At 69.3% G+C, this 47,962-nt stretch carries 51 protein-coding genes; 22 read left to right on the top strand and 29 right to left on the bottom strand.

The window, feature by feature from the left end; all coding sequences use genetic code 11:
* Nucleotides 1–80 precede the first annotated feature (80 nt).
* Nucleotides 81–1,193: a dihydrodipicolinate reductase gene (locus GVY39_RS30415; protein ID WP_159930358.1), complete on the bottom strand. Its 1,113-nt coding sequence runs from the start codon at nucleotides 1,191–1,193 to the stop codon at nucleotides 81–83.
* Nucleotides 1,194–1,527: 334 nt separating this feature from the next.
* Here GVY39_RS30415 and GVY39_RS30410 point away from each other — a divergent pair, with 334 nt between their 5' ends.
* The 3 genes from GVY39_RS30410 (at nucleotide 1,528) to GVY39_RS30400 (ending at nucleotide 5,985) form a co-directional block, all read left to right on the top strand.
* The gene (locus tag GVY39_RS30410; RefSeq protein ID WP_159930357.1) at nucleotides 1,528–3,618 is read left to right on the top strand and encodes a tetratricopeptide repeat protein; all 2,091 of its coding nucleotides are present in this window, start codon (nucleotides 1,528–1,530) and stop codon (nucleotides 3,616–3,618) included.
* A 321-nt stretch (nucleotides 3,619–3,939) separates the two neighbouring features.
* Nucleotides 3,940–4,752: a 23S ribosomal RNA methyltransferase Erm gene (gene erm, locus GVY39_RS30405; RefSeq protein ID WP_159930356.1), complete on the top strand. Its 813-nt coding sequence runs from the start codon at nucleotides 3,940–3,942 to the stop codon at nucleotides 4,750–4,752.
* A 69-nt stretch (nucleotides 4,753–4,821) separates the two neighbouring features.
* Nucleotides 4,822–5,985 (top strand): lactate 2-monooxygenase, encoded by a 1,164-nt coding sequence (locus GVY39_RS30400; protein ID WP_159930355.1) that lies wholly within the window; start codon nucleotides 4,822–4,824, stop codon nucleotides 5,983–5,985.
* Nucleotides 5,986–6,083: 98 nt separating this feature from the next.
* Here GVY39_RS30400 and thpD read toward each other — a convergent pair whose 3' ends face one another.
* The 7 genes from thpD to GVY39_RS30365 form a co-directional block, all read right to left on the bottom strand.
* Nucleotides 6,084–6,989 (bottom strand): ectoine hydroxylase, encoded by a 906-nt coding sequence (gene thpD / locus GVY39_RS30395; protein ID WP_159930354.1) that lies wholly within the window; start codon nucleotides 6,987–6,989, stop codon nucleotides 6,084–6,086.
* A gap of 8 nt (nucleotides 6,990–6,997) precedes the next feature.
* Nucleotides 6,998–7,399 (bottom strand): ectoine synthase, encoded by a 402-nt coding sequence (locus tag GVY39_RS30390; RefSeq protein ID WP_159930353.1) that lies wholly within the window; start codon nucleotides 7,397–7,399, stop codon nucleotides 6,998–7,000.
* Nucleotides 7,396–8,673 (bottom strand): diaminobutyrate--2-oxoglutarate transaminase, encoded by a 1,278-nt coding sequence (gene ectB, locus GVY39_RS30385; protein ID WP_159930352.1) that lies wholly within the window; start codon nucleotides 8,671–8,673, stop codon nucleotides 7,396–7,398. Before ectB ends, GVY39_RS30390 begins: the two co-directional genes overlap by 4 nt.
* Nucleotides 8,670–9,272: a diaminobutyrate acetyltransferase gene (gene ectA / locus GVY39_RS30380; protein WP_159930351.1), complete on the bottom strand. Its 603-nt coding sequence runs from the start codon at nucleotides 9,270–9,272 to the stop codon at nucleotides 8,670–8,672. Before ectA ends, ectB begins: the two co-directional genes overlap by 4 nt.
* A gap of 82 nt (nucleotides 9,273–9,354) precedes the next feature.
* The gene (locus GVY39_RS30375; RefSeq protein WP_159930350.1) at nucleotides 9,355–10,464 is read right to left on the bottom strand and encodes a cell wall metabolism sensor histidine kinase WalK; all 1,110 of its coding nucleotides are present in this window, start codon (nucleotides 10,462–10,464) and stop codon (nucleotides 9,355–9,357) included.
* The gene (locus tag GVY39_RS30370; protein ID WP_159930349.1) at nucleotides 10,451–11,161 is read right to left on the bottom strand and encodes a response regulator transcription factor; all 711 of its coding nucleotides are present in this window, start codon (nucleotides 11,159–11,161) and stop codon (nucleotides 10,451–10,453) included. The genes GVY39_RS30375 and GVY39_RS30370 overlap by 14 nt, the downstream gene beginning before the upstream one ends.
* Nucleotides 11,162–11,606: 445 nt before the next feature.
* Nucleotides 11,607–11,954, bottom strand: coding sequence for a hypothetical protein (locus GVY39_RS30365; protein WP_223514196.1), 348 nt, complete (start codon nucleotides 11,952–11,954; stop codon nucleotides 11,607–11,609).
* Nucleotides 11,955–12,164: 210 nt separating this feature from the next.
* On the opposite strand from GVY39_RS30365, the gene GVY39_RS30360 reads away from it, so the two are divergent.
* Complete coding sequence (locus GVY39_RS30360; RefSeq protein ID WP_159930348.1) at nucleotides 12,165–12,482, top strand: hypothetical protein; 318 nt, start codon at nucleotides 12,165–12,167, stop codon at nucleotides 12,480–12,482.
* Between the two features lie 43 nt (nucleotides 12,483–12,525).
* Here the strand turns inward: GVY39_RS30360 and GVY39_RS30355 are convergent, their stop codons facing one another.
* The 4 genes from GVY39_RS30355 to GVY39_RS30340 all read right to left on the bottom strand — a co-directional run bounded on the left by GVY39_RS30355 (nucleotide 12,526) and on the right by GVY39_RS30340 (nucleotide 15,083).
* On the bottom strand, nucleotides 12,526–13,311 hold the full coding sequence (locus GVY39_RS30355; RefSeq protein ID WP_159930347.1) for an RNA polymerase sigma factor SigF: 786 nt from the start codon (nucleotides 13,309–13,311) through the stop codon (nucleotides 12,526–12,528).
* A complete protein-coding gene (locus GVY39_RS30350) occupies nucleotides 13,301–13,732 on the bottom strand; it encodes an anti-sigma factor (RefSeq protein WP_159930346.1) in 432 nt (143 codons plus the stop codon). The genes GVY39_RS30355 and GVY39_RS30350 overlap by 11 nt, the downstream gene beginning before the upstream one ends.
* Nucleotides 13,733–13,898: 166 nt before the next feature.
* The gene (locus GVY39_RS30345) at nucleotides 13,899–14,582 is read right to left on the bottom strand and encodes a PAS and ANTAR domain-containing protein (RefSeq protein WP_159930345.1); all 684 of its coding nucleotides are present in this window, start codon (nucleotides 14,580–14,582) and stop codon (nucleotides 13,899–13,901) included.
* Between the two features lie 87 nt (nucleotides 14,583–14,669).
* A complete protein-coding gene (locus GVY39_RS30340) occupies nucleotides 14,670–15,083 on the bottom strand; it encodes an STAS domain-containing protein (RefSeq protein ID WP_159930344.1) in 414 nt (137 codons plus the stop codon).
* Between the two features lie 390 nt (nucleotides 15,084–15,473).
* Between GVY39_RS30340 and GVY39_RS30335 the strand changes: the two genes are divergently transcribed.
* Nucleotides 15,474–16,685 (top strand): glycosyltransferase, encoded by a 1,212-nt coding sequence (locus tag GVY39_RS30335; protein ID WP_159930343.1) that lies wholly within the window; start codon nucleotides 15,474–15,476, stop codon nucleotides 16,683–16,685.
* 1 nt (nucleotide 16,686) lies between these two features.
* Here the strand turns inward: GVY39_RS30335 and GVY39_RS30330 are convergent, their stop codons facing one another.
* Together GVY39_RS30330 and GVY39_RS30325 are read right to left on the bottom strand one after the other, a co-directional pair.
* On the bottom strand, nucleotides 16,687–17,199 hold the full coding sequence (locus GVY39_RS30330) for a DUF6328 family protein (RefSeq protein WP_159930342.1): 513 nt from the start codon (nucleotides 17,197–17,199) through the stop codon (nucleotides 16,687–16,689).
* Entirely contained in the window at nucleotides 17,186–17,611 is a 426-nt protein-coding gene (locus tag GVY39_RS30325; RefSeq protein WP_159930341.1) for a ChaB family protein, read from the bottom strand. The genes GVY39_RS30330 and GVY39_RS30325 overlap by 14 nt, the downstream gene beginning before the upstream one ends.
* 147 nt (nucleotides 17,612–17,758) lie before the next feature.
* On the opposite strand from GVY39_RS30325, the gene GVY39_RS30320 reads away from it, so the two are divergent.
* Genes GVY39_RS30320 through GVY39_RS30315 form a run of 3 tightly spaced genes read left to right on the top strand, consistent with a single transcriptional unit; the run spans nucleotide 17,759 to nucleotide 19,317 of the window.
* Entirely contained in the window at nucleotides 17,759–18,322 is a 564-nt protein-coding gene (locus tag GVY39_RS30320) for a nucleotidyltransferase (protein ID WP_195071139.1), read from the top strand.
* Entirely contained in the window at nucleotides 18,323–18,592 is a 270-nt protein-coding gene (locus GVY39_RS34810) for a BON domain-containing protein (RefSeq protein ID WP_195071140.1), read from the top strand. It abuts the gene before it with no gap.
* Nucleotides 18,593–18,597: 5 nt separating this feature from the next.
* Nucleotides 18,598–19,317 (top strand): metallophosphoesterase, encoded by a 720-nt coding sequence (locus GVY39_RS30315; RefSeq protein ID WP_159930340.1) that lies wholly within the window; start codon nucleotides 18,598–18,600, stop codon nucleotides 19,315–19,317.
* 12 nt (nucleotides 19,318–19,329) lie between these two features.
* On the opposite strand, the gene GVY39_RS30310 is transcribed toward GVY39_RS30315, so the two are convergent.
* On the bottom strand, nucleotides 19,330–19,746 hold the full coding sequence (locus GVY39_RS30310; RefSeq protein WP_159930339.1) for a CBS domain-containing protein: 417 nt from the start codon (nucleotides 19,744–19,746) through the stop codon (nucleotides 19,330–19,332).
* A gap of 194 nt (nucleotides 19,747–19,940) precedes the next feature.
* Between GVY39_RS30310 and GVY39_RS30305 the strand changes: the two genes are divergently transcribed.
* The 5 genes from GVY39_RS30305 (at nucleotide 19,941) to GVY39_RS30285 (ending at nucleotide 23,856) form a co-directional block, all read left to right on the top strand.
* Nucleotides 19,941–20,282 (top strand): hypothetical protein, encoded by a 342-nt coding sequence (locus GVY39_RS30305; protein ID WP_159930338.1) that lies wholly within the window; start codon nucleotides 19,941–19,943, stop codon nucleotides 20,280–20,282.
* Nucleotides 20,283–20,360: 78 nt separating this feature from the next.
* Nucleotides 20,361–20,819 carry a hypothetical protein gene (locus GVY39_RS30300; protein WP_159930337.1) on the top strand — a complete coding sequence of 153 codons (459 nt, stop codon included), beginning with the start codon at nucleotides 20,361–20,363 and terminating at the stop codon, nucleotides 20,817–20,819.
* Entirely contained in the window at nucleotides 20,816–21,142 is a 327-nt protein-coding gene (locus GVY39_RS30295; protein ID WP_159930336.1) for a hypothetical protein, read from the top strand. Before GVY39_RS30300 ends, GVY39_RS30295 begins: the two co-directional genes overlap by 4 nt.
* Nucleotides 21,143–21,365: 223 nt before the next feature.
* Nucleotides 21,366–22,301, top strand: a complete 936-nt coding sequence (locus GVY39_RS30290; protein ID WP_159930335.1) for a glycosyltransferase family 9 protein — start codon at nucleotides 21,366–21,368, stop codon at nucleotides 22,299–22,301.
* 49 nt (nucleotides 22,302–22,350) lie between these two features.
* Nucleotides 22,351–23,856, top strand: a complete 1,506-nt coding sequence (locus GVY39_RS30285; protein ID WP_159930334.1) for an FAD-dependent oxidoreductase — start codon at nucleotides 22,351–22,353, stop codon at nucleotides 23,854–23,856.
* Nucleotides 23,857–23,863: 7 nt separating this feature from the next.
* On the opposite strand, the gene GVY39_RS30280 is transcribed toward GVY39_RS30285, so the two are convergent.
* From GVY39_RS30280 to GVY39_RS30255, 7 genes are all read right to left on the bottom strand, one after another.
* The gene (locus GVY39_RS30280) at nucleotides 23,864–24,409 is read right to left on the bottom strand and encodes an AAA family ATPase (protein ID WP_236565758.1); all 546 of its coding nucleotides are present in this window, start codon (nucleotides 24,407–24,409) and stop codon (nucleotides 23,864–23,866) included.
* An 84-nt stretch (nucleotides 24,410–24,493) separates the two neighbouring features.
* The gene (locus GVY39_RS30275; protein ID WP_159930332.1) at nucleotides 24,494–25,354 is read right to left on the bottom strand and encodes an SDR family oxidoreductase; all 861 of its coding nucleotides are present in this window, start codon (nucleotides 25,352–25,354) and stop codon (nucleotides 24,494–24,496) included.
* 35 nt (nucleotides 25,355–25,389) lie between these two features.
* Nucleotides 25,390–26,415, bottom strand: a complete 1,026-nt coding sequence (locus GVY39_RS30270; protein ID WP_159930331.1) for a PP2C family serine/threonine-protein phosphatase — start codon at nucleotides 26,413–26,415, stop codon at nucleotides 25,390–25,392.
* A 291-nt stretch (nucleotides 26,416–26,706) separates the two neighbouring features.
* Nucleotides 26,707–27,747, bottom strand: coding sequence for an AraC family transcriptional regulator (locus tag GVY39_RS30265; protein ID WP_159930330.1), 1,041 nt, complete (start codon nucleotides 27,745–27,747; stop codon nucleotides 26,707–26,709).
* A 177-nt stretch (nucleotides 27,748–27,924) separates the two neighbouring features.
* Nucleotides 27,925–28,569, bottom strand: coding sequence for a pentapeptide repeat-containing protein (locus GVY39_RS30260; RefSeq protein WP_159930329.1), 645 nt, complete (start codon nucleotides 28,567–28,569; stop codon nucleotides 27,925–27,927).
* Nucleotides 28,570–28,637: 68 nt separating this feature from the next.
* Nucleotides 28,638–28,772, bottom strand: coding sequence for a hypothetical protein (locus tag GVY39_RS35090; protein ID WP_255466327.1), 135 nt, complete (start codon nucleotides 28,770–28,772; stop codon nucleotides 28,638–28,640).
* 260 nt (nucleotides 28,773–29,032) lie between these two features.
* Nucleotides 29,033–32,245: a carboxyl transferase domain-containing protein gene (locus GVY39_RS30255; protein ID WP_159930361.1), complete on the bottom strand. Its 3,213-nt coding sequence runs from the start codon at nucleotides 32,243–32,245 to the stop codon at nucleotides 29,033–29,035.
* Nucleotides 32,246–32,301: 56 nt separating this feature from the next.
* Here GVY39_RS30255 and GVY39_RS30250 point away from each other — a divergent pair, with 56 nt between their 5' ends.
* Complete coding sequence (locus tag GVY39_RS30250; RefSeq protein WP_159930328.1) at nucleotides 32,302–32,952, top strand: TetR/AcrR family transcriptional regulator; 651 nt, start codon at nucleotides 32,302–32,304, stop codon at nucleotides 32,950–32,952.
* 83 nt (nucleotides 32,953–33,035) lie between these two features.
* Here the strand turns inward: GVY39_RS30250 and GVY39_RS30245 are convergent, their stop codons facing one another.
* Entirely contained in the window at nucleotides 33,036–34,544 is a 1,509-nt protein-coding gene (locus GVY39_RS30245; RefSeq protein ID WP_159930327.1) for an NAD(P)/FAD-dependent oxidoreductase, read from the bottom strand.
* Nucleotides 34,545–34,800: 256 nt separating this feature from the next.
* Here GVY39_RS30245 and GVY39_RS30240 point away from each other — a divergent pair, with 256 nt between their 5' ends.
* Entirely contained in the window at nucleotides 34,801–35,946 is a 1,146-nt protein-coding gene (locus GVY39_RS30240; RefSeq protein WP_159930326.1) for an LLM class flavin-dependent oxidoreductase, read from the top strand.
* Nucleotides 35,947–36,076: 130 nt separating this feature from the next.
* On the top strand, nucleotides 36,077–37,486 hold the full coding sequence (locus GVY39_RS30235; RefSeq protein WP_159930325.1) for an amino acid permease: 1,410 nt from the start codon (nucleotides 36,077–36,079) through the stop codon (nucleotides 37,484–37,486).
* Nucleotides 37,487–37,566: 80 nt separating this feature from the next.
* On the opposite strand, the gene GVY39_RS30230 is transcribed toward GVY39_RS30235, so the two are convergent.
* Complete coding sequence (locus tag GVY39_RS30230) at nucleotides 37,567–38,442, bottom strand: VOC family protein (protein WP_236565757.1); 876 nt, start codon at nucleotides 38,440–38,442, stop codon at nucleotides 37,567–37,569.
* Nucleotides 38,443–38,527: 85 nt separating this feature from the next.
* On the opposite strand from GVY39_RS30230, the gene GVY39_RS30225 reads away from it, so the two are divergent.
* The 3 genes from GVY39_RS30225 to GVY39_RS30215 all read left to right on the top strand — a co-directional run bounded on the left by GVY39_RS30225 (nucleotide 38,528) and on the right by GVY39_RS30215 (nucleotide 41,272).
* Entirely contained in the window at nucleotides 38,528–39,478 is a 951-nt protein-coding gene (locus GVY39_RS30225; protein ID WP_159930324.1) for an Lrp/AsnC family transcriptional regulator, read from the top strand.
* A gap of 199 nt (nucleotides 39,479–39,677) precedes the next feature.
* Nucleotides 39,678–40,298, top strand: coding sequence for an HAD family hydrolase (locus GVY39_RS30220; RefSeq protein ID WP_195139353.1), 621 nt, complete (start codon nucleotides 39,678–39,680; stop codon nucleotides 40,296–40,298).
* Between the two features lie 116 nt (nucleotides 40,299–40,414).
* Complete coding sequence (locus GVY39_RS30215; protein WP_159930323.1) at nucleotides 40,415–41,272, top strand: helix-turn-helix transcriptional regulator; 858 nt, start codon at nucleotides 40,415–40,417, stop codon at nucleotides 41,270–41,272.
* On the opposite strand, the gene GVY39_RS30210 is transcribed toward GVY39_RS30215, so the two are convergent.
* Complete coding sequence (locus tag GVY39_RS30210; protein ID WP_159930322.1) at nucleotides 41,269–43,545, bottom strand: excinuclease ABC subunit UvrA; 2,277 nt, start codon at nucleotides 43,543–43,545, stop codon at nucleotides 41,269–41,271. The genes GVY39_RS30215 and GVY39_RS30210 overlap by 4 nt on opposite strands.
* A 124-nt stretch (nucleotides 43,546–43,669) precedes the next feature.
* On the opposite strand from GVY39_RS30210, the gene GVY39_RS30205 reads away from it, so the two are divergent.
* The gene (locus GVY39_RS30205; protein ID WP_159930321.1) at nucleotides 43,670–44,245 is read left to right on the top strand and encodes a bifunctional 2-polyprenyl-6-hydroxyphenol methylase/3-demethylubiquinol 3-O-methyltransferase UbiG; all 576 of its coding nucleotides are present in this window, start codon (nucleotides 43,670–43,672) and stop codon (nucleotides 44,243–44,245) included.
* Nucleotides 44,246–44,449: 204 nt separating this feature from the next.
* Entirely contained in the window at nucleotides 44,450–44,860 is a 411-nt protein-coding gene (locus GVY39_RS30195) for a hypothetical protein (RefSeq protein ID WP_159930320.1), read from the top strand.
* Between the two features lie 15 nt (nucleotides 44,861–44,875).
* Here the strand turns inward: GVY39_RS30195 and GVY39_RS30190 are convergent, their stop codons facing one another.
* Genes GVY39_RS30190 through GVY39_RS30180 form a run of 3 tightly spaced genes read right to left on the bottom strand, consistent with a single transcriptional unit; the run spans nucleotide 44,876 to nucleotide 47,097 of the window.
* Nucleotides 44,876–45,760, bottom strand: a complete 885-nt coding sequence (locus GVY39_RS30190; protein ID WP_159930319.1) for an LLM class F420-dependent oxidoreductase — start codon at nucleotides 45,758–45,760, stop codon at nucleotides 44,876–44,878.
* Nucleotides 45,761–45,808: 48 nt separating this feature from the next.
* Nucleotides 45,809–46,009 carry a hypothetical protein gene (locus tag GVY39_RS30185; protein ID WP_159930318.1) on the bottom strand — a complete coding sequence of 67 codons (201 nt, stop codon included), beginning with the start codon at nucleotides 46,007–46,009 and terminating at the stop codon, nucleotides 45,809–45,811.
* Between the two features lie 11 nt (nucleotides 46,010–46,020).
* Nucleotides 46,021–47,097, bottom strand: a complete 1,077-nt coding sequence (locus tag GVY39_RS30180; RefSeq protein ID WP_159930317.1) for an aldehyde reductase — start codon at nucleotides 47,095–47,097, stop codon at nucleotides 46,021–46,023.
* A gap of 110 nt (nucleotides 47,098–47,207) precedes the next feature.
* On the opposite strand from GVY39_RS30180, the gene GVY39_RS30175 reads away from it, so the two are divergent.
* Entirely contained in the window at nucleotides 47,208–47,834 is a 627-nt protein-coding gene (locus GVY39_RS30175) for a TetR/AcrR family transcriptional regulator (RefSeq protein ID WP_159930316.1), read from the top strand.
* Here GVY39_RS30175 and GVY39_RS30170 read toward each other — a convergent pair.
* Nucleotides 47,831–47,962: integrase core domain-containing protein (locus GVY39_RS30170; protein ID WP_159930315.1), on the bottom strand; the 132-nt coding region annotated here is incomplete at its 5' end. The genes GVY39_RS30175 and GVY39_RS30170 overlap by 4 nt on opposite strands.

Genomic DNA, 47,962 nt, shown 5'->3' with positions numbered 1-47,962 from the left:
AGCGTTGGCCCGGCGCCTGGTCGACGTGCTGTGGGCACTGCTGCGCGACAACCGCCCCTTCGACACCCAGCCCCCGAGCATCAACGGAATCCGAGCTGCGGCTTGACATGGTCATTGAGATTCCTTCCGAGTTTGCCGATCGCGGGGCGCAATGGGACCTCCAGTGCGTCATAGAGTCCGGGCTTCGCGGCGACCAGCCAATCGATGGCACCGACCAGGCGGCCGACCGCCGTGGCGTTCCCGCCTGCGGAACGGTTGCCTTCCTCGTCGGTCGCCTCGACGGTCACTTCGATGCGCGGGTGACCCTCGATGATCACCCGGTGCGCGCCCGCGCCGCCGTCGGCTGGCACGGGCCAGTCCGGGGCACAGGACGGATGGATGCGGGTGACATGCTCGATGACCAGACGCGGCTGACCCTCGACGATGCCTTGGACCTCGAAACGCACGGCGCCCTGCGTGCCCACCGCGAACTCCCCCATCGACGCCGTGGCGACGGTGGCGTCCAGGGCCCGCCGGTCCAGCGTCTCGCGGATCTCGTCGAGTTCGACGCCGAGCGCCCGTGCCATCAGCCGGATCTGCCCGCCCCACACCATGGTGGGCACCGACGGCGCGAGCATCGGCGGTTGATAGTCCATCGGCTGGCCCATGCCGACCAGGTAGCGCACCGAGTCCGGCTGGTCGTAGGTGGAATAGTCGAAGATCTCCTGGCAGCGGATCGTCTCGACCGTGCTGCCGAGCCCGCTGATCAGCAGGGGCAGCACGTCGTTGCCCCAACCGGGGTCGATGCCAGAGACGAACAGCGATCCGCCGCCCGCGGCGATCGCCTCCAGGACGGGATCGCGTACTTCCGGCGGGGCGTTGCGCGGGTCGTAGAGCGCGTACAGCGCTGGTGTGACCACCACGGCGCCCACGCGTAGTGCGCGCACGATGTCGGCGAGCGCGTCGTCGGGACGGATGTCGCCGGAGGCCGCGTAGACGACCGCGTCCGGGCGCGCATCGAGAACTCCGCCGATGTCGCCGGTGGCGGCGATACCGAGTTGTCGACCGAGTCCGCCGAGGTCGCCCGCGTCGCGACCGACCTTCGCCCGATCGTGCACCAGCACCCCGGTCAGGCGCAGCGCCGGATGGGCGTCGACGGCCCGGATGGCCGCGCGGCCGACATTGCCGGTGCCCCAGACCACCGTGGAGATCATCGATCGAGCGTAGCAAGCGCTTGGTCAGCCTTTTGGCGTTCCGCGAAAGGCGCTCACGATTCCGATGTATCGGCTGTTCCGGATGCTGGGAAAGGATTCGGCCACCCTGGAACGCCGTGCCGCCGGGAACCGGTAACGCCGGCGTGCGCGGATAGGTCGGGCGCCCCGCCGCGCACCATTGGGAAAGGTGCGAACTCCCCGGTAGCGTTGCGCGCAGGGCATTACCCAGGGCCAGGGGTTTGCGGCGCAGTTCTGGTTCGCGGCTAGTACGGTATACCCGGCCGCCCGGCGCGGGGGCGGCGGTCGGGATCGGGTGGAAGGCGGGCGCGCGACAGTGAACGAGCGGTATTCGTCCTGGGCTGCCCGGAATACGCCCGAAGAGCTGCCGCTGGCCGCGCGTTACCAGAGCGCGGACCCGATCGTCTGGCACGGCAGCATGGTCTACCCGATGTACACCGAGCAAGTCGGCCCAGCGCCTACCACCGTCACCTTGACGATGATTTCCGCCGCGCCGCCCGCCGGACTGCGCGGGCTCGGGATGGGGCTGTCGGTCATCGACGGCTACCTGGACCTGCACGGGCGGTCCCTCGCCGGAGTCGACGCGTGGAGCGACGCGCTGGCCGCAGGCGTCAGCTTCGACGTCACGCCGACCGCGCCGGCGACTCTGGTGACCCTGACTCCGGTCTGGGTGGACGAATTCGGAACGCAGAAGTCCTGGACGGGTAACTACGGCATCGTCGTCGAGCACCGGCCCAACGGTCGCATCGTCCTGTGGTGCAGCATCGGCGAGGGACCGCCGAACTTCGCGAACCTGGTCGTGGAGGTGTCCACCGCTCCCACGGCCGTCGCACCCGAACCGCCGGCCCCACCCGCGACGTCCCCGACCAGCATGAGTTCGCCCGCCCCGCCGCCGGCCTCTTCGGCGGGCCCGCCGACCGCGCCGACCATGCCGGTCCCTCGTATCGACGCCGGACCCGCTCCGACCGAACCGGCAGCTTCCGTCGAGCAGCCTGCCGCCCATCCCCCCGCCGCCGGAAACGGCGTGAACGGGCAAGCTATGCAGAGCGGCCCGCCCCGCCGCCCCGGCAGTCTGTTCGTGAACTTACAGTCCTCCCGAGCAACCCCCGAAACCTCGCAGGCTTCTCTCGGCTCGCCGACACCGGACAACCCGAACCCGCTGCCGCGCCCACTCGTCGGACAGCCCGCGGCCGACGTCACGCACACCGGCCCCGACTCACTCGCCGCCGACGCCGCCTCCGGAACAGACGGCGAGTCCGCCTCGACCGGCTCGCAGCTACCGCACGAGCAGACCGGCCAATCCGCGCAACGCTCGGCGCCCGAGCGCCGGGCTGTGAACGGAAGATCCGCGCCGGACCCGTACGGCGCCTTCGGCCCTCCGGTCGCGCACACGCATCCGCCCGAAGATCCCGCGCGCCGTGGTTCCGGCCTGCTGATCGGCAACACGCCACCCGCACCGGAATTCCTTTCCCCCGCTACCACTCGGCCCGCCGCGAATGGTCCGCGCACCGATCCCGACCCCCTGGTCACGAACCCGTGGACCGCACCGGACGCGTTCAACGCTTTCGACTCGACCGGCACCCACACCGAATCCCCGGCAGAGACTTCGTCCTCTGACTCCGATTCTCCGCTAGCGCAACCTCATCCCGCCCCGCACTCCCCAGGCTCCGCCGCTGCGAACAATTCGCCCACCGATTGCGAGCCCCTGGTCACGAACCCGTGGACCGCACCGGAGGCGTCTCGCGCTTTCGACCCGACCGGCACCCCCACCCGATCCCCGGCGGAAGCCTCGCTTCCCGACTCCGGACCACCACCAGCGCAGCCACGCTCCGCCCCCGAGGTCTCGAACTCACCTGCCGCTCCGCAGGCGCCGCACTCACCGCCCCCAGAGCACCCTGCCGACGATCCCAGCGCACTGGTAACGCAGACCCTTCCGGTGCCGAGTACGCCGGTCGCAGCGTCGAGCATTCAGGTTCCCACCACCGCATCGGCGTTGGACAAACCGGTGCGACCCGCCGAAAGATCCTCGACTGTAGGTGCATCGCCGCGAGCGAGCGAGCCGGGACAGTCGGGCGATCCCGGCTATCGCGGCGCGCTCTACGACCTCGGCGTCGCGATGTACCGCCGTGGCGAGGAAGAACAAGCATGCGAACTGTGGGCGCAGGCCTCCGAAGCCGGACATGCCGGGGCGGCATACGAACTCGGCATGGTACGACTACGGCGTGGCGATCCCGTCGGAGCCGAATCCTGGTGGCGCACTGCCGCCGACCGCCGCGAACCTCGCGCCATCGCCGAACTCGCCGATCTGCTCGACCAGCTGGGCAAGCACGCGGAGGCCAAATCCTGGCGGGCCTACGCCGCCGAGCAGCACGAGGCGGACGCGGTGGATCAGCCGACCTCCCGCTGAGCCACGCGCGAGGGGGTCCGGCACAGCGCCGGAACCGACCCGACCGGGAAAACAAGTGGCATACGGATAGACCGATGACGTACGTTGCGGGGCATGTGCGGCAGTCCTGGTGCGAACGGAGCGTGCGCGGTCGGCGCGTATTACATCCGGCTGCGTACGGAGGCCTGGGCTCTGCCGGCGCACCGTATCGCTCCGATCTCCTGATCCGTTGAGCGCAATCCGCGACGGCGGCCGGTAACCGGTCGCCGGTCTCCACGTGCCCTGGCATGGGTCCGGGCGAATCACCCTTCCTGATTCGACCACTCCGTTCGGAGGACACCCATGTCCCGCCATCGTTCCCTTTCACATGCCCGCGACAGCGGCAGCCACCCCGCGGCCACCCGCAAACGGCTGTCGCAGAACTTCCTCATCGATGCCAGCGTCGCCCGGCTGATCGTGCGCGCCTCGGGCGTCACCGCCGACGATCTCGTCCTCGAGATCGGCCCCGGCGACGGCATGCTGACCAGGCAATTGCTGGCTGCGGCCGGCCGGGTCCATGCCTACGAGAAGGATCCGCGCTACGCGACCCTGCTGCGCCGCCGCTACGCGGACGATCCGCGAATTCGATTGTACCAGGGTGATTTCCGAGAAGCGCGCCCGCCACGGGAGCCGTTCGCGGTCGTTGCCAACGTGCCGTTCGCCATCACCACCGACATCGTGCGCTGGTGTCTGGCCGCGCGAGGACTCACCTCCGCGACCCTGCTCACCCAGCTCGAGTTCGCCCGTAAGCACTCCGGCTACTACGGCCGGTGGACCAAACTCACCGTGGGCCACTGGCCAACGACAGCGATCCGACTCGGCGCACAGGTCGGCAGGCATAGCTTCCACCCCGTTCCGCAGGTCGACACCGCCATCCTGCGGTTGCGCACCCGGCCCGATCCGCTGCTGCCGGGCGAGCAGATCGGTGAGTACCGCAACGTGGTCGAATTGGGTTTCTCCGGAGTCGGGGGCAGCCTGGCCGCCTCGTTGCGGCGGGAATTCCCCTCCCGAGCCGTACGCCGCGCCTGCGAGAAGGCCGGAGTATCACTCGAACAACCGGTCGGACTGGTCTCCCCGGATCGCTGGCTGACCCTGTATCGCGCGCTGCGGGCCTGACCGGAAACCGAACTCGCTACAGAAACGTATCGGATACATTCATGCACCGAAGACGAGGACAGGAGCACCGTGACCAACTTCGGCGACTACCAGAACGAGATCTACTTCCAGGGCCTCGGAGGTGTCCTGCCCGACCTGCCGATGACGTATGCCGACCTGGAAGCGAAGGCCCGGGCGGCACTGCCACCGGCGATCTGGTCGTATGTGGCGGGAGGGGCAGGCGACGAGCTCACCCAGCGCGCCAACGTCACGGCTTTCGAGAAACTGGGCCTCATCCCTCGCATGCTGCGCGCGCGCAAGACACGGGACCTCTCCATCGAACTGTTCGGCATGACGCTGCCGACGCCGATCTTCCTCGCCCCGGTCGGCGTGATCGGCTTGTGCGCTCAGGACGGGCACGGTGACATCGCCACGGCGAAGGCCGCCGCGCGCACCGGTGTCCCGATGGTCGCCTCCACCCTCACCGTCGATCCGCTGGAGGACGTGGCGGCGCAGTTCGGCGACACCCCCGGGATGTTCCAGCTCTATACCCCGACCAACCGCGACCTCGCACAAAGCCTGGTCCGGCGAGCCGAGGCCGCGGGTTTCAGAGCCATCGTGGTCACCTTGGACACCTGGGTGCCCGGCTGGCGCCCCCGTGACCTGGCGGTATCGAACTTTCCGCAGCTGCGAGGACACTGCCTGGCCAATTACTTCAGTGATCCGGTGTTCCGCGCCCTGCTGCCCAGCCCGCCCGAACAAGACCCGAAAACCGCCATCCTCACTTGGATCTCCCTGTTCGGCAACGCGCTGACGTGGGATGACCTGGCGTGGCTACGCTCGCTGACGGACCTGCCGCTGGTCCTCAAGGGCATCTGTCATCCCGACGACGCGCGGCGAGCCAAGGACGCGGGCGTCGACGGCATCTACTGCTCGAATCACGGCGGCAGGCAGGCCAACGGCGGCATCCCGGCGATCGAGCATCTCCCGGAGGTGGTGGCGGCGGCCGACGGCCTGCCGGTGCTTTTCGACTCCGGCGTCCGCACCGGCGCCGACATCGTCAAGGCGCTGGCGCTCGGGGCGACGGCCGTCGGCATCGGGCGGCCCTACCCGTACGGACTCGCCCTCGGCGGCGTCGACGGCCTCGTGCACGTGGTTCGTTCGCTGCTGGCCGAGGCGGATCTGCTCATGGCGGTCGACGGGTACCCCACGATTGCCGACCTGACTCCGGAAGCGATCCGGCGGCTCGCCTGACCGGCGCGCCTACGGACGCTCGTGTCCCGCGAAACGCCACGAGCGTGTGACCCGCCCACTGGTCGGGTGGGTCACACGCTCGCGGCGGCGGCCCTCGATCAGGCCGACAGCGGCGTGAAGTCGCGGCTGCCGATGTAAGCCGGTCGCGGCGCGGGCGCGGCGAACGGCTCCACCAGCGTGTTGTGCACGCTGTTGAACACCACGAAGATGTTCGATCGGGGGAACGGGGTGATGTTGTTCGACGACCCGTGCATCAAATTGGAGTCGAACAGCAGCGCCGAGCCCGCCCGGCCGGTGAACTGGCTGATCCCGTACCGGTTCGCCAGCGCGGTGATGTCGTCGGTCGTCGGCACGCCGATCTCCTGCTCCTGCAACGACTCCCGATAGTGCTCGGCCGGTGTGCTGCCCAGGCACGGCACGAAAGTGTGGTGCGAGCCCGGCATCACCATGAGGCTGCCGTTGATCGGGTAGTTGTCGGTCAGCGCGATCGACAGGCTCACCGCGCGCGGAGCGGGCATACCGTCCTCGGCGTGCCAGGTCTCGAAATCGGAGTGCCAGTAGAAACCGGTGCCGCGGAAGCCGGGCATGTAGTTCACCCGGCTCTGATGCACGTACACCTGCGATCCCAGCACTTGCTCGGCCAACCGGAGCACCCGCGGCTGACGCACCAGTTCGTCGATCGCCGCGCTGAGCTTGTGCACTTCGAAGACCGAGCGCACCCGGTTCGACGACTTCTCCACGATCACCCGGTCGTCGTCGCGCAGGTCCGGGTCGTTCGCGAGCCTGCTGATCTCACCGCTGAACTCGGTCACCTCGTCGGGCGTGAGCAGCTGGTCCAGGATGGCGAACCCGTCGGCGTCGAACGAGGCGAGTTCCGGGCTCTCGATCTCCCCCCACACCGCGGGGTCGGCACGCTCCAAGTGCGGAGCGGCCGCACCGAGACGGGTCGGGTAGCGATCGTAGCGAGCCGTCTCGGGCGGGGCTTCGGTCTGCTGCAGAACCATTGGTGTTCTCAACCTCCGATCGTCGCGGCGGCGACCAGCGGGTAGACGCCGTTGCTGTCGTGAACCTCCTGCCCGGTGACCGGCGGGTTGAACACGCACATCATCCGCATCGTGGTGCGCACCTCCAGGCGATGACGTTCGTGTCCGTCGAGCAGGTACATCGAGCCGGGAGCGAGTTCGTATTCGACGCCGTTGTCCAGATCCGTCAGCGTGCCCGTGCCTTCGATGAGCCACACCGCTTCCACGTGGTGCACATAGTGGAACTCGTGCACCGTCCCCGCGTCAATGGTGGTCTCGTGGAAGGAGAAGCCGACGCCGTCGCCGCCGAGGACGATGCGCTTGCTGCGCCAGCCCTCGCCTGCCACGTCACGCTCGGTGCCGGTGATCTCCGCGGTCGTGCGCACGATCATGCGATCGCCCCCATCCCGCCGCACACCGACTCGACCGCCCCGCTGAGGATGTGCAGGCCCTGGTCGAGTTCCTGCTCGGTGACCGTCAGCGGCGGCAGCAGCTTCACCACCTCGTCGGTGGAGCCGGAGGTCTCCACCAGCAAACCGCGCTCGAAGGCGATCTGGCACACCTTGCCCGCCTGCGAGGGATCGTCGAACACCACGCCCTGCACCAAGCCGCGGCCGCGGGTCGAGACGCCAGGGAAGTATCCGGCCAGCTCACTCAAGGTACGGGCGATCTTCTCGCCCTTGGCCTTGGTCGCGGTCTGCAACGCGTCATCGGACCAGTAGTGGCGTAGCGCGGTCGTCGCCGTGACGAAAGCGGGGTTGTTGCCACGGAAGGTGCCGTTGTGCTCACCCGGCGACCACTCGTCCAGTTCCGGCTTGAACAGCACCAGGGCCATCGGCAAGCCGTAACCGCCGATCGACTTCGACAACGTCACGATGTCGGGCGTGATGCCCGCGATCTCGAAGGAGAAGAACGGGCCGGTACGGCCGCAACCCATCTGCACGTCGTCGACGATCAGCAGGATCTCCCGATCGGCGCACAGACCGGCGAGGTGACGCAGCCACTCCGCGCGGGCGACGTTGACGCCGCCCTCGCCCTGCACGGTCTCCACGATCACCGCGGCGGGGCGGTCGAAGCCGGAGGACGTGTCGTCGAGCACCTTCTCCATCCACTGGAAGTCGGCGGTGGTGCCGTCGAAGTAACCGTCGTAGGGCATGTGCGCGGCGTGCACCAGCGGCACGCCCGCGCCCGCGCGCTTGGCCGCGTTGCCGGTGACCGACAGCGCGCCGAGGGTCATGCCGTGAAAAGCGTTGGTGAAACTGACGATGGTCTCGCGACCGGTGACTTTGCGCGCCAGTTTGAGCGCGGCTTCGACCGCGTTGGCTCCGGTCGGGCCGGGGAACTGGACCTTGTAGTCCATCCCGCGCGGGGTGAAGAGGGTGTCGCGCAACGTCTCCAGCAGTTCCCGCTTGGCCGCGGTCGACATGTCCAGGCCGTGGGTGATGCCGTCACCGGCGATGTAGTCCAGCAGCGAGCGCTTGAGCACGTCGTTGTTGTGGCCGTAGTTGAGCGCACCGGCGCCCGCGAAGAAGTCCAGGTAGTCCTTGCCTTCCTCATCGCGCAGCCAGCTGCCCTTCGCCGTGGTGAACACGGTGGGCCAGGCGCGGCAATAACCGCGCACGTTCGACTCCAGGCTCTCGAAAACGGTGGTGTCGGCGTTGATCATCGGTGATCCTCCTCGGTGGTACGGGCGGTCGGGGCGATGCGATACAGGTCTTCGGGTGCGTGGTTGTCGGGGAAGACACCGGCGTCGAACAGAGGCCGCTTGGTCATGTCCGCTCCCCTCGCCCGCGCCACCGACGTGAACAGCGCGATGGAACCGGCATTGTCCGGCGAGATGGTCGTTTCGAGAACCGAAACACCCTGGGCCGACACACTGTTGAGCAGGGTGTGCAGCAACTCGGCGCCGATGCCGCGGCCGCGCTGCGAACGGTCCACCGCGATCTGCCAGACAAAGACGGTGTCGGGCGCCTGCGGGCGGACGAATCCGATCACGTAGCCCACGACGCGGCCGTCCGACTCGGCGACCACCGAGGTGCCGGCGAAATCGCGGCACCACAGCAGGTACGCGTAGCTCGAATTGACGTCGAGCACCGCGGAATCCTTGGCGATTCGCCACATCGGAGCGCCGTCGCCCAAACGAGGCGTGCGCAGGACCACGGCTGGTCCGGCGCCTTTCCGGGACGGCGTGGCTCCCAGGGCGGCCGCGGCCTTGTCGACGCGCGATCGCTCGATCTCCGCTGGGGACAGGGTTGGCAGTGACATACAACTCCTCGTCGATCAGCAGTACTTATCCAGGCTTACGAAGCGACTTTGAGGTGAACCAGTCGACTTCTTTACGGTCGTATTACGGATTGATGTCGCCGAGCCGGGGCAGCCGCACGACGAATCGCGCACCCCCGCCCGGTCGGTCGGTGCAGTCCACCCGGCCGCCGTGGGTGGCGACCGTCTCGGCGACCAACGCCAGGCCGATGCCCGTGCCCCCGGGCGAGCGCCGACCGCTGCGGGCGGTCGCGAATCGCTCGAAGATCCGGCTCCGGTCCGCGGGCGCGACACCGGGACCCGCGTCGTCGACGGTGAGCACCGCCTCGGTGCCGTCCCGGTCCACGGTGACCGCGACCACACCGCCGCCGTGCCGGTCGGCGTTGTGCAGCAGGTTGGCCACCGCGCGTTCCAACTCCACTTTGCGGCCGCGCACGGTGACGTCCTGGCGCACCGTGAGCAGCTCGCCCGGGTAGCGACGATCGGACAGCGTGTGGACCAGCAGGTCGCGCACCGACAGCGGCTCGGCGTCGCCGTGGTGCATGCCCGCTTCCACCCGCGCGAGCGCGAGCAGATCATCGAGCAGCTTGCGCAGGTGCTCGATCTCGGCGGTGACCAAGCCGAGCGCCCGCTGTGAACGTTCCGGCAGGTCGGTGCGGTGCCGGTTGAGCACGTCGACGCTGGCCATCAGGGTGGTCAGCGGCGTGCGCAGCTCGTGGCTGACGTCGCCGAAGAGCCGGTGTTCGCGCTCGATGCGCCGTTGCAGCGAGTCCACCATGGTGTTGAACGACTCGACGGTGATGGCCAGGTCCTGGTCACGGGTCGCGGGCAACCGCTGACCGAGGTCGCCGGAGGCGATCCGCGCGGCGGTGCCCGCCAGCTGGTGCAGCGGGGTCAGCACCCGCCTGCTCGCCCACCAGCCGACCGCCGCGCCGATCAGGGTGACCACGACGGCGCAGCCGATCAGTACGTTGCGCAGCAGATCGAGATCGGCGTTGAGATCTCCCGGTGACGCGCTGCCGGCGTGCGGTCGCTGCGCTTCCAGATAGCTGCGGCTGATCACGAACACCGAGACGACCATCACCAGTGACATCAGCGCGGCGATCGTCGCGAAAGCGGCGGTCACCCGAGCGCGCAGGCTCCAAGCGTTCGGACTCCAGCGTTCGGCGTCGATCCAGCGCTCAGCGCCGGACATCGAGGCGGTAGCCGAGCCCGCGCACCGTCACCACGATGCGTGGATCGGACGGATCCCGTTCGATCTTCGTGCGCAACCGCCGCATGTGCACGTCCACGATGCGCTCGTCGCCGAAAAACCCTCGGTCCCAGACACGTTCGAGCAGCACCATGCGGCTGAGCACCCGGCCCGGCGACTCGGCGAGTTCACACAGCAGACGGAATTCGGTGAGCGTCAGCCGGATCTCCTCGTCGCCGCGGCGTACTACGCCACTGTCGCGAGCGAGCACCAGCGGAGCCGTGTCATCGGCCTCGAGCATCACTTCCTGCGGCGTCTCGCGTTCGGCGGTGAGCCGCGAACGGCGGCGAACCGCGCGCATGCGAGCGGTGATCTCCTTGATCTCGAACGGCTTGGTGACGAAATCGTCGGCGCCGGCCTCCAGCGCGGCCACCACGTCGTGCGTGTCGTCGCGGGCGCTGACCACGATGATCGGGACGTCGTGGTCGCGGCGGATCTCCCGGATACATTCGAATCCGTCCATGCCACCGAGCATCAGATCGACGATCATCACGTCGGGAACACCGTTGCTACGCAGATGGGTGAGCGCGTCCTCGGCTTCCTCCGCCTCGTCGACGTCGTATCCCTCGTCCTCCATGGCCAGCCGTAACGCACCACGGACCCGGTCGTCGTCTTCCACGATCATCAGGTTTGCGCTCAAGACCTTATCCCTTGCAGACATGCGAAAGCGCGTCACGATGCGGACAACCGCATCCCCATACCGACGCGACCTTCCGCTTTTCGAGCAACCTTGCTCGGCTCCGAGTACCCGCGGCGCTGGGCCGGTAAACGTTCGGCAGACCGCTGCGGGCCCCTTGGTTCGGCTCTCGACGCTATACGGCGCGATCGCTCGGTAGGGAACGGGGCACCGGCGCTGCTCGGTGTTCCGGCATTGCAGAGATTGCGCCCGGCAGCATCCATCTCATGAAAAATGCTCAGCGACATGGTCTTTCGTTGACACAATCGGACGCTTCCCCGCCCGCGCGAACCGAAGGACCGATAACCGAACTCACAACGCTGCCGTGCCGTGCGTCACATATCAGGGATGCTCCGGTCGCGGATACTCAACGGTGATCGGTCTCACGCGGTTTCCAGCGGATCACCGGCTATCGCGGGGGCTCCAGACGGTTGAAGTTGCTCGGCGGGCCTTCGGAGCCACGCTCCTGATACCAGAAGCGCAATCTCCGCGCATCGAACGTGGCGAACCACTCGTCCCATCCGACCCTGCGCAGTACGGCGCCCCCGTACCCGGGGAAGTCGAACCGCAGCACGCCGAGCCGTCCGTCGTACTCGCTGCCCGGAACGGTCGCGGGCCGGGCGCCGCGCTGTTCGGCCCAGCGGCGGATGACGTCGTGATTCCTGGTGACGGAAATCCCCTCGGTCTGGGTCGGCGCCCCTGAGCCACCCGATCCGAACCACGGATTACGGGTGCCTGGGCAGCGCTGGTCGGTCATGACGAGCTCCTCGAGCCATCGGCATCTGTTGTCCGGCTCCTGTCTGACTACCCGTGGGGCATATTCCGCAAACTGCCCGGCCGCACCGCCGGCAGCGTGAGCGTCGGCCCGGTTCGGCAAGCGAACGATGGGTAACCCCGCCGATGACCGGCCGGATACGCGGCGTCTTCGCCGCGGCGCAGGCCGATCGACGAAAGAGGAGGAGTTCGCATGCCCAGCGCCGACGCGGCACAGACGGTCCGGCCCACGCCCGAGCCCGAACCGGTGCCGCCTACACCCGAGCCGGACCCGGTGCCGCCCATTCCCGAGCCGGACCCGGTGCCGCCGATCCCCGAGCCGGACCCCGTTCCGGATCCGAATCCCGTTACGCCGAAACCCGATCCATTGCCACCTGTCCCCGGCCCGGCGCCGCGTCCACCGATGCCCGGTCCGTCGCCGGCCCCTCCGCTGCCCGACCCCGGCCGCCCAGCGCCGGACCCGGGACTGCCAGGCCCGTCGCCGGACCCGGCCCCGCCGAACCCGGTGTAGGAGGCCCGATTTCAATTCCGCAGCAGTTCGGTTCCGCGGCGGTTCAGTCCCGCAGCGCCTGCTCGCGCAACGAGTTCAACGTCCTGGAGAGAATGCGCGAGACGTGCATCTGCGACACCCCGAGCCGCTCGGCGATCTGGTTCTGCGTCAACGACTCGAAGAACCGCATGATCAGCACTTGGCGCTCGCGTTCGGGCAGCTCGCCGAGCAGCGGTTTCACCGCCATGACGTCCTCGACCAAGTGATAGGAGGGCTCTTCGGTGCCGAGGCTGTCCAGCAGCGGCTGCGGGACGCTCTCGGCGTCCTCGCCCGCGACCGCGTCGATGGACGAGGACTGGTAGGCGTTGCCCGCGATCAGAGCCTGGGTCACCTCGACCAGATCGACCTCCAGCTCCGTGGCGATCTCCCTCGCGCGCGGCATCCGGCCCAGTCGCTGCGACAGCGTCTCGATGGTCGGACCGATGCTCAGCTGGATCTCCTTGGTCCGGCGCGGCACCCGAACGGCCCAGGTGTTGTCCCGGAAATGCCGCCGGACCTCGCCCATGATGGTGGGCACCGCGAAGGAGAGGAACGACGACCCGCGCGAAACGTCGAAACGGTCCGCGGCCTGCACCAGCCCCAGTCGCGCGACCTGCAGCAGATCGTCGAAGTTCTCGCCGCGGCCGGAGAACTTGCGGGCGATGTGCTCGGCCAGCGGCAGGCATCGCTCGATCAACTCCTGCCGCAGAGCCTCCCGGCGCGGATCGCCGGGACCCAGAGCGGCGATCTTCTCGAACAGCGGCTCGATGTTGTCGTAGGAGTCTCCCCGCGACCTCGGCTCACCCGCCATTCGGGGCACCCCGCACCCAGCTGAAGTCGATCACCGTGGGGTATCCGCCCAGCACGCTGTCGTAGGAGCCCTGCGCGGCGGCGATCGAGTCGGTCAGCGTCCGCACGATGTGCCAGCCGAACCCGGCGTGGCCGACCACCGACTCGGTCGCCGCGACCGAGGACACGTGCACGAACATCTTGTCGGTGTCGTAGGTGAACTCGCAGTCGATCATCGAGCCGGGCGCCGCGTCGAGAATGAGCGAGGTCGCCACCTCGTCGAGCGCCAACCGGATGTCGGTCACCTCGTCCAGGGCGAAGTCGGCGATGAGGGCGACGGTCTCGGCGAGCGCGCGCAACATGGTCAGCTGTTCCAGCCGGGCGGGCACCCGTACGCCGACTGTCGTCGTGTCGGTAAAGGATCGGGAAGTCCACTCCCCCATTGCCCATCACCACCTTGTCCTCACAGCCACTCCACTGTGGCCTGGATACCGCTGCGGGTTCTCCTCCAGCCACCGAAACACCGCAGGCGCCGCGGACTGTGGACCAGAAAGACCGCCGCGTTCCTCGTCGGAGGACGTACCCGCCGAGGCCGGATCGAAACGCGGATCAGTCGGCGTCGAGCCGCTCGTGTGCGGTGAGCAACAGATGGTCGAATTCGGTCCGCAGCCCTATCGTGACGCCCTCCAGGCCGGGCAGATCGGCGACCAGGCGCGCGGCCAGCCTGCGCAATTTGACATTGGTTTCCTGCGACCGCCAGCTCAGCACCCGGAACGCCTGCTCGGGCCCCACCCCGTAGATCACCATGAGCGCGCCCTTGGCCTGTTCGATGACCGCGCGAGCGGCGTACAGCTCGGGGAGCGCGCCGTCCAGCGTCTCCTGCCGGTGCTCCTCGAGGGTGTCGGTGACGTCGATGTAGTACCCGGAGGTGCCGACCGCCCGGCCCGCCTCGTCGACCATCCGATCGGCCACCAGGATCACATGGTGCACGCTGCCCGCGGTGTCGATGATGCGGTGGCGGCTGGAGAACGGCTCGGCGTCCGCGACCGACCGCGCCAATGCGCTGGCCACCGCGGCGCGATCGTCGGGGTGTTTGTGCGTCAGCAGCAACTCGGTCGTCGGCGTCACCGCTCCCGGTGCGTAACCGTGCATCGCCGCGACCTCGTCCGACCATTCCCATCGCTGGTCGGCGAACCAGAACCGGAAACCGCCGACATTCTGCGGCGTTCCCCTACCGATCACCCCGTCCAGCGCGAAGGCGTCCTCGGGCTGAACCGACCTACTCTCACTCACCGCTGAAGTATCCGATGCCGAGGCGCCCGATGTGACCGGATCCGGCAGGTCACACCGGTCCGCACGGACCTCTCGCGGGCGGCCCGCTCAGGCGTCCAGGGCCGCCCGCATGGACGTGTAGCGCGGGAACATCGACCGCACGCCGGTCACCTCGAGTGCCCGCTCCACTCCCGGTCCGCCCGCGACGACGCGTAGATCCGGACGGCCCAGCCCGTCTCCGCGCAGCGCGCCGAGCCGCGCGGCCGCGCGCAGACTCATGAACCTCGCCGCCCGCAGATCGATCACCACGGCGTCGCACGGTGACTGCAACGCACGGTCGACCGTCTCGAAGAACTCGGCCGACACGGCGGCGTCCAACTCGCCTTCGACTCGGACCACGACGCATTCGCGACGGCGATCCACCCGCTGCGCCCACAACCGGTTGTCCCGACGACGTCCCGGTCCCGAACCATTGAGATGCACACCTTCGGCGTGCTCCCGTAGCAGAGAAATGGCAGACAAGTCGAACCTCCCGAGTAGGGGGTATCCAGTCCTCCGCGGCGGCTGGGGGCGAGGGCGGCGCGAACGCGAATCGGTTGCCGTGCCGTCCCATCGACCGGCTGCGCCGAAAGCGTCGAACCGGGGTCGGCTGTGATCTCAACCTTCCTACAGTGTGGCACGGTCGCCCCGTTCCCGACAGCGTTCGGTAGGAGAACGTGACCCCGCCAGAACGCCCCTCACCGGCACGAACCGACCGTCCGGCCGGCGAGGCGACCGCTGACGTGGGGTTTCATCGGGCCACGTCCGGGCATACCCCAACATATCCCCCGAACGTCACGCGATGCCGGTCGTAGGGCAGTCGCGCGCATTCGCGCGTCCCGGATGACGCCCACGACGAGAACGGAGCACCCGGTGAAGATTGCCATGGTTTCCGAAGACGCCAGCCCCCTCGCCGAGAAGAGTCCCGCCGACGGGGGCGGTCGCGGCCAGTACGTAGCCGAACTTTCGGCGGCGTACGTGCGACGTGGGCACGAGGTGACGGTCTATACCCGCCGCACCAGTGCGCGTGCCCCCGCCGAGCTGGTCGCCGCGGGCGGATTTCGGGTGGTGCACGTCGAGGCCGGACCCCCCACACCGCTGCCGATCGATCGGACACTGCCTTACCTGGGAGACTTCGGCACGTTCCTGCGGAAGCACTGGGCCGCCGAACAACCGGACATCGCGCACGCGCACTACTGGAAGTCCGGGCTCGCCGCCGAGTTGGCGTCGCGCGCGCACGGCATACCGGTGGTGCTGACCTTCCACGGGCTCGGCACCGTCCAGCGGCGCTGCGAAGGTCTCGCCGATCCGAGCCCCCGTTCGCGCATCCGTTTCGAGCGGCTCATCGCGACGCGGGCGGCGCACGTGGTGGCGACGTGCTCCGACGAGGTCGCGGAGCTGGCCAGGATGGGAGTGCCCCGGTTCCGGATCTCGATCGTGCCGTGCGGTGTGGACCTCACCACGTTCACCCCGGAAGGCCCGACCGCCGATCGGCACGCCACGCACCGATTGCTCGCGTCCGGAGAGTTGGCGCGGCGCAGCGGATTCGACCCGGTCATCAAGGCGCTGCCGGACCTCCCGGACACCGAACTGGTGATCGTCGGCGGCCCCGCCGACGACGACGAAGACGACGCCGAAGGTCGCCGCCTGCGCCGCCTCGCTTCCGACCATGGTGTGCGAGAACGACTTCGGCTGGCCGGGCCGGTGGGGCGGCCGATGTTGCCGCGACTGTATCGCTCCGCCGACGCCGTGCTGTGCACCCCGTGGTACGAGCCGTTCGGCAGAGTGGCGCTGGAAGCGATGGCATGCGGGAAGCCGGTGGTCGCCACGCCAGTCGGTGGCCTGCTCGACACGGTGGTCGACGGCGTCACCGGCCGATTCGTCGCCCCACCCGAACCCGACGCGATCGTACGGGCGGTGCAACCGCTGCTCACGGACTCGACGCTGCGCGACACCTGGGGCGCCGCGGGCTATCAGCGAACCGCGGGCCGCAACTCCTGGGATCGGGTCGCGGCCGAAACGCTCAGCGCCTATCACCGCGGCGCACCGGCCCGGGCAGGCGAAGTCGTCTCCTGGGCCCGGTGAATCAACTGTCGTCGGCTCGGGCCTGCGCGGACGCGGTACGCCAACGCCACGGGGCCACCAGCCACGTCCACAGGAACAGCATGACGGTGGCGACGCCCGTGGCTACCGCCGCGGCAGTCCCCGTCACGTAGTCCACGACGAGGATCACCGCGCCGATCAACGCGACGCCGAGCAATGCGACGCCTGCCATCGCGTAGCGGTGCGCCGCGGCGACGACGTTGCCCAGGCGGTGCCGCCTGAACAGGATGCGATGCCACGACACCGGCGCGATCAGGAAGACCGTCGCGCCGACGGCGGCGGCCAGGGTGACGATGTACAGCGCCCGCATGCCCGTCGACAGGGTGGCGAAGGCCGCCTGGAACGGCAGCACCAACAAGGCCCCGAAGAGGAATTGCACACCGGTCTGCACGACGCGCAATTCCTGGATCAGGCTGGCCCAGTTCCGATCGAGCCGTTCGAGTTCGGTCTCGCCACGCGCGCGGCGTGCCCAGTCACCGTCGTCATTCCCGGGCACGCGCTGCCTCCCGGCGATTGCGTTTCATGATCGCCTCGACGAGTTCGTCCTTGGTCATGCGCGAGCGGCCCGGGATGTTCAGCCGCCGGGCGATCTCCAGCAGATGCTCCTTCGACGCGTTGGCGTCGACGCCTTCGGCCGTCTCACCCCGCGCGTCCGGACCGCCACTTTCCGCGCGTTCGTCCGAGGGACCGCGGTGCGGCTTGGGCTCCCAATGGTCGCCGACTCGCTCGTAGCTGTGTTTCAGCGCGGCATAGGCGACGCGGTATGCGCGCTGCTCGTCGCCGTCGTATTGCTCGAGCGCGGCATCGTGCGCCGCGGCGAAGGTGCGCTGCGCCTTGGCCTCCGACCGCCGCAGAGTGCTCGGCAACTCGGACTTCTCGACGTCGCCGCGTGCTGTGGTCTTGGGCATGTGCCGCTCCCTTCCGTCCCGGAGCCGGTGCCGTGAGCAGGATGGTCGAAAGCCCGGTGCTGACGACGCGTGCGGGCACTTCGGATATCCGGTCGCATACCCGGTGAAACGTCGATTAACCCGGCGTCTGCCGGGTACCACCGTTGCATGGCTGTTACCACCGACCAGTTGCTGCATGCGCTCACCCGCACGGTGAACGCCTTGGCGGCGACAGATATCCGGTTCGCGGTGGCAGGCGGCTGTGCGGTCTACGCGCGTGGCGGCCCGGCTTCCCAGCACGACGTCGACATCTTCGTCAAACCGGAGGACAGTGCGCGGGCGATCCACACGCTGGCGCGGGCGGGCCTGCGAGTGTGCGACCCACCGGAGAACTGGCTGCGCAAGGTCTACGCCGATGACATCCTCGTCGACGTGATCCACCGCCCGAACGACCGTGATGTGACCGACGAACTGCTCGACCGCGCCACGGTGATGCGGATCGGGCCGGCCAAAGCGCCGGTGATCAGCGGCACCGACCTCATGGTGGACAAGATGCTGGTGTTCGACGCGCACCGCCTGGACCTGAGCCCGATCCTGCACATCGCGCGTGACCTGCGGGAACAAGTGGACTGGGAAGCGGTGCGCGAGCAGACCAAGGCCTCGCCCTACGCGCGGGCGTTCATCGGCCTGCTGGACGATCTCGGCATCACCCGCACCGGAAAGGTGGAGTAGATGGAGCAGCCGCAATACCTGGTCGCGCGATTGCGCCGGGCGCTGGCCGAGGACCCCCGCACCGCGGAACTCGGTGTGCAGGTGACCATTCGCGGCGACGTCGTGGTGCTCGGCGGCGAGGTGAGCAGCGAACAACGCAAACAGCAGATGGAAACCGTCGTACGAGAGCAGCTTCCGCACGCGCGGATCCACAACGACGTCCATGTCACCCGTCCCGCGGCGCCTGTCGACACCGAGACGCTGGAGCAGGACGGATCCGAAAGGAGTTGAGCGGCATGCGGATAGCCGCGGTCGGCGACGTACATCTGGGCGTGGATTCGGGCGGGCAATGGCGGCCCGCCCTCGACGGGCTCGCCGCGCGAGCCGACGTGCTGCTGCTGGCGGGCGACCTGACGCGCCACGGCACCATCGACGAAGCGAGGGTCGTCGCGGCGGAGTTCGCCGACTTGGGCGTGCCGGTCGTCGCCGTCCTCGGCAATCACGACTATCACGGCGACGCCGAGCACGAGATCACCGCCGTGCTGACCGACCGTGGCATCACGGTCCTGGAAGGGACTTCGGTGACGCTGAACGTAGACGGCAGCACGCTGGGGGTGGCGGGCACAAAGGGGTTCGGCGGCGGCTTCGCGGGCAAATGCGCGAGCGTCTTCGGCGAACCCCTGATGCGCGAATTCGCCGCGCACACCGTGGACGTGGCTGCCGCACTCGGCGACGCGCTCGCCGCGTTGGACACCGACTTCACCGTGGCGCTCACGCACTATTCCCCCATCAGCGACACGCTGCACGGCGAGCCGAGGGAGATCTATCCGTTCCTCGGTTCCTACCTGCTCGGCGAGGCGATCGATGAACACGGCGCCGATCTGGCGCTGCACGGTCACGCGCACGCAGGCGCCGAGCGCGGCACGACGCCGGGCGGCATCCGGGTGCGCAATGTCGCCCAGCCGGTGATCCGAGCGGCGTACGCGGTCTACGACCTGCACCCGGCCGCGGTCTGAGACATATCGGGCTCAGAAGTCGGTGGAGATCGCCTCCACCGTGCTTCTGGACTGCTCGTTGTCGACGGTGGTGGCCACGTCGGCCTGCGAGATGATGCCGACCAGCCGGCCCTGCTCCAGCACCGGCACGCGGCGTACCTGATGCTGCGACATCACCGACATGACCTTGCGCACGTCGTCGTCGGCGTCCACGGTGACCAGCTCCCCACCGAGCTCGCCCGCGTCGACCCCGAGCGGGTCCTTGCGCTGGGCGATCACCTTGACGACGATGTCGCGGTCGGTGAGCATTCCCTTCAGCTTGTCGTCTTCGCCGCAGATGGGCAAGGCGCCGACATTCAACTCCGCCATGCGCTGCGCGGCCGCTACCACCGTGTCGCTGGACCGGACGCATTCCACGTTCGGCGTCATGATGTCCCGTGCTGTTGTCATCGGGGTCCTCCTGGGACTTCTCTCGAGTACGAGCGCCCAGAATCGGGCGACTCGCTGACGTCGTACCCCCGTTTCGGATGGGCTAACGCGGGCATTCGACCGGTATGGCCGCCTCGGCCGGCCCGACGCGAACGTCCGGGCCCGGGGCCGCCCGCGCACCGAAAATCGTTGTCGCTCAGTAGAAAGGAGCTCCGATGCTGCCAGCACCGAACGAGCCGACCGCAGGATCCGGCCCCGGAGAGCAGCACCCACCCCGGAGCCACACGTTTCCCGACGACACCCGCACCAACCGTACGCACGCCGGAGAATCCATCGAGGACACCCGCAACTGGCCGGGCATGATCCTCGTCGGGATCGGGATCGTGACCATCGCGCTCACGCTCACCGCCGCCGGATACGGATTCGAGGGCTGGGCGGTGATCGCGGGGGTCGTCAGCGGCGTCTGCATCATCGCGGGCATCCTCGTGATCGTCGCCGAGCACCGCCGGGTCAAAGCCCGAGAAGGCAAGCGGCTGCGGGACGCCGCCGGTCATTGATCGCGCCGTGACCGGATCCGTCCGAAGCCCACGCGAGGCAGCCGCCCGTGGAACGCGGCTCGACACACAGGAGAAACAATGACAGACCAGCCCAACCGGCTCCTGGGCCGCGTCGTCCTGCTCGTGGGCGCGCTGGCGGCGGGATCGGTGCTCACGGCATGTTCGGGTGACGACGGCGATCCGGCCGCGGACACGCCCGAGCCCGCGACCGTGTCGATCACCATGCCCGGCCCGACCAGCGCGCAAGTGCCGAATCCCGACCAGATCACCGCGGAGGCGGCGGGGCAGTTGTGCGACATGATGCGCGCCGACATCGACACCTGGCAGGGGCAGGGCGCCACGATAGCCAAGGTGACATTCAACGGCACCGTGCACAACTGGGCGGCCCGCAACGGCGGCCTCAACGACGTGGTCTTCACCGACCGCGCCACGATCGACGCCATCACCACGCAGAACTGCCCCGATGTGCGTGAACAAGCCGTGCGAGCGCTCGACGTGCCCGATCTCGCCTCGGCTCTGGCGGGAGTCGGCCGATGAGCGCCGTGCGCCGGTCCGGCCGCCTGAGCATCGCCGTCGCGGCCGCGCTGGCGGTGTGCGCGGCAGGGTGCGGCGACGAGCCGGAGAAGATCGTGAACAAGGGCGGCGACACCCCGTGCAACGAATACGTCGCCCAGGATGCCGACAAGCAACGCGTCACCACGGAGAAGTTCCTCGAGCAGGAACGCGAAGGCGAGGGAACGCCCGACGCCACGACCGTGGACGCCGCGATCGCGGCGATCAAGCTGATGTGCGCGGCACAGGCCAATCCGGACACTCCGATCCGGAAGGCCGATCTCACCGGCATCTTCGTACCGAAATAACGCTGCCCATACCACTCCCGCCGGGGTGATCCAGGCGCCGAACCGGGCGGGAGTCGCCGGACCCGTGCGTAGCCCTCGACAACGGCGTCGAGGACCGCACGCGGCCCGACGGGCTTCGAGACGTGTTTCCTCGAAGCTTTGCGGCACACCCCGCCCCGGGTCGCCAACGACGTCGACCCGGTCGGCGGGTCCGTGCCGTTCGCGCCGGAAGTGGAGGCTTTCCGTGACCGTCCTGCTCGCGCTGCGCGCGCACGGGTTGCGGGAGCTGCTGACCGCGGTTCCCGCCCTGCGCGCCTTACACGATGCCCGTCCGCGACACCGGCTCGTCCTCGCAGCTCCGGGATGGCTACGCCCGGTCGTGGACCTGGCCGATTGCGTCGATGAACTGCATGCGACCCCTATGGCGGGCGGACTGCGCTGGAATGCGCCGCCGCCGACCTTCGCGGTCAATCTGCACGACGCCGGGGCCGACAGTATACGCGCGCTGCTCGCGACGGATCCGGAGCGGACGATCACGCACCGCCACAAGGGTTTTCCGCTAGTGCCGGGGCCGCTGTGGGAACCAGGCCTGCACGAGACCGTGCGATGGTGTCGGCTGCTGGAGTGGGCCGGTATCGCGGCCGACCCGGCGCGCCTGGACATCACACCGCCGCCGGAGAGCACCGGCGAGCGCCGATCCATCGTCGTCTATCCAGGTGGTGCACCTGCCCGGCGCTGGCCTGCCGAGCGGTTCGCGGCGGTGGCAGCCGGCCTGCGCGACTGGGGATGCTCGGTGCACGTCGTCGGCAGCGCCGCGGATCGTCCGCTCGCGCGCGCCGTCGCCGAACAGGCCGGATTGCCCGAAACCAGCGTGCTCGCAGGGCAACTCACGCTGCGGCAACTGGCTGTTGCGGTGGCCGACGCGTCGCTGGTGCTCAGCGGCGACACCGGCGTCGGGCATCTGGCCACGGCGTTCGGCACCCCGTCGGTGCTGATCTTCGGCCCCGATTCGCCCACGATCTGGGGGCCGCCGCCGGAACGAGTGGCACATACCGCGCTGTGGGCCGGACTTGTCGGCGATCCGCTGTCCGATACGCCCGCGGCGGGGTTGAGCATGATCAGCGCCGCCGAGGTGCTCGCCGCCGCGGACCGGCAGCTCAGTGAGCACGCGTCGATATGAGGAAGCGGCGCGGGCGTTTCACCCCGCCGAGACCGGCTATGCCGGGCTTATGACGTCCCTATGGTTGCACGGCGCGCAAGTTCCGGCGCGGTTGCGGTTGACGCCGGGATCGCGCTTCGACACGGTGGTGATCGGCGGTGGGCTCACCGGACTGGTGACCGCACTGCTGCTTGTCGAGAACGGCGTCGAGGTGGCCGTGGTCGAAGGCAGGCGCGTCGGCGCCGGGACGACCGGCGCCACCACCGGGAAGGTCAGCCTGCTGCAAGGGACTCGCTCTCAGCAGATCGCCCGCCACCACTCCGACGACGTCCTGCGCGACTACGTGGAGGCCAACCGCGAAGGGCAGGAATGGCTGTTGCGTTTCTGCGCCGCACACGGCGTTGCGGTCGATCGGGTCGCCGCGCTGACCTACGCGCAGAGCGAGGACGAAATGTCGGCGGTGCGCGCCGAATACGCCGCGACACAGAAGGCGGGCCTGCCCACCGAACTGCTCGGCGAACCGGATGTCCCGTTCCCGGCGCACGGCGCGGTCCGCTTGGCCGATCAGGCGCAACTCGATCCCATGGCGCTGTTGGCCGCGCTCGCCGCCGACGTGGAGTCACACGGCGCACCGATCTACGAATCCACTCTGGTCCGCGGCGTGCATCACGGCGCGCGCGGTGATCTGGTCATCGATACCGAGCACGGCGATCTGGGTGCGCGCCGGGTGGTGCTGGCCACCGGGACGCCGATCCTCGATCGGGGCGGGTTCTTCGCTCGCCTCACCGCGCAACGTTCCTATCTGGCGGCGTTCGCACTGGACGAACCGATCCCGCGCGATATGTACATCAGCGCGGGCAGCCCCACCCGTTCCCTGCGTCGCGCGCAGGGAACGGACGGTGAACTCTTGCTGGTCGGTGGCAACGGCCACGTCGTCGGGCGCGGCGGGTCGACCCGCGAGAAAGTCGATGACCTCGTGAGCTGGACGCGGACTTGGTTCCCCAGCGCCGAGTTGACGCACCGGTGGTCCGCCCAGGACTACTCCCCCGTCGGTGAACTCCCTTACGTGGGCCCGGTGCTGCCGGGACAGCACGACATCCAGCTGGCCACCGGTTACGCCAAATGGGGTCTGACCAATGGTGTGGCCGCGGCCATCGCGCTGGCCGGGCGTCTCACCGGAGCGCAACCTCGGTGGGCGGGCGCGCTCGCGAGCTGGCGTCCGGACGAACTCAAGGCGTTGCCCGCGGCCACGAAGACCAACGGGGCTGTGGTCGGCCGACTTTCCGCGGGCTGGTTGCGGGTCGCGACCCGTCACGACGGCGCGGCGCCGGCCGAAGGCTGTGGCACGGTGCTGCGCGAGGGCCTGCATCCGACCGCCGTGTGCACGGTGGACGGCGTCACCAACCGGGTCTCCGCGATCTGCCCGCACCTGTACGGCATCGTCAACTGGAACGACGCCGAACGTACTTGGGACTGCCCGCTGCACGGTTCGCGCTTCGCCGCCGACGGCACGCTGCTCGAGGGTCCGGCCACCAGTTCGCTCACTCCCCTGCAGGTGCCGCGCAACATTCCTTGAGCGTCCGTCACCCGCGGACCGGCGACCAGTCCTCCAGTGGTCCGGCCTCGTCGAGTATCCGATCGACCGTCTGCTCGACCGTCAGATCCGAGGTGTCCAGCCAGAGCCCGATCCGCGGGGTAGTCTCGCGCAGCAGTTTGTCCAGACCGGCGACGGTGAATTCGTCGTAGGCGTCTTTGCCGCGCCCGGCCTCGCGTGCGGCGACCGCCTCGGGGCGCGGCGCCAGCACGACGACATAGCGGGGCCGGGTGCTGATCAGACCCGCCATCCAGGGCAGGAATTCGCCGAGTACGACATCTTGCACGACCGCCGTGAAGCCGGAGCCCGCATAGGCGTCGGCGGTCGCGGCGGCCAGGCTGTACCGCAATCGCAGCTGAGCGAGCGCCTCCGGCGACGGGTCGGCGCTCATCTCCACGCGACCGCGCACGACTGATCGACGGAACACGTCCCCACGCACGTGGGCCGAGCGCGGGAACCGTTCGGCAAGCGCCTGAGCGACGGTGGATTTGCCCGCGGCCTGGATACCGGTGATCAGGTAGACAGCCGATGTCATGGAGACGATCATGGCGAGCCGCGGTGACGCCGTCGACTAAGTTTCCCGCCGCTCGGCTCGGTCCGCTCGATGGTCCCGGTGCGCTCAGTTCGCGGGTGCGCCTGCCTGCTGCTCGACATAGCGATTCATGGCCCAGTTCAACCCGCGCATGGCGAGGTTGTAGGCGGGCGGGAAGTACCTCTGCGCCCAGAAGCCCACGCGAATGTCGGGCGAGGTGAAGACCAGGTAGCGGTTGCGCTCGACGCCGCGCACGATGGATCGGGCCGCCGCCTCCGGTGTGACCGCGTGCCGCATGAACAGCGCGACGCCACGCTGCACCGCTTCGGCCGTACGGTCGACGCCCGCGATATCGACGCTGTCGACCATGGGCGTGGCCATCGCACCGGGACACACCAGGCTCACGCCGATGCGGTGGCGCGCCAAGTCGAAACGCAGCACCTCCGAAACCCCGCGCAGGCCGAACTTGCTCGCGCTGTAGGGCGCGTGCCATGGCAACCCGAACAGGCCCGCCGCCGAGGACACGTTCACCACATGGCCGCCGCGTCCGGCCGCGATCATCGGCGGGACGAACGCTTCGATCACGTGGATCGGGCCCATGAGGTCGATGTCGATGGTGCGCCGCCACTGGCTGTGCGTCAGCCGGTCGACGGTGCCCCAGGTGGCGATGCCCGCGACGTTCATGACGATGTCGACGCTGCCGACCGCGTCGTGGGCCGCCGCCGCCAGTGCGACGACCTGGTCGTAGTCACTGACGTCGGCGGCCTCGGCCAAGTGGACGGTCGCGCCCGCGTCGCGCGCGTCGGCGGCGGTGCGCGCCAAACCCTCCGCCGCGATATCGGTGAGCACGAGCGCGGCGCCCTTGGCCGCCGCCGCGAGTGCCGTACTGCGACCGAGACCACTGGCCGCGCCGGTGATCAGACAGGTTTTCCCGGCGAACTTCGTCATAGTCGACGACCATACGCAACCATGAACATCGCTGTCTATGGAACCGGTGAACCGCTCTCCCAGGGGATGGGCGCCAGCGCGACGGTGATGTTGTCGCCGCCGCCGCAGCGCAACGCGAACTCCGCGAGCATGCGCGCCGCCTGGGCGGGACTCGCCCCAGCGACCTGCTCGGCGAGCGCGGACGGGGAAGGCGAGTAGTTCCACAGTCCGTCGGAGCACAGCAGCAGCATGCCGGGCCCCGAGGTGCGCATCGTCCGCACGCAGTTGTCCGCCCATGGTGTCGGCGGGCTGTCGGCGCCGAGCCAGCGGATCAGCGTGTGTGCTCGTGGGTCGGCCATCGCCGCACGCTCGTCCATCGCGCCCGCGTCGACCAGCGCCTGAGCCCACGAGTCGTCGACACTCAGCCGTTGAGCGGGTTCGCCGCCCGGACCGGCGGGCAACCAATAGGCCCTGCTGTCCCCGACGTTGGCCACGGTGATCTCGGTTCCAGCACCGTTGTGCGCGACGATCGCGGACACGTAGGTGCACGAGGGCGCCGGACCGTCGGGAACGTCGACTTCGCGGACCGCCTGCGCCGCGGCGGCGAGTCCGGCCATGATCGCCTCGGCGGCGGGTGATCCCGTGGCGAGCGCGGCGGCGGTGGCGCCGACACCGGCCCGGACCGCCGCACCGGAAGCCACCTGCGGCCGCGACGAAGTCGACACCCCGTCGCTGACCGCGATCACGACGGCCGACGGCGCCTCGGGCGCCACGCCTTGGAGCACCCCGGCGGCGACGGCGTCCTCATTGCGCGCATGGACGATGCCCCGATCGGTGAGCACCGCGACCGCGCCGAGATCGGTGTCGAAGCGATCCGGCACGGCCCGCGAACGGCCGCACTGCGCGCAGCGCCCGTCGGTGTCGAATCGGTCGGCCCCGCACTCGGCGCACGGCGTCGGGTCGTGCCCGGGCAGGGCGACGTAGCGATAACCGAGTTCGAGACCGCAGGACGCGCACCGTCGGCTGTCGAGCCCGACAGCCGAGCATCCGGCGCAGCGTAGATCGGCACCCTCATCGCTCATCGGACCGTTCCCCCGCCCGACCGTGCCGTGGCGCCCGCGGCATGCTCCGGAAGTCGTTGGCCCGACCGTAACCACAGCGGCTCGTTGCTGGTGCGAACTTCCACACCCTCCTCCTTCATCTCCCCGGCAGGCCGACTCCGAAGGCGATAGTACGGGAGCGTGGCGGGCATCCGATCCCAGTGCTGGATCGCCCCTGCCCGCTGCAGGGCAGCACGATTGCCGACGGTCTGCCGCCTCATCGCGAGACGGCGTGCTGCGCCGGACCGCTCGCTGGACGGTGCTCCGCGCCGCTCAGACCGATTCGGGTGCGTGACACAGCCGCCTGCCGCGCGAGCGGAACGTTTGCGGCGGGCAGCCCTGCCAGCGGCGGAAGGCACGGATGAACGAGGCCGCCTCCGCGTAACCGAGCCGGGCGGCGACCTGTTCGGTGGTCATATCGGTATGCGTGAGCAGCGCCTCCGACATGGTCTGACGCACTTCGTCCAGCAGTGCCCGGAAGGAGGTCCCCTCCTCGTGCAACCTCCGCGACAGGGTGCGCGAGCTCATGTACAGCCCGAGCGCCACCGTCGCCTGGTCGGGGATCTCCCCCGGCGTGCGCACCAAGCGGTCGCGCACCGCCGCGGCGACGCCGGTGCGCGTCCGGTGCCGGTCGAGCAGGTCGCGGCACAGTCGGCCACAGTTGTTCCGCGCGACGTCGTTCGCCGGTGGCAGCGGCCGGTCCAGCAGACCGCGATCGAAAACCACCGCGCTCACCGGCGCCCCGAAAACCGGTACGACGCCGAAGATGTCGCGATACCGCTTGATGTCGCGTGGGCAAGCGTGGCGGAAACTGACCCGCCGCACCGGGACGCCTACGGAGAACAGCTCACGGTCGAAGGCGGGCAGCCCCGCCAGGGTCACTTCCGCGAAGAATGTCCGCATGCTGGCCGGAATGTCCGCGTCCTCGTACACCAGCCGCGCTTCGCCGCCTGCTTCCTGGACGGTCAACCGCCCGAACGGCACCGCGCGACCGACGCAGCGCAGCCCCACCTCGATCAGCTCGCGCAGCGTCCGGCTGCCCAGCAGCGCGAGTCCCCACGGCCCGCGTGAGCGCAGGTGGTGACAGACCGCCGCCGCGAGGCCGAGTCCGGGCTCGTCACCGAAGCGGCCGAGCACCGTGTGCACGATCCGCAGTTCGTCGTGCGCGGTGAGCTCGGCGCACGGGTCACTCAGCTCGGCAGGCGCCAGCGCCGTACCGGCCAGGCACTCGGCCGGCGCCATGCCTCGCTCGCCTGCGATGCGCACGAGAGCGCGCACGCCGGCGGCACTGCGAAGGGAATCCCGGTCGACCATGGCTCGCGTCCTCGATGAAAGCGGTACTGCGCGGTATCGGCGCAATGTATCAATCGGGTGTCGCGCGCATCGGCGGTTCGGCGAAATGGCGTTCCGGTATTCGCTGCCGCACAGCGCCTTTCGGCACTCGCCCGGCTATGTGGCGGCATCCGGATGATCCCACGGGTCCGGAGGCTGTCAATCCCGCACGGTGATGCCGACCGAACGCGCGAAGGCGGGCGCGAGGTCCATCAGTTGCAGACCGGTGACCGTCGCGCCACGCATGCTGTCGAGCCCGTCGGTGATGTCGAGCGCCGTCGCGCCGCGCAGGTCGACCTTCGCCAGCCGTGCCCTGCGCAGCGACAACCGGACCAGCGCCGAGCCGGGCACCGTCACGTCGGTCAACGCGGCCTCGGCGAAATCGCAATCGCGCAGCACGCAGTCGACGAAGGACACCTCGCGCAACCGGGCGCCGCGGAAGTTGACCGAGTCGAACTTGCAGCTTTCGAACCGCACCCGCCGCAGAGTCGCGCCCGCGAAGTCGACGCCGGACATCGCGCCCGACACCATTTCGCCGTCGAGCCATCCGGTGTCCGCCAGTTCGGTACCCACCCAGCGGACATGACGCAGCCAGACATCGGCGAACCGGCTGTAGCGCAGACTCCCCCGGGTGAAGGTGACCGTCGTGAACACCGACTCGCTGAATCGCGCGTGCCGCACGTCGAGGTCGTCGAGTTCACCGCCGTCCACCCGAACGCAGTCGTAGTCGCCTTCGGCCTCGAGATCGCCGTCCAAGGCGGTGAGGTACCGCGCGTAGGGCAGGTCATCGAGTTCGCGCGCCATGCACTCCTCCAATTCGTCACGAAGATCGGTCGGCGCCGAGTATTCCGGTTCGCCATGACAAGTCCGCCTCACCGATCGCGTGATCGGTCGGCGCCGGCCAGCCGGGTGGCCCGTGACAGCAGGTAGCGCTTCTGCGGAATGCTCGTCGTGCGCTCCGCCGCGGTCGAATACGCCGCGCGGGCGCCCACGCCGTCTCCGGTCATCTCAAATGGCCACGCACGGCATGCAGCCGATGGTCGTCGGCGAGACGGTCCGCAAGTGCGTCCACCAGCTTCAGCCCGGCCACGGGCCCGAGCGACATCGTCATGGTTCCGGCAGGTCTCTGCCGTGGACGTGTCGCGGGCGTTGCCCGGCTCGCCGGTCCGCGATCCCGTGGTGAGGACGGGCCGTCCTGGCACGGCGCACGATGGGGCGCGCGTTTCTCAACCGTACCGACCGGCCCGCCGCCGACCGCGGGGTGCGGTCAGCGCAAGGTGGCGATCCAGCGGCGGGTGTCGGCGGGATCGATGACGTCGTCGACTTCCAGCACGGTGGCGGCGGTGAGGGCCTTGCCGTTGTCGTAGGCGAGCTGTACCAGGTTGTCGAACGCTTGCTGTCGCTCGGCCGGATCCTCGATGGCGGCCAGTTCTTTGGCGAATCCGAGGCGGACCGCGCCTTCCAGGCCCATGCCACCGATCTCCCCGGTCGGCCAGGCGACGACGAACCGGGGGGCGCGGAATGAGCCCGCCGCCATGGCCTGTGCGCCGAGACCGTAGCCCTTGCGCACGATGACGGTGCCGAGCGGCACCGAGAGCGCGGCGGAGTCGATGAACAGGCGGCTGAACTTCGTCACCGTGCCGTCCTTCTCCGCGGCGGGGCCCACCATGAAGCCCGGTGTGTCGCAGAAGGAGACGATCGGGAGACCGTGCGCGTCGCACAAGCGCAGGAACATGCTGAGCTTGTCCGCGGCGGGAGCGTCGATCGCCCCGCCTTGATGGTGGCAGTTGTTGGCGATCAAGCCGAACGGCCGTCCTTCGACCCGGATCAGTGCGGTGACGATCCCGACCGCCCAGTCGCGCCGCAGCTCCAGTACCGACCCGACGTCGGCGACGGCGTCGATGGCGGCACGGATATCGAAGGCCCGCAGGCGATTCTCCGGAACCACGTGCCGCGACAGGCGCGGATCCGGCGCCGCCCAGTCCTCGGTCGCGCCTTGGAAGTAGGCGAGGTAGCGACGGGCGATGGAGACCGCCTCGGCCTCGTCCGCGGCGACGACGTGCACGACGCCGTTGCGACGCTGCACCTCGATCGGGCCGATGTCCTCCGGGGCGTACACGCCCAGCCCGCCGCCCTCGATCATGGCGGGACCACCCATGCCGATATTCGCGTCGGGGGTGGCGATCACGACGTCGCACATGCCCAGCAGTGCCGCGTTGCCCGCGAAGCAGCGTCCGGACACGATCCCGATCAGCGGAACCCGGCCAGAGAGCGCACCCATCGCGCGGAAGGTGGTGACGTCCAAGCCGGAGATGCCGGGATAGTCGGTGTCGCCCGGTCTGCCGCCGCCGCCCTCGGTGAAGAAGACGACCGGAAGTCGTTGCTCGCGAGCGAGTTCGAGCATGCGATCGGTCTTGGCGTGATTGCGCATCCCCTGCGTGCCCGCCAGCACCGTGTAGTCGTAGGACAGCACGACCACGCGGGACCGATCGGAACCGAATCGCTCGGCGTCGATGGTGGCGACGCCCGCGACCAGGCCGTCGGCCGGGGTGTTGGCGATCAGGTCCTCCGGACTGCGGCGCAAGCGCTGTGCGGCGACCGCGAGCGCGCCGTACTCCACGAAGCTGTCCGCATCGACCAGGTCGTTGATGTTCTCCCGCGCGGTGCGCCGTCCGAGCCGATGGCGTTTGGCGACCGCCTCCGGCCTGGCTTCGTCGCGGCCGGCGCGGCGGCGAGCGCGGACCTCGGCGAGATCGGCGCGCACCGAGTCCAGGTCGACCGCGCCGTGATCCACGACCGCACCGTCGTGTTCGGCGGCGACGAAGGTCAGCAGCGGCGCACGCGGGTCGATGACCGCACCAGGCGCGGCGACGTGGCGGCACACCCGCAAATCCTGCTCGACGCGGACCACGTACTGCATCTTCATGGCTTCCAGCACCGCGACCTCGCCACCGGCCGCGACGACGGCGCCGGGCGCGGCGAGAGCGACCACCGTGCCGCCCATCGGCGACAGCACCGCTTCCTCATCGCCGGTCAGCGTCATCCCGGCCATCCCAGCTGTCCCGGCTATATCGGACGCGGCGGCCTTCTGTTCGATGAACGGAGGTTGCGCGATCCCGGCGAAATCACTCGCGCGCTCCACCAACTCGCCGACATGCCGCTCGAACCACGTGGTCGGTACGACGCGGCCGTCCGACATCGCCGCCAGGATCGCGCGCAGCACGCCGGCATTGGTGTCCACGCCGGTCACGACGGTCTCGGCCAGCGCGTCCGCGCACCGGCGCAGCGCGGCCGGATAGGACGGAGCGCAGGCGATGATCTTCGCCAGGAGGGAGTCGAAACGCGCGTCCTGCCGCATCCCGGTGAACGCGGCGGTGTCGACCCGCAGACCGCCCCCGGTCGGCGGCGCGAACATGGTCAGCGTGCCCGTGCTGGGGAGTACGTCGCCACCCGGGGTGACGGTTTCGGCGTTCAGGCGGGCCTGCACCGCGTAGCCGCGCGCGGCAGTGGCGTCGGGTAGCGCGAGATCGGCCAGCATTGCGCCGCGGGCGAGATCGCATTGCACCGCGACCAGATCGATTCCCATGACCGCTTCGGTGACGGTGTGCTCGACCTGCAATCGCGGATTGACCTCGAGGAAGAACGCGTCGTCACCGCGCACCAGGAACTCGACGGTGAGGACACCGCGACAGCCGACGGTTTCGGCGACCCGCACCGCCCAACGGTGCAACCGCTGCCGCAGTGCCGCGGGGAGAGCAGGCGCGGGCGCCACCTCGAGCACTTTCTGCTGCCTGCGCTGCACGCTGCAATCGCGATCGCCGACGGCGGCCGCATCTCGCCCGTCCGCGACGATCTGTACTTCGATATGGCGCGCGTCGCTGATCAGCGCCTCGGCGTAGACCCCGTCGTCGCCGAAACCAGCCAGCGCCTCCGCGCGGCAGCGCTCGAACGCCTCCGGCAGGCAGGCCGCGTCCCGCACCGCCCGCGTACCGCGTCCGCCGCCACCCGCGGCGGCCTTAACCATCACCCCGTCGGGATGCGCGAGAAGGAAAGCCTCGACCTCGGCGACGCCCGCGCAGCGCCGGGTCGCCGGGATCACCGGAACCCCCGCGCGCTCGGCGGCCGCGCGGGCCGCGGTCTTGTCACCGAGGATCTCGAGCGCCTCGGGAGAAGGTCCGACGAACACGAGGTCGGCGGCGGCGCACGCGGAGGCGAATGCCGCGCTTTCGCTGAGAAATCCGTAGCCCGGGTGCACCAGCGCGCCCGGCCCCGCCTTCCTGGCCGCCGCGACGACCGCCGCCACGTCGAGGTAGGCGGCGGCTCCGATGCCAGGCAACGGCACGCTGTCGTCGGCCAAGCGGACGTGCAGCGCGTCCCGTTCCTCGGCGGTGTGCACCGTCGAGGTCCGCCAATCCCGCTCCCGGGCGGTGCGCAGCACACGAACCGCTACTTCTCCCCTGTTCACCACGACGACGTGCATGCCGCTCAGTGTTGTTGACATTGACGTCAACGTCAACCTGCGCCACGATAGCCTGCGTGACCCAGTCCACCTGGTCGGTGCGCGCTGCCCGAGAGCGCTCGCACACCTCCCGCCACCGCGACCTGCTCGACGCCGCGGCCACGGTGTTCGCCGAGCGCGGCTACGACAACACCACCGTCGCCGCGATCACCGCGGCGGCGGGCGTCTCCCGCGCCACGATGTACGTCTACTTCGCCTCGAAAGAGGGGATCTTCCTGGCGCTTGCCGAGCGGGTGCGCGACGAGTTCCTCGCCGCGCAGGAGCCGGGCATCCAGGACGACGATCCGCGAATGATGTTGCGCGCCACCATCGAGTCCTTCGCCACCGCGGTCGCCACGGCGGGACCGCTGCTGCGCCTGATCCACGAGCGCGGTGCGGTGGACCCGAAGGTGGCCGCGCTGGCCGAGGAGATCACCGAACGCCCGATTCGCCGTTTCACCCGGTATCTCCAGCGCCAACTCGACGCCGGGCGCATCACCCCGGTGGTCACACCGCGGGTGATCGCGGAAACCGTCGGCTACACACTCACCGCGGGCGTCCTCGCCCGCCGAACGGCGGATGAACCCGGTCGCGCCGAATATCGCGACGCCATGGGCAAGATCGCGGAAACGCTCTTGGGCCTAGTGGACGAAGACGCTCGAAACGTTCCCGGATCCGTGGGGGGTTAGGTCTTCGGTCGTATCGCGCGACTTGGTCGGCATCACGGCGGACAACGCGTCCGTGCCCGCCACGGTGTGACGCCGGAAGGCGCTCAGGCGCTGCGCGTGCCTTCCAAGGGACGTCCCGCGGTCGGCGCCTTCTGCGCCCGGCTGAACGACAGCACCCCGTCCTCGAGCGCGCCCTTACGCAGCAGCTTGCGGTCGCGGAAGTAGTTGTTGATCACCTGCCACGGACCGTTGGTGCCCTGCCGCGGCATCACCGCGTCGCCGCGCTGGATGTAGCCGGAGGTCAGCGCCCCGCCCATCACCGAATCGGCGCCGCGGTCGCCGTCGGCGGCGACGGCCTCGACCCGGGTGAACCCGTGCTTTTTCATGTGGTTGAGCACGCGGCAGAAGTACTCGGCCGCCAGGTCCGCCTTCAAGGTCCAGGACGCGTTGGTGTAGCCGAGCACCATCATCGCGTTCGGCACGCCGTCGAGCAGGGCGCCCTTGTAGACCACCCGGTCGCGCGTGACCACCGGCTCGCCGTCGATTTCCAGGCTCATGCCGCCCAGCATCTGCACACTCAGGCCGGTGGCGCTGATGACCACGTCGGCGGGCAGTTCCTCGCCGGAGGCCACACGGATGCCGGTCTCGGTGAACGTCTCGATGCGGTCGGTGACGATGGAAGCCTTGCCGCTGCGCAGCACCTTGAACAGGTCACCGTTGGGAACCACGCACAGCCGCTGGTCCCACGGGTTGTAGCTCGGGGTGAAATGGCGCATATCCAGGCCCGGGCCGATCTGCATCCGCACGGCGGCGAGCAGCAGCTTTTTGGCAGTCTCCGGGTTCGTGCGGGAAAGCTGGAAGCTCGCGCGCTGCAACGCGATATTGCGGGCGCGTCCCATCCGGTAGGCGATCTCGGCGGGCACCTTCGCCAGCTTCAGGCCGACCGCGACCGGGTCGTCGGCGGGCAGCGCGGTGATGTACGTCGGAGAGCGCTGCAGCATGGTGACGTGCGCAGCCTTGTCGCTCATGGCCGGGATGAGAGTGATCGCGGTGGCGCCGGAGCCGATCACCACTACCCGCTTGCCGGTGTAGTCCAGGCCCTCGGGCCAGTGCTGGGGGTGCACGATCTGCCCGCCGAAGTTCTCCTCGCCGGGGAACCGGGGACGGTAACCGTTGTCGTAGTCGTAATAGCCGGTGCAGCCGACCAAGAAGTCGCTGGTGTAGACCTCCGTCTCACCGGTCTGTTCGTCGAGCGCCTCGACCGTCCAGGTGGCCGTCTCGCTGGACCAGCGCGCGGTGGTGACTTTGCGACCGAACCGGATGTGCTCGGTGACGCCGTACTCGGCCGCGGTCTCCTCGATGTAGCGGCGGATGTTCGGGCCGTCGGCGAGTACCTTGGTGCCGTTCCACGGACGGAAGCCGTAGCCGAAGGTGTACATGTCGGAATCGGAACGAATGCCGGGGTAGCGGAACAGGTCCCAGGTGCCGCCGATGGCGGTCCTGCGTTCCAGGATCGCGTAACTGCGCCCGGTCTGCTCCTTGGTGAGATGGCAGGCCATGCCGATTCCGGACAGCCCAGCGCCGATGATCAATACGTCGACATGCCGCGTCATTGAGGTACTCGTTTCGTCCGTCCGCCTCGCACACCATGGGGCGCGTGCTGAGGCCAGATTACGTGTTATTCATGGTTACGTCTAGACCGGATAGTGACACGCACGGACATCCGAATAAAAACCGGGCTGGTTGCAAACCGTGACCTGAGCCGGTCGAGCGCCCAGCATGGATCACCGCGGCGCGTCACCAGGCGCACCGCCCGATCCGTCCCGCTACTGGTCTCGCCGCGGTCTCCGGAAGGGAGTTGACTCGAGCATGAGTCTGTCGTTCCACTGGTTCCTGCCCACCTACGGTGATTCCCGCGGACTGGTCGCGGGCGGGCACGGCACCTTCATGTCCGGCGACCGTCCGGCCACCCTGCGGTATCTCAACCAGATCGGCGCCGCGGCGGAGGACAACGGCTTCGAGGCTGTGCTCACTCCCACCGGCGCATGGTGCGAGGACGCCTGGCTGACCACGGCGATGATGGTCGAGACCACCGAGACGTTGAAGTTCCTGGTGGCCTTCCGCCCCGGCCTGGTCAGCCCGACGCTCGCGGCGCAGATGGCGGCCACCTTCCAGCGGCATTCCGGGGGCAGGCTGCTGCTCAACGTGGTGACCGGCGGCGAGCCACACGAGCAGCAGGCCTACGGCGACTTCCTGGACAAGGCCCGGCGCTACGCCCGCACCGGCGAATTCCTGCACGTCGTGCGGGAACTGTGGACCTCCACCGAGCCGGTGACTTTCGAGGGAGAGCACATCCGGGTACATCAGGCATTGCTGGCCAACCGGCCCGACCCGGCGCCGCCGGTGTTCTTCGGCGGCTCCTCCGAACCGGCGGGTCCCATCGCGGCCCGCTACAGCGACACCTACCTGACCTGGGGCGAGCCGCTGTCGGCGGTGAGCGGGAAACTGGAGTGGATCCGCGGCCTCGCGGTGGACCACGGTCGCGTCCTCGACTACGGCCTGCGCATCCACGTGATCAGCCGGGACACCTCCGAGCAGGCGTGGGCCGAGGCCGATCGCCTGCTGGCAGGCATCGACCCCGCCGACATCGAGCGGGTGCAGGCGAGCTTGGCGCGCAGCGAGTCCGAAGGTCAGCGACGGATGTCGGAGCTGCACGGCGGCAGCACCGAGCGGCTGGAGATCGCGCCCAACCTGTGGGCGGGTGTCGGCCTCGTGCGCGGCGGCGCGGGCACCGCGCTGGTCGGCTCGCACGCCGAAGTCGCCGATCGGCTGACCGAATACGCCCGCCTGGGCATCGACCACTTCATCCTGTCCGGCTACCCGCATCTGGAAGAGGCGTACTGGTTCGGCGAAGGGGTGTTGCCGATCCTGGAGCGCAAGGGGCTGTGGCGGCATCCCAACCGCACCACCCGCGTCGCCGCCGCCACGCCCTTCGCGGCGGCCGCCAGTAGCTGAGGGCTCGCGGCCGGTGCATCGCGCATCGGTCGCAACACCCCAGTTATCCGCGTGTCGCCGTGCGCGGCGAGAATGGTCCATCGGTCCGGTCCACCGGGCCGGACCGGCCGACCGTTCTCGTAAGGGAGTCATGACCACCGAATCAGCCCGGCGATGGCGCCGCCGCCTGCCCGACACCGCGACCGAGGCGGGCGCGCCCACGCTGGCGCGCAGACTCGGACGACTCGATCTCACCGCCATGGGCGTGGGCACCATCGTCGGCGCCGGGATCTTCGTCATCACCGGGGTGGCCGCCGCGGAGAAGGCCGGGCCCGCCATCGTGCTGTCGTTCGCCCTGGCCGGAGCGGTGTGCGTACTGGTGGCGCTGTGCTATAGCGAACTCGCGGCGATGGCGCCGGTCTCCGGCAGCGCCTACACCTACACCTACGCGACCCTCGGGGAAGGACCGGCGTTCCTGGTCGGCTGGAACCTGCTGCTCGAGTTCGTCATCGCGGGCGCCGCGGTGGCGATCGGCTGGTCCGGGACCACTGTGTCCGCGCTGGATTCGCTGTTCGGCATCACCGTCCCGCACACTCTCACCGCCGGGCCCGCCGAAGGCGGCGTGGTGAACCTGCCCGCCGTACTGATCGTCGCCGCCGTCGTCGCGGTGCTGGTCGGCGAGGTGAGCTTCACCGCACGGGTCACCAAGGTGCTGGTCGGGGTGACCATCGGCGTGCTCGTGCTGGTGATCGCCGTCGGCGCGCCGCACGCGGCCATGGACAACTGGACACCGTTCGCCCCGTTCGGGATCGGCGGCGTCATCGGCGGCGCCGCGATCGCGTTCTTCGCCTTTCTCGGTTTCGACGTGGTCGCCGCGTCGGCGGAGGAGGCCCGCAACCCGCGCCGCGACATTCCGTTCGCCATCATCGGCACGGTGCTCATCGCCACCGTGCTCTACGCGCTGGTCAGCGCCGTGCTCACCGGTATGGTGCCGTTCGAGACGCTGAACAACAGCGCGCCGATCGCGACGGCGTTCGGCGCGGTGCGCATCGGGTGGATCGGCGACGTCATCGTGATCGCCTCGATCATCGCGCTCACGAAGGGCCTGCTGCTGATCGTGTACGCCCAGGTGCGGTTGATGTTCGCGATGTGCCGCGACCGGCTGCTGCCCTACCGGCTGGCGGCCACCGGGAAACGCTCCACTCCGGTGCGGCTGACTTTGCTGCTGGGCGTGGTCGGCGCCGTCATCGCGGGACTGCTGCCGATCGACATCGTGGTGGAATTGGTCAATATCGGCGCGCTGTCGGCGTTCGCGGTGGTGTGCGTGGGCGTGCTGGTGCTGCGCCGGGCCGAGCCCGAGCGCGAACGCCCGTTCCGCACCCCGCTGGTACCGCTGGTTCCGCTGCTCGCGCTGATCGGTTGCGTGCTGCTCGCGACCACCCTCGAGGCGCTGACCTGGGTGCGATTCGGTGTGTGGGTACTGGTCGGCATCGCGGTCTACCTCGGATACGGGCGCAAGCGCTCCACGCTCGCCGCACCGCAGCCCACGGGAAGGAACTGAACCGTCGCTCGTCGCGCCGCCAGGCCGGGCCTCATCCTGGCGGCAACCGACATCGGCCGACCGCCGGAAGGTATACCGACTCAGCCCGCCACGAAGAACAGACCGGCGCCGTAGGCATCACGGGCGGAGACGAAGAACCCCTCGTCCGTCTCCCGTATCGGCACGCCCGCGTTCGTGACGAGGTCGCGCGCGACCGTCGGATCGCGCACGTCGATGGTCATGGCGGCCAGGTACGACGATGCGGGCGCGGCTTCGCCGGGCAGCACCGCGGCGGCCTGTGACGCGCGCACCAGCTCCAGCCGCCCCGAGCCCATCTCCAGCACGGTCAGCGGTCCTTTGCGCACCGCGGGCACGTCCAAGATGCGGCCGTAGCGTTCGACGACAGCGTCGAACTCACCATCGGCCGCGACGATCAGCACGGCGGCGATGGCGCGGGCGCCGTTCGGGTGCGACAAATAACGCGGCTGGTGCACGTATTCGCGGGTGAGATGCTGGGCGACACCGAGCAGCGCCTCCGGTGTCGCGCTCGGATCCACGTGCACGGCCCGCGCCCGCACCGTGCGGATGCCGTTCTCGGTCTCGACGTCGCGTTCCAGGTCGAGCACGCCGGAGGCGCGCACGCCCGCCGCCGCGAGCTGTCGTCGCGCCGCCTCGGCATCGCCGGTCTCCAGGTTGAGCAGACGGAAGCCTTCGTACTCGTCGGCCATCGCCTTGGTGTGCCACGGGTCCGGCGCGGACTCGTCGACGATGCCGAGCAGTTCGAGGTAGGAGCCACCGAACAGCGCGCAGCGGTTGGCCGTGCATCCGGGTATGGGCGGCTCACCCGGTTGTGCGCTCAGCAGGTGCCGCGAACGGGGACTCAGAGCGAACCCGAGGTCGAGGTAGCGGCGTTCCAGTCCGTCGAGGTCGCGGGTGAGGATTCCGGTGTGGTGGATGGCGTCGATCGGTTTCTGCACGGCGACGATGCTCGTCCCTCCTGCGCCGCGGCGCCCGTCACCACGGTGGATTCGCCGGTTTCCGGCACTGACCTACCCTGACGAGGTGGATTCGGTCATCTTGGACGACGTCGACCGGAGATTGCTGCACGCTCTGCAACTCGACGGCCGTGCGCCGTTCAGCAGGCTCGCACCGGTGCTGGAGGTCTCCGAGCGCACGTTGGCGCGCCGGTACCGGCGGCTGCTCGACACCGGAGGGCTGCGAGTCACCGGTGTAGCCCGCACCGGCCGCGTGGACCATGCCGAGTGGCTGGTGCGCCTGCGGGTACGGCCGGATGCCACCGCCGCGGTCGCCCGCGAGCTGGCCCGCCGCGCCGACACCGCGTGGGTGACGGTCATCGCCGGCGGAGCCGAGCTGACCTGCCTGTTCCGCGTCCCCGGCGACGCTCCCCTGCCCGAGCTGGCCCGCCATCCGGCCGTCGGGTTCATCGACGTCCAGCGAGTGCTGCGGCACGTCATGCAACGCCGCTGGCGGGGACGGATGTCCGCGCTGTCGACCGAGCAGAGCGCGGCCCTGCGCGCGCCCGAGCCGGCTCCACCCGCGAAAGTGACGCCGAGCGAATTGGATCAGCGCCTGCTGCCCGCGCTGGCCGCCGACGGGCGGGCGGCGTATCCGCAACTCTCGCGGGTCGTCGGGTGGTCGGAATCCGCGGTGCGGCGGCGGGTCGAGGAACTGCGCGGCGCCCAGGTGCTCGGATTCGACGTCGAAGTCGATCCGGCGCTGTTCGGGTTCACCGTGCAGAGCCTGCTGTGGCTCACAGTCGCCCCCGCACGGCTCGTCGCCGTCGCGACCGCGCTGGCCGCCGATCCGGAGGCGGCGTTCGTCGGCGCCATCACCGGACCGCACAATCTGCTGGTGTGCGTCGTCTGCCGGGACGCGGACGCCCTGTTCGGCTACGCCACCGAGCGTGTCGGGACGTTGAGCGGCATCGATCGAATGGAGGTCAGTCCGATCAGCGGTTACGCCAAACGCACCGCGCCACCGAGGCGCACCTGACGCAGATTTGCACTCGATGCCGAATGGTTCGGGGCCACAAGCGCTTTCGTGACATCGACTGCACCGGAGGTTCCACGTGAATCACGCCAGCCACAGCCGGCCTCGCCGACGCTGCGGCATCCCACCCGCCGTGCATCGGAGTTGTGAATCACAACAGCCGGACCGGCGGACCCCAGCGCCGGCGATTAGGGTCGAGCAGGTGACCTGGACCGTGGGCTTCGACCTCGACATGACGCTGATCGACTCGCGGCCGGGCGTCGCGCGAGCCATCGACATGCTCGGCGTCGAGTTCGATCTGCCGCTGTGCGGGACGACGTTCGCCGATCGGCTCGGCCCGCCGCTGGCCACCCTGCTCGTCGAAGCGGGCGCGCCCGAGGAACTCGTTCCGGCTCTGGTGACCCGCTACCGAGCGCTGTACCCGACGCTCGTATCGACCATTCCCCCGATGCCGGGCGCGCAGGCGGCCCTGGCGGCCATCGAGGCCCGCAACGGACGGGTGCTGGTGGTCACCGGCAAACACGCCCCGCTGGCGCGGCTGCACATCGTCGAACTCGGTTGGCGGATCGACCATCTCGCGGGCGACCTGTGGTCGGCGGGCAAGGCGGCGACCCTGCGCGAACAGGGCGCGCATCTCTTCGTCGGCGACCACGTCGGCGACATGAACGGCGCACGGGCCGCGGGCGTCCTCGCGGTCGGCGTGAGCACCGGACCGTGCACGGCCGCCGAACTGCGCGCGGCAGGCGCCGACGTGGTGCTCACGGATCTGACCGAGTTCCCCGCCTGGCTCGAGACGGAGTTCGGCGCGGTCACCACCGGCTAGTGCCCCACCTCGCGGCGCGGCGTCGGAACGCGCTGCGCGCGCCCGACAGCGCGTGCGCCGCCTCCGGGGAGTAGCCATCCCACCTCCACGACGGTCGGCTGCGGCATGATCGATATGTGGATCGAATCGAGCTGGCCGCGTTGCTCAGGCAGGCGCGTGACCACGTGTGCCCGGGCGATGTCGGGCTACCTGCGGGCCAGCGCAGACAGGTCCCGGGGTTGCGCCGCGAGGAGGTCGCCCAGCTCGCCGGTGTCAGCGTCGACTACGTGGTGCGCCTGGAACAGGGGCGCGGCCCCCGTCCGTCCAGCTCGGTGCTCGCCGCGCTGGCCCGCGCACTGCGGCTCAACGACGAGGACCGCACCCTGCTGTTCCAGTTCGCGGGCGCGGCGCCGCCGCAGGAGGGCAGCATCGACATGGTGGTGCGGCCGAGCGTACTGCGTCTGCTGGACCGGATGGCCGATCTGCCCGCGCTGGTGCTGTCGGCCAAGGCCGATGTGCTGGCTTGGAATCCGATGGCGGTCGCGCTGCTCGGTGATTTCTCCGCGTGGCCGCCCGCCCGGCGCAACATCATCTGGCAGCGTTTCCTCGGCACCGAGCCCGGACGAGTCGCGATGACGCCCGCGGAAGCCGACAACGCCGCGTCGTTGTCGGTCTCCGCTCTGCGCAGCGCCCGCGCGCGCTACCCCGACGATCCCGGCCTCCTGCGCTTGGTCTCCGAACTCCGTTCGCGCAGCGCACGATTCGAGCAACTGTGGAACGCGCGGCGGTCCGGGAAGTGGCGCAGCGCGACCAAGACGATCGAGCATCCCGACCTCGGAATGCTGCGTCTGGACTGCGATACCTTGCTGGTTCCGGACACCGACCAAGCCGTCGTGGTGTACTCGGCGCCGCCCGGCAGCCGGGAAGCCTCGGCGCTGGAGCTGCTGCGGGTGACCGGAACTCAGCGATTCACGGTGACGAAACCCTCCGGCTAGCTACCTGCTTTGTATCGGCGCAGGTATTCGCCGGTCAGCGAGGCCGGGTGCGCGAGCAGGTCGGCGGGCGGCCCGGTGAAGACGATCTCGCCGCCGTGCTTGCCGCCGTCCGGTCCGAGATCGATCACCCAATCCGAATGGGCCACCACATCGAGGTTGTGCTCGATCACCACGACGGTGTTGCCCCGGTCGACCAGGCGGTCCATCAGTGCGAGCAGTGTGTCCACGTCGGACATGTGCAGCCCCGTGGTCGGCTCGTCGAGCACGTAGACGCTTCCGGTGTTCTGCAACTGGGTCGCCAGCTTGATCCGCTGGCGCTCGCCGCCGGACAGCGTGCTCATCGCCTGGCCCAGGCTGAGATAGTCCAAGCCCACCTCGTTCATGGTGCGCAGCTTGGTGTGCAGCGCCCTCTCGGCGAAGAATCCGAGCGCTTCCTCTGCCGACATCTCCAGCACGTCGGCGATGGATTTGCCGCGCAACATCAGGGCGAGCACGTCATCGGAGAAGCGCCGTCCGTCGCAGGCGTCGCAGTGGGTGGTCACCGGATCCATGTACGCGATCTCGGTGATGATCACGCCACGGCCCTCGCACTGCTTGCACGCACCGGCCGAATTGAAACTGAACAGGCCCGCGGACTCCCCCGTGGCCTTGGCGAACAGTTTGCGGATAGGGTCCATCAGCCCGAGGTAGGTCGCGGGCGTGGATCGGGACGACGCGGCGATGGGCGACTGGTCGACGAAGATCGCCCCGGGGTGCTCGCGCACGAACACGTCCCGGATCAGGCTGCTCTTGCCCGAGCCCGCGACGCCGGTGATGGCGGTCAGGATGCCGGTGGGGATGCCGACGGTCACGTTCTTCAGGTTGTGCACCGTCGCGTTCTCGATGAGCAGTTCGCCCGTGCCGGTCCGGAAGGAGTCCTTCACCCGGAACGGCCGTCGCAGACCGGCGCCGGTCGGGGTGTCGGCCGCCCGGAGATCGGCGAAACTGCCCTGGAAGACCACCTGTCCGCCGTGCACGCCCGCGCGCGGTCCGACGTCGACCACATGGTCGGCGATCTGGATGACATCCGGATCGTGCTCCACTACGATCACGGTGTTTCCCTTGTCCCGCAAGGCCTTCAGCAGGTCGTTCAGCCGACCGACGTCCCGCGGGTGCAGCCCTACGCTCGGTTCGTCGAAAATGTAGGTCAGACCGATCAGCGTGCTGGACAGATGCTTGATCATCTTCAGCCGCTGGCCCTCGCCCCCGGACAAGGTCGAGGTCGGCCGATCCAGGCTCAGATAACCCAACCCGATATCGGCGACGCGCCGCAGCGCGGTGCGGATGGCCCCGGCCAGGCCGACCGCGGCCGGGTCGGTGATCTCGTCGAGGACCTCCATCAGGTCGGTGATCTGCAACCGCGCCCAGTCCGCGATATTGCGCCCGTCGATCTTCGTGGCCAGCGCCGCCTCGTTCAATCGGGCGCCCGCGCAGGTGCCGCACACACCTTCGGTGAGGAATTGCCGCATCTGCTCCCGGGTCTTCTCGCTCAACGTGGAGGTGTCGCGTTGCAGCCGGGTGCGCGTGAATTTGGTGGCGATGCCTTCGTAGTTCGCCTTCCACGTGCCTTTGCTGAAGGTCAGCTCGACCTTGCCGCCGGTGCCGTAGAGCAGGTCGTGGAACTCTTCGTCGGTGTAGTCGGCCAGCTTCTTGTCCGGGTCGAAGCGGCCGGAGGTGCCGTACATCTGCCACTCTCCGCCGCCCACGCCGTATCCGGGCAGGAGAATCGCCCCTTCGTTCAGCGACTTGGTCCGGTCGACCAGCCGGTTGGGGTCGGGCCGGACGGTGACGCCGAGACCGTCGCAGTCCGGGCACATGCCCTGCGGGACGTTGAAGGAGTAGTTGTAGACGAACCCCGCCGAGGGCGAACCGAATCGGGCGAACATGGCCCGCACCATCGAGAAGATGTCGGTCATCGTGCCGACCGTGGAGCGCGGACCGCCGCCGACCGGCTGCTGATCGATGATGACCGGTGCGGTGAGGTTCTCGATGGCCTCGGCGTGCGGGCGTTCGTAGCGGGGCAGGAAGTTGAGGATGAAGGCCGGGAAGGTCGCGTAGAGCTGGCGCTGCGATTCGACCGCGATGGTGTCGAAGACGATCGACGACTTGCCCGAACCGGAGACACCGGTGAAGACGGTGATCTTGTTCTTCGGGATCTCCAGCGACACGTCGCGCAGGTTGTGCTCGTTGGCTCCGAGCACTCGGATGGCATCGAGCGATGCGGGGGAAGGCATACCGCACACCTTGCCATCCGAGACCGACAAAATGCTCCAGCAAATGTGATGTAAATCACATAAATGTGTACTCCGAGACGACCGCGATCGCGTGCGGGCTTGAGCCGTCCCTACAGTGGCTGAAGTGCGCGACGATCCCTATTGGAATCACAACACCCGCTACCACCCTTGGCTGCTGAAGCAGGTGCCGCGCTCGGCCCGCACAGCGCTCGACATCGGCTGCGGTGACGGACTATTGGCGGGCAAGCTGGCCCGCCACGGGCTGGCGGTCACCGGCATCGACATCGACGCGGACATCCTCACCCGCGGCCCCGCGATGGCGGGCATATCCCTCGCACGGGCCGACTTCCTCGAATACACAGGCTCTTTCGATGTCGTGACCACGGTGGCGACCCTGCACCACGTTCCGCTGCGGGAGGGCATCACCGCACTGCGCCGCCTGGTCGCGCCGGGCGGTGTCCTCGCCGTCGTCGGGCTCTGGAACATGACTCCGCGCAAGGACTTCCACTACTTCCCCGTGGCGCCACTCGTCTGGGCGACGGACGCCCTGCACCGGCGCGGCGGCCCGAATGCGCAAATGCGCGATCCCGTGGACGATTACGCCGACATACGTTCGGCCGCAAGAGAACTCCTCCCCGGGGCGCGGATGCGGCGACGGCTCATGTGGCGCTACACGCTGCTGTGGCACAAGCCCGCGTGAGCATCCTGCCCGAGGCGGATCGCGCGGCTAGAGTCGTGGCATGCCGTCGCCTCGGGAGCACAGACCGCGAATGGCCACCCGCACGCTGCCCGACGACCTCGTCGCCCGGCCGCTGGGGAGTGGTGTAGCGGAGCAACGAACGCTTCCCCTGCCCGCTCCACCGCTACTACCGGGCGGGGAGGTGGACGCGCACGCCGGCGTAGCGTGAGATCCCCGGCGAGGCTGGGCGGCGTCGTCTTCGACGCCGCGGCGGTCGTAGCGTTCGCCAATCGCGCCAACTATGCCCAAGCGGTCGTCTGGGCGACGGTCGACGCGGGCAACACCATCGTCGTACCGAGCACCGTCCTCGCCGCGGCGCGCACGCATATCCCCGCCGACCGGCTCGACATCCTGGCTGTGCTGGTCGGCCTGCCGCACACTGTGGTTCCGTCGTTCGACCACACCATCACCCCGCCGCCGGCGATCCGGCACGGTGCGGGACCGACCGCCGACGCCCTGTTCGCCGCGGGCCACGTCACCCGGGAGGCGGTGGCCCGCGCGTGGCCCTGCCTGACCAGCCGACCGAGAGAACTCCGGCAGATCGATCCGCGCGTCATCATCGACCCGCTGCCGTGAATTCGGGCCTGGGGATCAGCGCAGCAACTCGATGACCGGGGCGAACTTCTCCATGCTGTCCTCGAGGACCGTGATGTAACTGATGCCGTAACGCTCGCGCCGATCGCGCAGCCGGTCGGCCATCTCCTCGGGCGTACCCATGAGCAGGATCGGGTGATCTTCCGGGGAGTCGGCGACGTCCGGCGGCAGCGCCGGGCCGAAGACCTCCAGGACGCTCGCGCGTTCGGCCGGCGGGACCACCCGCTGCACGAGGATGTTGAACTCGACCTTGTCCAGCCGTGGACCGAGCAGCTCCCGGACGTAGGCGACGCGCTCCTCGGTTTCGGCGAGCCCGGCCATCTGCAGCGGCCCACCGTTGCGCGAGGCCGCGGCGCCGGTGAAGGCGATGATGTCGGCGTGCCGCGCGGCGACAGCGAGCAACCGGTCACCCCAGCCACCGATGAGCACGGGCGGACCCGTCGGCTGCGCGGGTTGCGGCTGATATTCCGGCTCGGCGAACAGCCGGCGCAGCGTGATAACCGTCTGTTCCAAGTGCTCGACGCGCTTGCTCCCGCTTTGGAACGGGATGCCCGCCGCCTCGAATTCCGCCTGGACATAGCCCGCGCCGAGCCCTAGTTCGATCCGCCCGTCGGTGAATTGATCGGCGCCTGCCACGTCGCGGGCAAGCAGCACCGGGTTGTAGAACCCGGTGTTGAGCACGAAGGTGTTCAGCCGCACCCGCTCGGTCGCCTCGGCGGCCAGGATCATCGCGGGGAACGGCGCGGGCAAGCCGAGATGGTCGGCGACGCCGACCACGTCGAAACCGAGTTCCTCTGCCCGACGGCACTTTCCGATCCAGTTCGACCGGTTCTCGGGCACCACCATGTTGACACCGAACCGAAAGGGGAGCTGCGCAGTCACGGGTCCTGTCTAGCGAACCGGGCCGCGGCCGTGCACGTCGGGGCCGGTTCAGCACTGGCTGAGCGTGCCCGCCGCGACCGCGATGCCCAGCAGCGCCACGAGGGCGGCGGCAACCGGCGCCGGGCGGTGCAGTGCCCGGCGGACCGGTCCGGACGCCGTCCGCCCGGCGAAGTCTCCACCCGGGGACCTACGTGCGAACCAGCGCCGCACCACGGCAGTCGTGGTGATGATCAGTGTCGCGATCAGCATGACGACAACCCTCAGACGCTCGCGGCGCGCGGTGCGGCAGCCCGGGGTGCGGACTTGCGCCGGGGCGGTGTGACAATTCCGTGCCGCAGCAGGCTTTCGGCGGTGTCCACCAGCGTCTCCCGCACCGGCCGCATGGTCCAGCCCAGCTCGCGCCGGGCCTTCTCGGCGCTGAGCGATTCGGTGCGTCCCAGCGTCGGCAGCGTCAGCCGGACGCCCTTGTCGAAGAGGGCGACCGAACGCACCACCCAGTTCGGCAGCTGCCTGGTCGGCACCCGGAACCCGCGCGGCCCGTATTCCTCGGCGAGGATGCGCGCCATCTCCGCCATCCACAGATGCTCACCTGCGCAGATGTAGCGGTTGCCCGCGGCCTCGGGCGTCTCCAGCGCGAGCCGGTGCGCGACGGCGAGATCGCGCACGTCCACCGGCGCCCAGCCGACCTGGGGCGCGCCGGGGACGTCCCGGTCGAGCAACCTGCGCACGGGCTCGTGCGAGGTGCTCGTGTCCGTCGACAGCAGCGGTCCGAGCACCATGCCGGGATTGACGACGACCAGTTCGAATCGCTCGCGGGCCGGGAGCTTCGCGACGAAATCCCAGGCCGCCCGCTCGGCCAGCGTCTTGCTCTTCTGATAGGCCGGGCTGCGCTCGACCACCGTCCAATCGGCCTCGGTGCGCAGCGCGTCCTCGGTGTGCCCGTAAGCGATCGCGGCGATCGAGGAGGTCAGCACCACCCGGCGAACCGTGCCTGCGGCGGCGCAGGCGCGCAGCACGCGCAGGGTTCCTTCGACCGCGGTGTCGACGAGTTCGCGCTCGTCGTCCGGCGGCGTGGTGGGAAACGGCGACGCGACGTGCAGGACGCCCGCGCTGCCCGCGACGGCGGACGCCCAGCCGTCCTCGCCGTTCAAATCGGCTTGCGCGAACTCCAGCTCGCCCCCGGTTCGCCGGGCCAGCTCGACCAGGTGTGCCCGTTTACCGGTGGCGGCGAGATCGCGAACCGTCGCGCGCACGGCGTAGCCGTGCTCCAGAAGTTCGGCGATAACGTGACCGGCGACGAATCCCGTTGCGCCGGTGACCGATACCTGTGTGCCCATTTCTTCACCCGTCTCGTGGAGTGGCTACCCGGCACTCATCTGAGCGCCGCTCAGATAATCTAAGCACCGCACAGTTAGGTTGTCCAGGCCGCGTCGCATACGCTCGGACGGTGACGCGGACCAGTTACCATCACGGCGCCCTGCGCGACGCGCTGCTGGCCGCCTGCCTGCGTTTGATCGAGACCGAGGGGCTCGCGGCGGTCAGCCTGCGCCGGGTGGCGCGCGAGGCAGGCGTGAGCACCGCCGCGCCGTACCACCACTTCCCCGACCGCGCCGCCCTGCTCGCGACGCTGTCCACGCAGGGTTTCCAGCTGCTCGGCGCGCGACTGTCGGCCGCCCGCGCCGAGGCTCCGACGCCCATGGCCGCCCTGACCGCACTGGCGAACGCCTACGTGCGGTTCTCCCGCGAGCAACCGGCCTACTTCCGCTTGATGTTCCGGCCCGAGCTCTCCCAGCCCGACAAGCACCCCGACACCATGGCGGCGGGCGACGCGGCTTTCGGAGTCCTGGCCGACGCGATCGCCGAATGTGTTCGCGCCGGGGAGCTGCCCGCCGACAAGGCCGACACACTGGCGGTCACGTTCTGGGGACTCGGCCACGGGCTGGCCTCACTGTGGCTGGATGGACAGCTGGAGAAACGGGCGGGACAGTTCGGCACCACCGGCACGGCACTGGTGGACGACGTCATGCGGACCTTCGCGACATTGATCGAGCCGAGCGGGCCGTCGCTGACCTAGATGTACTGCCCAGGGAGGTTGGTCAACCGGCTGATGGGTGTCTGGCGGCCGATGGCGGTGTGTTGCCGGTGGTGATTATAGGTGTGCAACCAGGCTGGTAGGGCGGCTCGTCGGGCTTGTTCTGACCG

It is taken from the genome of Nocardia sp. CY15, assembly GCF_009829295.1.
GTDB classification, from domain to species: Bacteria; Actinomycetota; Actinomycetes; order Mycobacteriales; family Mycobacteriaceae; genus Nocardia; species Nocardia sputi.
The sequence above is the reverse complement of the archived record's forward strand: the minus strand, read 5'-3'. Positions and strand labels throughout refer to the sequence as shown.

What these genes read in the sequence shown, in the direction of transcription:
- GVY39_RS30210 (WP_159930322.1), bottom strand. Translation starts at nt 43,545, where the DNA reads ATGCCTTCCCCCGCATCGCTCGATGCCATCCGAGTGCTCGGAGCCAAC.
- thpD (WP_159930354.1), bottom strand. Translation starts at nt 6,989, where the DNA reads ATGGTTCTGCAGCAGACCGAAGCCCCGCCCGAGACGGCTCGCTACGAT.
- GVY39_RS30305 (WP_159930338.1), top strand. Translation starts at nt 19,941, where the DNA reads ATGCTGCCAGCACCGAACGAGCCGACCGCAGGATCCGGCCCCGGAGAG.
- GVY39_RS30180 (WP_159930317.1), bottom strand. Translation starts at nt 47,097, where the DNA reads ATGGGCACACAGGTATCGGTCACCGGCGCAACGGGATTCGTCGCCGGT.
- GVY39_RS30325 (WP_159930341.1), bottom strand. Translation starts at nt 17,611, where the DNA reads ATGCCCAAGACCACAGCACGCGGCGACGTCGAGAAGTCCGAGTTGCCG.
- GVY39_RS30320 (WP_195071139.1), top strand. Translation starts at nt 17,759, where the DNA reads ATGGCTGTTACCACCGACCAGTTGCTGCATGCGCTCACCCGCACGGTG.
- GVY39_RS35090 (WP_255466327.1), bottom strand. Translation starts at nt 28,772, where the DNA reads ATGACCGGAGACGGCGTGGGCGCCCGCGCGGCGTATTCGACCGCGGCG.
- erm (WP_159930356.1), top strand. Translation starts at nt 3,940, where the DNA reads ATGTCCCGCCATCGTTCCCTTTCACATGCCCGCGACAGCGGCAGCCAC.
- GVY39_RS30350 (WP_159930346.1), bottom strand. Translation starts at nt 13,732, where the DNA reads ATGGGGGAGTGGACTTCCCGATCCTTTACCGACACGACGACAGTCGGC.
- GVY39_RS30240 (WP_159930326.1), top strand. Translation starts at nt 34,801, where the DNA reads ATGAGTCTGTCGTTCCACTGGTTCCTGCCCACCTACGGTGATTCCCGC.
- GVY39_RS30315 (WP_159930340.1), top strand. Translation starts at nt 18,598, where the DNA reads ATGCGGATAGCCGCGGTCGGCGACGTACATCTGGGCGTGGATTCGGGC.
- GVY39_RS30285 (WP_159930334.1), top strand. Translation starts at nt 22,351, where the DNA reads ATGACGTCCCTATGGTTGCACGGCGCGCAAGTTCCGGCGCGGTTGCGG.
- GVY39_RS30280 (WP_236565758.1), bottom strand. Translation starts at nt 24,409, where the DNA reads ATGACATCGGCTGTCTACCTGATCACCGGTATCCAGGCCGCGGGCAAA.
- GVY39_RS30265 (WP_159930330.1), bottom strand. Translation starts at nt 27,747, where the DNA reads ATGGTCGACCGGGATTCCCTTCGCAGTGCCGCCGGCGTGCGCGCTCTC.
- GVY39_RS30415 (WP_159930358.1), bottom strand. Translation starts at nt 1,193, where the DNA reads ATGATCTCCACGGTGGTCTGGGGCACCGGCAATGTCGGCCGCGCGGCC.
- GVY39_RS34810 (WP_195071140.1), top strand. Translation starts at nt 18,323, where the DNA reads ATGGAGCAGCCGCAATACCTGGTCGCGCGATTGCGCCGGGCGCTGGCC.
- GVY39_RS30365 (WP_223514196.1), bottom strand. Translation starts at nt 11,954, where the DNA reads ATGACCGACCAGCGCTGCCCAGGCACCCGTAATCCGTGGTTCGGATCG.
- GVY39_RS30270 (WP_159930331.1), bottom strand. Translation starts at nt 26,415, where the DNA reads ATGAGCGATGAGGGTGCCGATCTACGCTGCGCCGGATGCTCGGCTGTC.
- GVY39_RS30260 (WP_159930329.1), bottom strand. Translation starts at nt 28,569, where the DNA reads ATGGCGCGCGAACTCGATGACCTGCCCTACGCGCGGTACCTCACCGCC.
- GVY39_RS30295 (WP_159930336.1), top strand. Translation starts at nt 20,816, where the DNA reads ATGAGCGCCGTGCGCCGGTCCGGCCGCCTGAGCATCGCCGTCGCGGCC.
- GVY39_RS30310 (WP_159930339.1), bottom strand. Translation starts at nt 19,746, where the DNA reads ATGACAACAGCACGGGACATCATGACGCCGAACGTGGAATGCGTCCGG.
- GVY39_RS30255 (WP_159930361.1), bottom strand. Translation starts at nt 32,245, where the DNA reads ATGCACGTCGTCGTGGTGAACAGGGGAGAAGTAGCGGTTCGTGTGCTG.
- ectB (WP_159930352.1), bottom strand. Translation starts at nt 8,673, where the DNA reads ATGATCAACGCCGACACCACCGTTTTCGAGAGCCTGGAGTCGAACGTG.
- GVY39_RS30375 (WP_159930350.1), bottom strand. Translation starts at nt 10,464, where the DNA reads ATGTCCGGCGCTGAGCGCTGGATCGACGCCGAACGCTGGAGTCCGAAC.
- GVY39_RS30300 (WP_159930337.1), top strand. Translation starts at nt 20,361, where the DNA reads ATGACAGACCAGCCCAACCGGCTCCTGGGCCGCGTCGTCCTGCTCGTG.
- GVY39_RS30360 (WP_159930348.1), top strand. Translation starts at nt 12,165, where the DNA reads ATGCCCAGCGCCGACGCGGCACAGACGGTCCGGCCCACGCCCGAGCCC.
- GVY39_RS30390 (WP_159930353.1), bottom strand. Translation starts at nt 7,399, where the DNA reads ATGATCGTGCGCACGACCGCGGAGATCACCGGCACCGAGCGTGACGTG.
- GVY39_RS30245 (WP_159930327.1), bottom strand. Translation starts at nt 34,544, where the DNA reads ATGACGCGGCATGTCGACGTATTGATCATCGGCGCTGGGCTGTCCGGA.
- ectA (WP_159930351.1), bottom strand. Translation starts at nt 9,272, where the DNA reads ATGTCACTGCCAACCCTGTCCCCAGCGGAGATCGAGCGATCGCGCGTC.
- GVY39_RS30235 (WP_159930325.1), top strand. Translation starts at nt 36,077, where the DNA reads ATGACCACCGAATCAGCCCGGCGATGGCGCCGCCGCCTGCCCGACACC.
- GVY39_RS30275 (WP_159930332.1), bottom strand. Translation starts at nt 25,354, where the DNA reads ATGACGAAGTTCGCCGGGAAAACCTGTCTGATCACCGGCGCGGCCAGT.
- GVY39_RS30355 (WP_159930347.1), bottom strand. Translation starts at nt 13,311, where the DNA reads ATGGCGGGTGAGCCGAGGTCGCGGGGAGACTCCTACGACAACATCGAG.
- GVY39_RS30185 (WP_159930318.1), bottom strand. Translation starts at nt 46,009, where the DNA reads ATGCTGATCGCGACACTGATCATCACCACGACTGCCGTGGTGCGGCGC.